Below are 53,115 nucleotides of genomic sequence, written 5' to 3'. Positions count from 1 at the left end.
AAGAGATTCTTGAAGCCAAGGGTGGATTTATCTGCAGTGATACGGAAGATTTTGAACCGATGTTTACAGCAGAAACAATTTTATAATAAAAAACAGGAGCCGAGATGAATAAGATTTCAAAGCGGCTCCTGCTGTTTTTTCGTTATTTACTCCATCTTCCGGATGCTCCGCATGGGAGAACAAGACCGTTTCCGGAAACAGGGAGACCGACCTCGTCTGAAACGACATGTCCGCCAAATTTTGGAATGAGTTCTGTTGACAGCATGTAAGTAAGTACTGCCGGCTGAAGTCCTGTTGTATAGGAGTTTACAAGGTAAAATAAGGGATCATCACTGAGCAGTTTTGTGCATAACTGGATAAAAGGGTGAATGTTTGCTTCAATCTTCCATATTTCACCCTTTGGTCCGCGACCGTAGGAAGGAGGATCCATAATGATGGCATCGTAGGTATTTCCACGGCGGATCTCTCGTTCTACAAATTTGATACAGTCATCTACAATCCAGCGAATTGGTGCATCCGCAAGTCCGCTGGAGCGGGCATTTTCTTTCGCCCATGTCACCATGCCTTTGGAAGCATCTACATGAGTAACACTGGCTCCAGCTGCCGCAGCGGCACAGGTGGCACCACCGGTATAGGCAAACAGGTTCAATACTTTGATTGGACGGTTTGCTTTTTTTATGAGTTCGCTGAACCAGTCCCAGTTGGCAGCCTGTTCAGGGAAAAGGCCTGTGTGTTTAAAACTGAATGGCTTCAGGTTAAAGGTCAGATTACCGTAATGAATAGCCCATTGTTCAGGAAGATCAAAAAATTCCCACTGACCGCCGCCTTTGTTGCTGCGGTGATAGTGGCCGTTCATCTTTTTCCAGCCTTTATGATTCTTTGGTGTATTCCAGATAACCTGCGGATCCGGACGAACCAGTAAATATTTTCCCCAGCGCTCGAGTTTTTCGCCGCCGGATGTATCAATAACTTCATAGTCTTTCCAATTATTTGCAATAAACATACGTGCACCTCTTAATGAATTTCTACCTATATAATACATGAGGCATTAATGTTTGTCTATAAATAAAAAAGATGTCGACAGAATTCGACAATCACACAATATGAAATGTTTTTTTGAAAATACAAAAAAAGTACTTGCATATCATTTGAAAATCATGTATAATCACAAATGTTGTGACATTGATAGCTAAGAAGCGAGAGGTTGCTGCAGGCCATGCAGGTGTTCCGTGGAGCGAATGTCAAGTTAGGAAACTGGCGACAAGTCACTGTACAAGGTAACAACAATCTGTTAGAACAGAGATGACGTGTGAGTAGAGATAAGAAGACACACACGGGAGGATGTACAGTCACCGCTTGTCGTACTGAATGTAAAAGTGCGAAAAGGAGGCGACTTTTTTTATGGCAAGTCAAGTAATGAGAATTACGTTAAAAGCGTATGATCACAAATTAATCGATCAGAGTGCTGGTAAAATTATTGAAACTGTAAAGAAAACTGGATCTAAGGTGAGCGGACCTGTGCCGTTGCCAACAAAGAAAGAAGTAGTTACAATTCTTAGAGCCGTTCATAAATATAAAGACTCTAGAGAACAGTTTGAGCAGAGAACACACAAGAGACTGATCGATATCATCACACCAACTCAGAAAACAGTTGATGCATTATCCAGATTGGAAATGCCTGCTGGTGTGTACATCGACATCAAGATGAAAACAAAATAATCAATGATGGAAATTATCCTTAAGTGTTGAGGGCGTATATAGATTAGATTACCGAATCAACGAATCTAGGATGATTGCACATACAGTGTAATCCGCTGTAGATGAAACAGGAGGTAAATATGAAGAAAGCAATTTTGACAACAAAAGTTGGAATGACTCAGATTTTCAACGAAGATGGAGTTTTAACTCCAGTAACAGTTCTTCAGGCTGGACCTTGTGTAGTAACACAGGTTAAAACTGTTGAAAATGATGGATATTCTGCAATCCAGGTTGGATTCGGCGATATCAGAGAAAAATTAGTGAACAAACCTATGAAAGGACATTTTGCAAAAGCAGGTGTTGCTCCGAAGAGATTTGTTCGGGAATTCAGATTAGAAGATGCTGAAAGCTATGCTGTAGGTCAGGAAATCAAAGCCGATGTTTTTGCTGCTGGCGACAAGATTGACGCAACTGCAAAATCTAAAGGTAAAGGCTTCCAGGGTGCAATTAAGAGACACGGACAGTCCAGAGGACCTATGACTCATGGTTCTAAATACCATAGACATGCAGGTTCCAACGGTTCTGCAACAACTCCGGGACGCGTTTTCAAAGGAAAGAAAATGCCAGGACATATGGGTGCTGTAAGAGTCACTGTTCAGAATCTTGAAGTTGTAAGAGTTGACGCTGAACAGAACTTAATCTTAGTTAAAGGTGCGGTACCAGGACCTAAGAAATCTTTAGTAATGATTAAGGAATCAACCAGAGCTTAATAAGCTTTGAGGAAGGAGGACATACAGATGGCAAACGTATCTGTTTATAATATCGAAGGCAATCAGGTTGGCGAGATGGAATTAAGCGATGCAGTGTTTGGTGTTGAAATTAATGAACATCTTGTACACATGGCAGTTGTAAATCATCTTGCTGCAAAACGCCAGGGAACACAGAGCGCAAAAACACGTTCTGAAGTTAGCGGCGGAGGAAAGAAACCATGGAGACAGAAAGGAACAGGTCATGCAAGACAGGGTTCAACAAGAGCTCCACAGTGGACAGGCGGCGGTGTTGTATTTGCTCCGAAGCCAAGAGATTATTCTTTCAAATTAAACAAGAAAGAAAAGAGAGCAGCTCTTAAATCTGCTTTAACATCCAGAGTTGTTGAAAACAAGATCATCGTATTAGACGCATTCAACATGGATGAAATCAAAACAAAGAAATTCAAGGCTGTTATGGATGCTTTAAAAGTTTCCAAAGCATTGGTTGTTGTTGGTGGAGACAACAAAAACGTTGTATTATCCGCAAGAAACATTCCAAGTGTTAAGACAGCTTCTACAGCTACAATTAACGTATATGATATTCTGAAATATGACACATTAGTTATTACTCAGGATGCAGTTGCTACAATCACGGAGGTGTATGCATAATGGCTGATATCAAATATTATGACGTAATCCTTAAACCAGTGATTACAGAAAAAAGTATGAACCAGATGGCTGAGAAAAAATACACTTTCTTAGTGCATCCACAGGCAACAAAAAGCCAGGTAAAAGAAGCTGTTGAAAAAATGTTCGAAGGCACAAAAGTTGCCAGCGTAAACACAATGAACTGCGAAGGCAAAAACAAACGTCGTGGTATGGTTTACGGAAAAACAGCTAAGACAAAGAAAGCAATCGTTAAATTAACAGAAGACAGCAAAGATATCGAAATCTTCGCAGGTCTGTAAAAATTGCAGAAACCCAATAAAATATACGCAAATAAGCGTGACAATAAATCAGGCACTTGAAAGGAGTGAACAAAATGGGTATTAAGACATTTAACCCATATACACCTTCCAGAAGACATATGACCAGCTCTGATTTCGCGGAGATCACAAAATCCAAACCGATGAAATCCTTAGTTGCTAAAAAGAACAAAACAGCTGGACGTAACAATCAGGGAAAAATTACAGTTAGACATCACGGCGGTGGTGCAAAACAGAAATATAGAATTATCGACTTTAAAAGAAATAGAAAAGATAGTATTCCTGCTACAGTAAAAGCAATCGAATACGATCCAAACAGAACAGCAAACATCGCTTTGATCTGCTATGCAGACGGTGAATATGCATACATCCTTGCTCCAAACGGACTTCAGGTTGGTATGACAGTTATGAGCGGTGCTGAAGCAGAAGTCAGAGTTGGTAACTGCTTACCACTTTCTGAAATTCCTGTAGGTACACAGGTACACAACATTGAGTTATATCCGGGCAAAGGTGGACAGCTGGTTCGTTCCGCTGGTAACTCTGCTCAGTTAATGGCTAAAGAAGGAAAATATGCAACTCTTAGATTACCTTCCGGTGAAATGAGAATGGTTCCAATCAGCTGCCGTGCAACAATCGGTCAGGTTGGTAACACAGATCATGAGCTGATTAACATCGGTAAAGCTGGTCGTAAACGTCACATGGGTATCCGCCCGACAGTTCGCGGTTCTGTTATGAACCCTAATGACCATCCACACGGTGGTGGTGAAGGACGTGCACCAATCGGACGTTCTGGCCCAATGACTCCATGGGGCAAACCGGCACTGGGTCTTAAGACTCGTAAAAAGAACAAGAAATCCAATAAGATGATTGTTCGTAGACGCGATGGAAGCATGATTAAATAGGAATAATCTAAGGAGGTAAGACGCATGTCTAGATCATTAAAAAAAGGACCATTTGCAGATGCTAGTTTACTTAAAAAAGTAGACGCTATGAATGCTGCTGGTGACAAGTCTGTTATCAAGACTTGGTCCCGTCGTTCTACAATTTTCCCGCAGATGGTTGGACATACAATTGCTGTACATGACGGTAGAAAACATGTTCCAGTATATGTTACTGAAGATATGGTTGGTCATAAATTAGGAGAATTCGTTGCAACCCGTACTTACAGAGGTCACGGAAAAGACGAAAAGAAAGCAAGACGTTAGTTTGAAAGGAGGCTTTAATCCATGGCTAAAGGACATAGATCCCAGATTAAAAGAGAAAGAAATGCGAATAAAGATACAAGACCAAGCGCAAAAGTATCCTACGCCAGAGTATCCGTTCAGAAAGCGTGCTTCGTTCTCGATGCAATCAGAGGCAAGGATGTAAAAACAGCATTAGCTATTTTGGCATATAACCCAAGATACGCTTCTACAGTTATAGAGAAATTATTGAAATCTGCAATTGCAAATGCAGAAAATAACAATGGAATGAACCCGGACAACTTATTCATTGAAGAGTGTTATGCAGACAAAGGACCTACAATGAAGAGAATTCAGCCGAGAGCACAGGGTAGAGCTTACAGAATCGAAAAGAGAACAAGCCATATTACCATCGTGCTGAATGAGAGATAAGGAGGAAAATCATGGGACAGAAAGTTAATCCTCACGGCCTCAGAGTCGGAATTATTAAGGATTGGGATTCCAGATGGTATGCAGAAGCAGATTTCGCAGACAATCTGGTAGAAGATTATGAAATCAGAAAATACCTTAAAAAGAGATTATACAATTCAGGTGTAGCCAAGATTGAAATCGAAAGAGCATCTGATCGTCTTAAAATCATCATCTATACAGCAAAACCTGGTGTAGTTATCGGTAGAGGTGGTTCTGAAATCGAAAAAGTTAAAAAAGAACTTCAGAAATTTACAGATAAAAAATTATTACTCGATATCAAAGAAGTAAAAAGACCGGAAAAAGATGCACAGCTTGTTGCTGAAAACATTGCAGCACAGTTGGAAAATCGTATTTCCTTCCGTAGAGCAATGAAATCTGCAATGCAGAGAACAATGAGAGCTGGATGCCAGGGTATTAAAACTTCTGTATCCGGACGTCTTGGTGGTGCTGATATGGCTCGTACAGAATTCTACAGCGAAGGTACTATTCCACTTCAGACACTTAGAGCAAACATTGACTATGGATTTGCAGAAGCTGACACAACATATGGTAAAGTCGGTGTTAAAACATGGATCTACCATGGTGAAGTACTTCCAGTAAAGGGAACAAAGGAAGGGAGCGATAAATAATGTTAATGCCAAAAAGAGTTAAACGTCGTAAGCAGTTCCGCGGTACAATGAGAGGAAAGGCAACACGTGGTAATACAATTTCTTATGGTGAATATGGTATCGTAGCTGTTGAGCCAGGTTGGATCAAATCCAATCAGATCGAAGCAGCCCGTATTGCTATGACACGTTACATCAAACGTGGTGGTAAAGTTTGGATCAAAATTTTCCCAGATAAACCAGTAACTACAAAACCTGCTGAAACACGTATGGGTTCCGGTAAAGGATCTCTTGAATACTGGGTAGCTGTTGTTAAGCCAGGCCGTGTAATGTTTGAAATTGCCGGTGTACCTGAAGAAGTTGCCAGAGAAGCTCTTCGTCTTGCAACTCATAAGCTTCCTGTAAAATGTAAAGTTGTTTCTCGCGAAGATTTAGAAGGCGGTGATAACAGTGAAAATTAATGCATATGTAGTAGATTTAAAGAAGAAATCAGTTGCAGAATTAAATAATGAATTAGTAGCTGCTAAAAAGGAACTTTTCAACCTGAGATTCCAGAACGCAACAAATCAGTTAGATAACACAAGTAGAATCAAGGAAGTTCGTAGAAATATTGCCAGAATTCAGACAGTTATCTCTGAAAAGGCTAACGCTGAACAGTAATCTGGAAAGGAGGAATTTGTCGTGGAAAGAAACCTTAGAAAAGTAAGAGTTGGAAAAGTAGTTAGCAATAAGATGGACAAGACAATCGTTGTTGCTATTGAAGACCGTGTAAAACATCCTCTTTATAAGAAGATTGTTAATAGAACTTATAAATTAAAAGCTCACGATGAAGCAAATGAATGTAACATTGGTGATAGAGTAAAAGTTATGGAAACAAGACCATTATCTAAAGATAAGAGATGGAGACTTGTGGAAATCGTTGAAAAAGCTAAATAATTGGTTTTGAATTAAGGAGGTAACGTCATGATTCAACAGGAAACTAGACTTCGTGTTGCTGACAATACTGGTGCAAAAGAATTACTCTGCATCCGTGTATTAGGTGGATCAACAAGAAGATATGCCAACATCGGTGACATTATCGTTGCTTCAGTCAAAGATGCAACACCAGGCGGTGTTGTAAAGAAAGGCGACGTTGTTAAAGCTGTTGTTGTTCGTACTGTAAAAGGTGCACGTCGTAAAGACGGTTCATATATCAGATTCGATGAAAACGCTGCTGTTATCATTAAAGATGACAACAATCCAAAGGGAACTCGTATTTTTGGGCCTGTAGCCAGAGAGTTAAGAGAGAAACAGTTTATGAAGATCGTTTCTCTGGCACCAGAAGTACTGTAAGGAGGCGCCAACTATGATGAAGATTAAAAGAGATGACCTTGTAAAGGTAATCACAGGTAAAGATAAAGGTAAAGAAGGCAAAGTTATTGCTGTAGATCATAAAAAAGGCACTGTTATCGTTGAAGGTGTTAACATGGTCACAAAACATACAAAACCATCCGCTCAGAATCAGGCAGGCGGAATCATCAATAAAGAAGCTCCTATTGATGCATCCAATGTTATGTATGTTCACAATGGAAAAGCAACTCGTATCGGTTTTGCTGAGAAAGACGGCAAAAAAGTACGTGTAGCTAAATCCAATGGCGATATTATCGACTAATCGAGAAAGGAGGCTGTTTAACGGTGAGTAGATTAAAAGATATGTATTACAATGAAATCGTTCCGGCAATGATTTCAAAGTTTGGATATAAAAATGTTATGCAGGTACCAAAGCTTGACAAAATCGTTTTAAACATGGGTGTTGGCGAAGCAAAAGATAATGCTAAAGTTTTGGAATCCGCTGTTAAAGATATGGAAATTATCGCAGGTCAGAAAGTTGTTGTAACAAAAGCTAAAAATTCTGTTGCCAACTTCAAGATCAGAGAGGGTATGGCTATCGGCTGCAAAACAACTCTCAGAGGCGAAAAAATGTACGAATTTGCAGATCGTCTGATCAACCTTGCACTTCCACGTGTACGTGACTTCAGAGGTGTTAATCCGGATGCATTTGACGGAAGAGGTAACTACGCTTTAGGTATTAAAGAACAATTAATCTTCCCTGAAATCGAGTATGATAAAGTTGATAAAGTAAGAGGTATGGATGTTATCTTTGTTACAACAGCTCATACAGATGAAGAAGCTCGTGAATTATTAAGATTATTTGGTATGCCATTTAAAAAGTAGTTAGGAGGGAGATCCATGGCTAAAACAGCGATGAAAATTAAACAGCAGCGCCCACAGAAGTTCTCCACAAGAGAATACAATCGCTGCAGAATCTGCGGACGTCCACATGCTTATTTAAGAAAATATGGCATTTGCAGAATTTGTTTCCGTGAATTAGCATATAAAGGTGAAATTCCAGGAGTTACAAAATCAAGCTGGTAGGAATAAGTGAAAGGAGGAACTTATCATGTCAATGAGCGATCCAATTGCAGATATGCTTACAAGAATCCGTAACGCAAACACTGCTAAACATGATACTGTCGATGTTCCGGCATCCAAGATGAAGGAATCTATCGCTAAAATTCTTTTAGATGAAGGATATATTAAAAGCTACGAAATCCTTGAAGATGGAATAGCAAAAACAATCAAAATTACTCTGAAATACGGTGTAGATAAAAACCAGAAGACAATCAGCGGAATTAAGAGAATTTCCAAACCGGGTCTTCGTGTTTACGCTGGCAAAGATGAGCTGCCAAAAGTTCTTGGCGGACTTGGTATTGCTATCATTTCTACAAACAAAGGTGTTGTAACAGATAAAGAAGCTCGTGCTATGAACGTAGGCGGCGAAGTTATCGCATTTGTTTGGTAATAAAAATGTTTAATGATGGCCGCATGAATGCTGCCTGAATTATATATAAGAGGCCGTTCCTGGACATTAACAAAGATGTGTACGCACAGTTTGGTTTAGTGACAGGAACACTCAACGTCTCCGTAATGGAGAAGTCAAGCCTGGCTGTCAGAGGTGAATCGGCAGAAGCAAGTTGAGACTGAAAACAGAAGAGATCCGGTCTCTTCCGAGAATTTAAGTTAGGAGGAAAAAGGCATGTCACGTATCGGTAGATTGCCAATCGCTATTCCTGCAGGTGTTACTGTAGAAATCGCAGAGAATAATAAGGTTACTGTTAAAGGACCAAAGGGAACTCTTGTAAGAGAATTACCTGTTGAAATGAAAATTGAAAAAGATGGAGATTCCATCGTTGTTTCCAGACCAAATGAATTAAAGAGAATGAAATCTTTACACGGTCTGACACGTACATTGATCAACAATATGGTGATCGGTGTAACAGAAGGTTACAAAAAAGTACTTGAAGTTAACGGTGTTGGTTACAGAGCTCAGAAACAGGGCAAAACACTTGTTTTATCTTTAGGTTATTCACATCCGGTAGAAATGGTTGACCCGGAAGGCGTTGAAACTACATTGGATGGCCAGAACAAAATCATCGTTTCTGGTATTGATAAAGAAAAAGTTGGCCAGTACGCTGCTGAAATCAGAGATAAGAGAAGACCTGAACCTTACAAAGGTAAAGGTATTAAATATGCTGATGAAGTTATCAGACGTAAAGTTGGTAAGACTGGTAAGAAATAATTAAGGAGGATAGCGTAAGATGGTTAAGAAAGTATCAAGAAAAGAAGTTCGAGCAAAAAAACATAGAAGACTGCGTAACCGTTTCTCTGGCACTGCCCAGCGTCCTCGTTTAGCTGTATTCAGAAGTAACAGCCATATCTATGCTCAGATCATTGATGACACTGTTGGTAATACATTGGTAGCTGCTTCTACAGTTGAAAAAGAAATCAAAGCTGGTCTTGAAAAGACAAATGATATGGCAGCAGCAACTGCTGTAGGTACAGCAATTGCTAAAAAGGCTTTAGATAAAGGCATTACTGAAGTCGTATTCGACAGAGGCGGATTTATTTATCAGGGTAAAATTAAAGCTTTAGCTGAAGCAGCTAGAGAAGCTGGATTACAGTTCTAGCAGGGAGGAGAACAGATGAAACGTACAATTATTGATGCTAGCCAATTAGAGTTAACAGAAAAAGTAGTATCAATTAAACGTGTCACCAAAGTTGTTAAAGGTGGACGTAACTTCCGTTTTGCCGCTTTAGTTGTTGTAGGCGATGGCAACGGACACGTTGGTGCTGGCTTAGGAAAAGCAACTGAAATTCCTGAAGCAATCCGCAAAGGAAAAGAAGATGCTATAAAGAAACTTATTGAAGTTCCTATGGATGAGAACAAGAGTATCCCACATGATTATCAGGGTAAATTCGGAAGCGCAAGCGTACTTCTGAAACGTGCTCCTGGCGGTACTGGTATCATCGCTGGTGGTCCAGCTCGTGCCGTACTTGAACTTGCAGGATACAAAAACATTCGTACAAAATCTTTAGGATCCAATAACAAACAGAATGTCGTACTTGCCACAATCGAAGGATTGGGTGCCTTAACGACTCCAGAAGAAGTTGCTAAGAAACGTGGTAAATCTGTTGAAGAGATCTTGGCATAATAGGAGGAGTATAAAATGGCAGATAAATTAAAAATTACTTTAGTTAAATCTACAATTGGTGCAATTCCTAAACATAAAAAAACTGTTGAAGCTTTAGGTTTAAAGAAAGTTAATAAAACTGTTGAGCTTCCGGACAATGCATGTACCAGAGGTATGGTACAGCAGGTTAAACACTTAGTTAAAGTTGAAGAAATTTAATTGTCAGTGAGGAGGTGCACGTATGAATTTATCAGAATTAAGACCTGCAGAAGGCGCTAAACATAGTGATAACTTCAGAAGAGGCCGTGGACACGGTTCAGGAAATGGTAAAACAGCTGGTAAAGGTCATAAAGGTCAGAAAGCTCGTTCCGGAGCAACAAGACCAGGCTTTGAAGGTGGTCAGATGCCATTATACAGAAGATTACCTAAGAGAGGATTCACAAACAGAAACTCTCTGGAAATCGTAGCCATTAATGTGGATGTATTAAATCGTTTTGAGAATGATACAGAAGTTACTGTTGCAACATTAGTTGAAGCAGGTGTAATTAAAAATCCTAAGGATGGCGTAAAAATTCTTGGTAATGGCGAACTTACAAAGAAATTAACAGTTAAAGTTAATGCTTTCAGCGCAGGCGCTAAGGAAAAAATTGAAGCTTTAGGTGGAACAGTAGAGGTGATCTAATGCTTACAACCTTAAAGAATGCATTTAAGGTTAAAGAGATTAAGAACAGAATTCTGTTTACACTTATGATACTGGTTGTCGTGAGATTGGGAGCTCAGCTTCCAATCCCTGGCGTCAGTCGAGATGTGTTTGCTGCATGGTTTGAAGCTCAGACAGGCGGCGCATTTAATTTCTTTGATCAGATGACAGGCGGTGCATTTACACAAATGTCGGTGTTTGCATTGAATATTACACCGTACATTACATCTTCCATTATTATGCAGCTTATGACAATTGCAATTCCTAAATTAGAGGAGATGCAGAAAGACGGCGAAGATGGAAGAAAGAAGATCCGTGAATATACACGATATGTAACCATTGCTTTGGCAGTTATCGAAGGCCTTGCAATGGGTATTGGTTTATATCGCGGCGGTAATCTGATGCACAACAATGTACTGGATATCATCATGGTAACAGCAGCACTTGTTGCCGGTGCATCTCTGGTAATGTGGTTAGGTGAGCAGATTACAGAAAAGGGTATTGGAAACGGTATCTCTATTATTCTTTTAATCAATATTATTTCTACAATTCCGAGTGATTTTAAGTTATTATATGATAAATTCCTCAGTGGAAAGAATATTGTCAAAGCAGGTATTGCCGGAATTATCATTCTTGCAATTATTCTGTTTATTGTTGTATTTGTAGTATATCTGCAGGATGGAGAACGACGCATTCCTGTACAGTACTCAAAAAAAGTTGTTGGACGTAAGATGGTCGGCGGAAGCACATCAAGTATTCCTCTTAAAGTAAATACAGCGGGTGTTATTCCGATTATCTTTGCTTCATCCATCATGTCTTTGCCTGGAATCATTCTTGGTTTTATCGGCAAGACACCGGGCGGTATTCCGGGACATATTTTGGCAGCGCTCAGCAGTTCAAACTGGTGTAAGCCTTCTCAGCCAATTTATTCCATCGGTTTACTGATCTATATTTTACTTGTCGTTTTCTTTGCTTATTTCTATACATCGATTACCTTTAATCCATTAGAGGTAGCAGATAATATGAAAAAGCAGGGCGGCTTTATTCCGGGTATTCGACCTGGAAAACCTACATCTGATTATTTAAATAAAATTTTAAATAATATTATTTTTATTGGCGCCGTTGGTTTAATTATTGTAGCAGTTATCCCTATTTTCTGTGCAGGGGTATTTGGCGTCAATGTATCTTTCGGTGGAACATCTCTGATTATTATCGTAGGTGTTGTACTGGAAACTTTGAAACAGATTGAATCCATGATGCTCGTAAGACATTATAAAGGATTCTTAAATGACTAACAGGTCTGATTAGGGGACACTGTGGTGTGTCCCCTTAACTAAAATATATACTATATATATGAATCATCAGAAGTTGTTGGACATATGATTGGAGGCAGTAATAATTATGAAAATAATTATGTTAGGCGCACCTGGTGCCGGTAAAGGTACTCAGGCAAAAAAAATTGCAGATTTATGCAAGATTCCACATATATCAACTGGAGATATTTTCAGAGCTAATATCAAACAGGGAACAGAGCTTGGCAAAAAAGCAAAAAGTTATATGGATGCCGGAGAGCTTGTTCCGGACGAATTAGTTTGTGATCTCGTTGTTGATCGAATTCAACAAGATGACTGTACCGAAGGGTTTATTCTGGATGGTTTCCCAAGAACAATTCCTCAGGCGGAAGCACTTACAGAAGCCCTTAATGCTATCGAACAAAAGATGGAATATGCATTGAATATTGATGTTCCAGATGAAAATATAATTCACAGGATGGCTGGCCGCAGAGCATGTGTTGGATGTGGAGCAACATATCATTTAGAGTTTGCACCTACAAAGGTTGAAGGCATTTGTGATGTATGCGGTGAAAAGCTGATCCTCAGAGATGATGATAAACCGGAAACGGTTACAAATCGTCTGAACGTATATCATGCTCAGACAAAACCATTGATCGATTACTATGATAAAAAAGGTATTGTTTATACAATAGATGGTACTCAGTCAATGGATAAAGTCTTCAGTGATATTCGTAAAATTTTAGGAGTATAAACAATGGCAGTTACAATCAAGTCAGAACATGAAATTGAGTTGATGCGGGAAGCAGGAAGACTTCTGGCAATCATGCATGAGGAGCTTCATAAAGAAATTAAACCAGGAATGTCCACATGGGATATTGATCATCTGGGAGAAACAATTATTCGAGACTTTGGATGCACTCCAAATTTTCTGAATTACAATGGTTATCCGGCATCAGTATGTACATCCGTTAACAATGAAGTCGTTCATGGCATTCCTTCTAAGAAAAGAATTCTTCAGGAGGGTGACATTATCAGTCTGGATTGCGGATTGATTTATAAAGGTTACCATTCAGATGCAGCCAGAACATGGGGTGTCGGTGAAATTTCAAAAGAAGCTCAGAGACTTATTGATGTAACAAAACAAAGTTTCTTTGAAGGTATAAAGTTTGCAAAAGAAGGAAATCATCTCTATGAGATTTCCAAAGCAATTCAGGATTATGCAGAAGGTTTTGGATATTCAATTGTTCGTGATTTGGTTGGACATGGAATAGGAACCCATCTTCATGAAGATCCGCAGATACCGAATTTCAAGCCGGTGGGCAGAGGCTTAAAACTCCGCGCAGGCATGACCCTTGCTATTGAGCCAATGATTAATCAGGGTGTCTATGATGTGGAATGGCTGGATGATGATTGGACCGTAGTGACAGCTGATGGCGCATTATCTGCACATTATGAAAATACCGTTTTGATCACGAAAGACGGATGTGAAATCTTAACGTTATTAAAATAACAGCAGGTGATGATAATGGCGAATAAAAAAGATATGAATAGATTTCGTCCAGGTCAGATGGCAATGTCGGACGCAGGTCATGATCGGGGAAAACTCTATGTGATTCTTAAAATTGAAGGTGAGTTTCTCTTTCTCGCTGATGGTAAGGGGAGAACTGTTGAAAAGCCAAAGAAAAAGAACGCATGTCATGTGTGTCGGATGAATTACATAGATCCTGAGATTAATGACAGATTAAATAAAAAATGTTCATTAAGTAATGAAGATGTTTTGAAGGCCATTCAGTTTTATGAAATGCGATGCAAGGTAATAGGAGGGTAATATGTCAAAAGCAGATGTTATTGAAGTAGAAGGAACAGTTGTTGAAAAGTTGCCGAACGCTATGTTCCAGGTGGAACTGGAAAACGGACACCGGGTGTTAGCTCATATCAGCGGAAAACTTCGTATGAATTTTATTCGTATTTTACCAGGTGATAAAGTAACCATCGAGTTATCTCCTTATGATTTGACAAAAGGCAGAATAATTTGGAGAGATAAGTAAAAAATCCTTGACTTACGATAATCAGGGGTGCTATAATTGTTCGTGAACGTTTTGAAAGGAGAGATTTCTAATGAAGGTAAGATCATCAGTAAAGCCTATTTGTGAAAAATGTAAAATCATTAAGAGAAAAGGCAGTATTAGAGTAATCTGTGAAAATCCTAAGCACAAACAGAGACAGGGCTAATTGATAAGAAATTAGGCTTGTATTTTAGAGTGCAAAACGATTTTTTCTGACATCAGGAGTCAGAAAGCAAGTATGCGGCTGCAGCGATGAAACACCAGGATGTGTTGTAATCGCTATTATAAATAAATTGAAATTAAGATTGCAGGGCCTGAGCCTGCATATTGTCATGTCTTTTGGTCAAGGAGACAGACGTTAGATAAATAATAAACTAGATTAATGAAGAAAGAACCAGTGGAGGTGCAATTACATGGCTCGTATTAGTGGTGTAGATTTACCAAGAGAAAAGCGTGTTGAAATCGGCCTTACTTATGTCTATGGTATTGGTAGAGTAAGTTCAAATCGTATCCTTAAAGAAGCTAATGTTAATCCAGATACACGTGTTAGAGATTTAACAGACGAAGAAGTAGCCAGAATCAATGCTGTAGTTAGCGAAACTCAGACAGTAGAAGGTGATTTACGTCGTGAAATCGCTATGAATATTAAGAGATTACAGGAAATTGGATGTTATAGAGGTATTCGTCATAGAAAAGGACTTCCAGTTCGTGGTCAGAAAACAAAGACAAACGCAAGAACTCGTAAAGGTCCTAAGAGAACAGTAGCAAATAAGAAGAAATAAGTAACCTAATAGGAGGTTTGGTTCAATGGCTAAAAAAGTTACAAAAAAAGTGACTAAAAGACGTGTTAAAAAGAACGTTGAACGTGGACAGGCACATATTCAGTCATCTTTTAATAATACAATTGTTACATTAACAGATTCCGAAGGAAATGCTCTTTCTTGGGCAAGCGCTGGCGGCCTTGGTTTCAGAGGTTCCAGAAAGTCCACACCTTATGCTGCACAGATGGCAGCTGAAACAGCAGCAAAAGCTGCATCAATCTATGGATTAAAATCCGTTGAAGTTATGGTAAAAGGTCCTGGTTCAGGCCGTGAAGCAGCAATTCGTGCACTTCAGGCATGTGGTATCGAAGTAACCAGCATCAGAGACGTGACACCAGTTCCTCACAATGGATGTCGCCCACCAAAAAGAAGAAGAGTCTAATAGGAGGTTGAATTAGAGATGGCTAGAGATATGGTTCCAGTATTAAAGAGATGCAGAAGTCTTGGTCTCGACCCAATTTATCTGGGTGTTGATAAAAAATCTAATAGACAGTCTATTAGAGGAAACAGAAAAAAGAGTGAATATGGACAGCAGCTTACTGAAAAACAGAAAGCTAAATTCATTTATGGTGTTCTTGAAAAACCTTTCAGAAACTACTTTGCAAAAGCAAGCAAGATGAAAGGTACATCCGGTGAAAACCTGATGGTTCTGCTTGAAACAAGATTAGATAATGTTATCTTCCGTCTTGGTTTTGCCAGAACTCGTAAAGAAGCTAGACAGATCGTTGGACATAAACATGTACTTGTAAATGGAAAACGTGTAAATATCCCATCTTACCAGATCAAAGCTGGTGATACAATTGAAATCCGTGAGAAATCCAAAGGATGTCAGAGATATAAAGATATTTTAGAAGTTACAGGAGCAAGAATTGTTCCAGAATGGCTTGAAGCTGATCAGGAAAACCTTTCCGGTACAGTTAAAGCGCTTCCTACCAGAGAACAGATTGATGTTCCGGTAAATGAAATGCTTATCGTCGAATTGTATTCTAAATAATGATAGCTTTTAGCTAGAGTGTTACCCTCAAAGAAACCTAACCCATTAAAGGAGGGCTAATAATAGTGTTTGATTTTGAAAAACCGAAAATTGAGATTGAACAGATTTCTGAAGATAATAAATATGGACGTTTTGTTGTAGAACCTCTTGAAAGAGGTTATGGAATTACTTTGGGTAATTCATTGAGAAGAATTATGCTTTCGTCTTTACCAGGCTCTGCTGTGAGTCAGGTAAAGATTGACGGTGTTGTTCATGAATTCAGTGCAATTCCAGGTGTTAAAGAAGACGTTGCTGAAATTATTATGAACATCAAGAGTCTGGCAATTAAGAATACAAGCGCAACATCTGAGCCTAAGGTTGCTTATATTGAGTACGAAGGCGAAGGCGTTGTAACGGCAGCAGATATTCAGGTGGATTCCGATGTCGAGATTCTGAATAAGGATCAGGTCATTGCCACTCTGAGCGGCGGTGCAGACTGTAAATTGTATATGGAACTGACCATTACAAAAGGCCGTGGTTATGTAAGCTCTGATAAGAATAAAAATGATGATCTTCCAATTGGTATGATCCCTGTTGACTCTATTTATACACCTGTAGAGAGAGTGAATATGACAGTTGAGAATACACGTGTCGGACAGATTACAGATTTTGATAAGCTTACTCTTGATGTATTCACAAACGGTACATTGGGACCAGACGAGGCTGTAAGTTTGGCTGCAAAAGTATTAAGTGAACATTTGAACCTTTTCATTGACCTTTCTGAAAATGCCAAAACTGCAGAAGTTATGGTAGAAAAAGAAGACAATGAAAAAGAAAAAGTTCTTGAAATGAATATTGATGAATTAGAGTTATCTGTTCGTTCTTATAACTGCCTCAAGAGAGCAGGAATCAATACCGTTGAAGAATTGACGAACAGAACTGCAGAGGATATGATGAAGGTTCGTAATCTGGGACGTAAATCTCTGGAAGAAGTTCTCGCAAAACTTAAAGAACTGGGCCTTCAGTTAAATCCAAGCGATGAATAATCGCAATGTTGAAAGATCGTAGGAGGAGGCTAAATCATGGCAGGCTATAGAAAACTTGGAAGAACTTCCAATCAGAGAAAAGCTTTACTTAGAAATCAGGTTACTGCTTTGCTGAACAATGGCAAGATTCGTACAACAGAAGCTAAAGCTAAAGAAATTCGTAGAATTGCTGAAGGTCTGATTGCTCTTGCTGTTAAAGAAAAAGATAATTATGAAACAGTAACAGTTCAGGCTAAAGTAGCACGTAAAGATAAAGACGGAAAAAGAGTAAAAGAAGACGGAAAAGTTGTTTTTGATACAGTTGAAAAAACAATCAAAAAAGACAATGCATCCCGTTTACATGCAAGAAGACAGATGTTAAAGGTTCTTTTACCTGTAACAGAAGTTCCTGCAGAAGCTGCTGGTAAAAAAGCTGCTACAAAGAAAGTTGACTTAGTTGATAAACTCTTCACAGAAATCGCTCCAAAATATGCTGATCGTAACGGCGGTTACACACGTATCGTTAAAATCGGACAGCGTAAAGGTGATGCTGCGATGGAAGTTCTTATTGAGTTAGTTTAATTCAAAAAGATATTAAGTTAAATAGAAATTAAAAAACACAGGTGTACTGCACCTGTGTTTTTTAGAATCTAAAGAAAGGTTCGAGTCGTATGGGGATTATTAAAGCTGCAAAATTATTTTATGATTATGTGAGTAAGAATGAACATGATGAAATAGAAGATGTGGTTCATGCTGTGGCGGGTGTTGATCTTGATATTGAAGCCGGACAGTTTATTGCTGTTCTGGGGCATAATGGCTCAGGAAAATCAACTTTGGCAAAACAGATCAATGCCCTTCTTTTCCCTACGGGAGGCACATTATGGGTGAAAAATATGGATACAAGCGAACCGGAAAATATGTGGAAAATACGACAGACAGCGGGAATGGTATTTCAGAATCCGGATAATCAGATTATTGCAAGTCTTGTCGAAGAAGATGTTGGCTTCGGACCGGAAAATATTGGTGTACCTACAAAAGAGATATGGAAACGCGTAAATCAGAGTTTAAAGTCTGTTGGAATGATTGAGTATAGTCATCACTCACCAAATAAACTTTCCGGAGGACAGAAGCAGCGTGTTGCAATTGCCGGTGTTATGGCCATGGAACCGGAATGTATTGTCCTGGATGAACCGACAGCGATGTTAGACCCGAACGGCCGAAAAGAAGTTATTGAAACAATCAGGCAATTAAACAAGGAGAAGAAAGTGACAGTTATTTTAATTACCCATTATATGGATGAAGTCGTTCATGCAGATCATGTATATGTAATGGATGACGGAAAAATTGTACTTTCAGGAAAACCTAAAGACGTTTTTTCACAGGTCGAATTGTTAAAAGAACTGCGCTTAGATGTACCTCAGGTAACGGAATTAGCTTATGAGTTAAAACAGGCCGGACTTTCTATGCCGGATGGTGTATTGACAATTGAGGAATTCCTTGAAGCTTTTGAAAAAATAAAGGGCGGTGAGTAACATGGGAATGCGGTTGGAACATGTAAGTTATATTTACAGCCCGGATAATGCTTTCCGGAAACAGGCATTAAAAGATATTAATTTAGAGATTCATGATGGCGAATTCATTGGACTGATTGGTCATACAGGTTCCGGAAAGTCCACGCTGATTCAGCATTTAAATGGACTGATCAGGGCAACGGAAGGTAAAATTTATTATAATGATCAAGATATTTATGCTTCGGATTATCGTATGACGGATCTTCGTAGTCATGTTGGCCTTGTTTTTCAATATCCAGAACATCAGCTTTTTGAAATGACTGTTTTAAAAGATGTATGTTATGGCCCGAAAAATCTTGGACTTAGTGATGATGAGGCCAAAAAAAGAGCAAAAGAGGCTTTAACCATGGTCAGTATAGCTGAAAAAGAATATGAGAAATCTCCTTTTGAGCTTTCAGGAGGTCAGAAACGACGTGTTGCAATTGCCGGTGTTCTGGCAATGCATCCGGATATTCTTGTCCTTGATGAGCCTACGGCGGGACTTGATCCGAAGGGCAGAAATGATATACTTGATCAAATATCCTCACTTCATAAGCAGACGGGTATTACAGTTATACTTGTATCCCATAGTATGGAAGATGTCGCCAAATATGTGGATCGAATCATTGTTATGAATCGAGGGCAAGTATTTATGGACGGCACGCCAAAAGCAATTTTTGATCGTTCAGATGCACTTGAGAGCGTGGGACTTGCAGCACCTCAGGTGACTTATGTTATGCGTTGCCTTCATAGTATTTACCCGGATATGCCGATGGATGCAACGACTGTCGAGGAAGCAAAAACTGATATATTAAAATATCTGGAGGCGGACAAATGATCAGAGATATTACAATTGGACAATATTATCCGGCAAATTCCGTAATTCATCGCCTTGATCCGCGTGTCAAGCTGTTGGGAACCATTGTTTTCGTTGTGACGGTTTTCTTTATCAGTGATTTTATCGGTCTTCTTTTTGCAACTGCAGCTCTGGGAGCAGTAATTGTTATTTCAAAAGTACCTTTAAAGTATATGCTTAAAGGTTTAAGGGCCATATTTATTCTCATGCTTTTTACGGTTTTGCTGAATGTATTTTTAACGCCGGGAGAAGTCATCTTTCAGCTTGGCTTTTTGAAAATTACGATGGAAGGTATTGTTCTTGCGGCAAAAACGGCAATTCGTCTTGTATATTTGATTGTAGGTTCGACGATTATGACATTGACAACAACGCCGAATCATTTGACAGACGGGCTGGAGAAGGCATTAAATCCGCTAAATAAGCTTCATTTTCCGGTACATGAACTTGCAATGACGATGTCGATCGCTCTTCGTTTTATCCCAATTCTTACCGAGGAAACGGATAAAATTATGAAGGCTCAGCAGGCACGATGTGCGGATTTTGAAAGCGGAAATCTGATTCAGAGATTAAAAAGTCTTATACCGATTCTCGTGCCATTGTTTATTTCGGCTATCCGACGTGCCAACGATCTTGCTATGGCGATGGAAGCACGATGTTATCGAGGAGGTATTGGGCGGACAAAGATGAAGCCGCTTGTATATGCAAAAAGAGATTATATTGCTTATGGCATTGTTTTAATCTATGTATTGCTCTGGGCAGCAATGAAGATGTGGTTATAAAAGGATGGATTGCATTGGAAGAAAAGTTAAGAAGAATTAAGCTTATTGTGGCATATGACGGAACAAATTATTGTGGATGGCAGGTACAGCCGAATGGAGTTTCTATTCAATCCGTGCTTCAGCAGCATATTGAGGAATTAACAGGAGAAAAAATCATGCTTACCGGTGCAAGCAGAACGGATTCAGGTGTACATGCGTTGGGGCAGGTGGCTGTATTTGACACAAAAAAAATATGGCCTGCGGAGCGCTTTGTTCCGGCGTTGAACCAAAGACTTCCAAAAGATATTGTGATACAGTCTGCCGAAGAAGTGGAGCCTGATTTTCATCCGAGATATCAGAATACGGTGAAAACTTATGAGTACCGGATACTGAATAGCCGTGTTCCGGTTCCGACAGAGCGGATGTACAGCTATTTTGTTCCTCAGAAACTGGATGTGGAAGCTATGCGTGAAGCAGCTGAGGAGATTTTGGGAAAACATGATTTCCATAACTTTTCTTCGACAAAGACAAAAGTGAAAGATACTGTTCGTACGATTACAGATATAAGTCTGAAAAAAGAAGGCGATATGATTTATCTGCGAATTACAGGTGATGGTTTTCTTTATAATATGGTCCGTATTATTGTCGGAGGACTTTTAAAAGTCGGTTTTCATAAAAAAACAAAAGAGGATATTCGCAGAAGTCTTGAATCGGAGGAACGGTATGTTGTAGGTTCAACAGCACCGCCTCAGGGTTTAACCCTTGTAAATATTGAATATTTAGAATAAAAACACTTGACAGAGGTTTTCCTTTGCCATATAATATTTAATTGTGACGATACGTCTAAAAATGTGAAATCCAAAGCCCCGGTAAGTAGCATTTATAAGAGAATATATTGATGAATGAGTACATTAAGGAGGTTCCAACCATGAAAAGTTACATGGCTAGTCCGGCAACTATCGAAAGAAAATGGTATGTCGTTGATGCTACAGATAAGACATTAGGCCGTTTATCTTCTCAGATCGCAAGCGTTTTAAGAGGAAAAAATAAACCAACATATACACCAAGCATGGATACAGGCGATTATGTAATCGTTGTTAATGCAGATAAAATCAAAGTTACAGGTAAAAAGATGGATCAGAAAATGTATTACAGACATTCTGATTATGTAGGTGGTATGAAAGAAGCTACATTAAAAGAAATGATGGCTAAAAAACCTGAAGATGTTATTAAATTAGCAGTAAAAGGTATGCTTCCAAAGGGACCACTTGGAAGACAGATGATTAAAAAACTCCATGTTTATGCTGGACCTGAACATGCACATGCAGCTCAGAAACCAGAAGTACTGGAATTCTAAATAATATCGGAAGGAGAGAAGAACATTGTCTAGTGTAAAATATTACGGAACAGGAAGAAGAAAGAAAAGTATCGCAAGAGTATATCTTGTACCTGGAACAGGCAATATCACAATCAACAAAAGAGATATTGACAATTATTTAGGACTTGAAACATTAAAAGTTATCGTTAGACAGCCATTAGTTGCTACAAATACATCTGATAAATTTGACGTGATCGTTAACGTTCACGGCGGTGGATTTACAGGACAGGCTGGTGCTATCCGTCATGGTATCGCAAGAGCTCTTCTGAAAGCAGATAACGATTACAGACCAGTTCTTAAGAAAGCTGGATACTTAACACGTGACCCACGTATGAAAGAACGTAAAAAATACGGTCTCAAAGCAGCTCGTAGAGCACCTCAGTTCAGCAAACGTTAGTCTTTGCGATTGTTGCGAGCAGTGCAAATTCAAAACAAATACGCCCAGGAATGTTTACATTCTCTGGGCGTTATTTTTGCATAGGAAAGTTTGAAAAAATTACAAAAGTGTCTATGGACTTTGTCCCGTAGACACTTTTTTCTTTATACAATCTTAATACAAATAAGACTGATTTTAATAAGGACTTTATGTGGGGTGTGTGATAATAAAACTGGATAAATAGTTTATACGGGGGATATGACGTATTTTTATGGGTACTTCAATGAGAAAAAAACATATTTCTTCATTTCAGATTATTATATTTGGGTTTTTTATGGTTATTTTCATTGGAAGTCTGATTTTAATGCTTCCATGGGCAACACAAAGCGGACAGAGTGCTTCCTTTGCTGATGCTTTGTTTACGTCAACTTCGGCCGTGTGTGTTACGGGATTGATCGTTCAGGATACGGCAACCTACTGGTCGGAATTTGGCCAGTTCATTATTCTCATCTTAATACAAATTGGAGGACTTGGCGTTGTAACAATGGCTGTCTCTTTTGCTGTATTATCGGGAAGAAAGATTGGGCTTATGCAGAGAAGTACGATGGCGGAAGCCATTTCTGCGCATCAGGTCGGCGGCATTGTACGTTTGACAGAATTTATTTTAAAAACCACATTTGGTATTGAATGTCTGGGTGCGGTTGTCATGTTTCCTGTGTTTTATAAAGAATTTGGATTCATAAAAGGTATTTGGTATGCAGTTTTTCATTCGGTTTCCGCCTTTTGTAATGCCGGGTTTGATCTGATGGGAATAAAATCGCAATTTTCTTCTTTGACATCCTATGCCGGACACCCGGCCATAAATTTTACGATTATGTTCCTGATTATTATCGGAGGTATCGGATTTTTGACATGGGGAGAGATGCGTGCAAAAAAATTTAAATTTAAAAAATATCGATTGCAGGCAAAAGTTATTTTAACGTCTACACTCATTTTGATTATTGTTCCGGCACTTTTTTTCTTCTTTTATGAATTTTCTTTAGACAGTTGGAAAAATATGTCTTTTGGAGAGCGGATATTAGGCGCTTTATTTCAGTCAGTTACACCGCGAACAGCAGGATTTAATACATTAGATCTGGCGGCTTTCAGTGAGACCGGACAGGCGATGATCATTTGTTTAATGCTGATCGGGGGATCTCCGGGGTCAACGGCAGGCGGTATGAAAACAACAACGGCAGCAGTGCTTGTTCTGTCGGCAGCAGCGGTATTTGCCCATAGAGACAGTGCATCCTGTTTTGGACGGCGTATAACGGATGATATAATTAAAAATGCGTCTACAATTTTGCTGATGTATCTTATTTTGTTTTTGACCGGGGGAATGGTTATCAGCTGTATTGAACACTTGCCAATACTGATCTGTCTTTTCGAGACAGCTTCTGCAATTGGAACAGTTGGACTTACACTGGGAATCACACCACAGCTGAGCTTAATATCACGACTTATTTTAATCGGACTCATGTTTTTTGGACGCGTAGGCGGATTGAATTTAATATTTGCGGCAGTTTCAGGAAAACATGTTTACGCATCAAAATTGCCGAAAGAAAAGATTACTGTCGGTTAAGAGGGAAGGGGATAAAAATGAAGTCCATTTTATTAATCGGATTGGGACGTTTTGGAAGAAATATTGCGATAAAGCTGGATCAGCTGGGACATCAGGTTATGGCAGTTGACCGTATTGAAGAACGGGTAGATGCGGTTTTGCCCTACGTGACGAATGCTCAGATCGGGGACAGTACAAATGAAGATTTCTTATCGTCATTGGGTGTCAGCAATTTTGATGTTTGCATTGTAGCTATCGGTGATGATTTTCAAAATTCCCTGGAAACCACGTCACTTTTAAAAGAACTCGGTGCTAAACTGGTTGTTTCCAGAGCCGCGAGGGATGTTCATGCGAAATTTCTCCTGAGAAACGGTGCGGATGAGATTGTTTATCCGGAGAAGCAGCTGGCTGTATGGACAGCAATCCGCTATAGTTCCGATCACATTTTAGATTATATTGAATTAACTGGAGATTATGCTATATTCGAGATTTCTGTTCCAAAAGAGTGGGTTGGAAAAACTGTCGGGGAGTTGGATATCCGGCAGAAATACAGTATTAACATTATGGCTCTGAAGGATAATGGCGAATTAAATATGAAGCTGGGAGCGGATACAAGATTCGGGGAAAATCAGAGCATGCTCGTTTTGGGAAATAATCACGATATATACAAATGTTTCCATATTTGATAAGGTGGAAAAGAGGTCATTCTATGCAGGAAATTTTTTTAGTCGGAATTCTCGTCTTGATTGGAATTGTCGGTTATTATATTATAGAAAAAGTGGGAAGATATCTTGAGGAATGTGCAAAGATGAAAATGGATGATCATTATCCGGTTACAGATCAGCAAAAGACATCCGGTAAGATATCGGATCCTGCGAAAATCAAAATGAAAGAGAAGAATTACGGATGAAAGAAAAAAGCCGATTGAATTATAGCTGGGTAGATGATCTGATACATAGAAATATGGATGAGAAGAACTATCTGGAGTTCAGTCTGAGTGATCTTTTGAAAGCGGTATTGATTTTGCTTATATCAACATTCGTGGGAATCGTATTCAGGCGTTTTGGATTTACGGAAGCCAATATTATTATGGTCTATATCTTAGGGGTGATTTTGACAGCGTTAGTGACAACGCATCAGATTTATAGTCTGGTGATGTCACTGGTCAGTGTCTTTCTGTTTAATTTTTTCTTTACAGAACCAAGATTTACCCTTTTAGCTCATGATATAGGCTATCCCATTACATTTTTAATAATGTTTTTTGCGGCATTCGTGACAAGTTCGCTTGTTGTTCGTCTGAAAGAGCATGCTAAACAGTCATCTGAATCGGCATATCGGACACAGATTTTGTTGGAAACAAGTCAGCTTCTTCAGCAGGTGAAGGAAAAAGAAGAGATTATTCAGGTGACAGCGGGTCAGATGCTTAAACTTCTGAATCGGAGTGTTGTAATTTATCTTGAAGATAAGGAAAGTCTTGGAAATGCCCAGGTGTTTAGGGTTAACGATCGTATTCCGGAAGATACGCTGACAGACAAAAGTGAAAAAAAAGTAGCCGAATGGGTATTGAATAATAATGAACGGGCAGGATCGGGAACGGATCTGTTTGCAGATGCAAGATGCCTGTATCTGTCTATTCGAATCAATGAGCAGGTTTATGGAGTAGCTGGGATTGATGTGGCTGAAAAACCGCTGGATACTTTTGAAAAGAATCTTATGCTTTCGATTCTTGGCGAGAGTGCTCTTGCTCTGGAGAGTGAAAAGAATGCGAGGGAGAAAGAAGAAGCAGCAATTCTGGCAGAGAATGAACGGCTCAGAGCCAATCTTTTAAGAGCCATATCCCATGATCTTCGAACACCCCTCACCGCCATCTCAGGGAATGCCAGTAATCTGATGAGTAATGGGGCAATGTTTGATGAAGAGACAAAGCAGCAGCTTTATGCGGATATTTATGATGATTCTATGTGGCTGATCAATCTTGTTGAAAATCTTCTGGCAGTTACGCGTATTGAAGATGGTCGTATGCAGTTAAAATTAACGACGGAGCTTATGGATGAGGTAGTCACAGAGGCCTTGTCTCATGTTCATCGCAAGAAGGGGGAACATCCGATCCACGTTGTCAGTAGGGAAGATTTTTTATTTGCAAAAATTGATGCACGTCTGATGGTTCAGGTTATTATCAATCTGGTTGATAATGCGGTAAAATATACGCCTCCTGAAACGGAAATTGAAATTCGAATGGAAAAAAAGGAAGATAAGGTCATCCTGTCAGTGAGAGATCAGGGACCGGGAATACCTGATTCCTATAAGTCTCATGTCTTTGATATGTTTTTTACCGGAGAAAATAAAATATCTGATAACAGACGAAGTCTTGGTCTGGGACTTGCACTTTGTAAATCGATTGTAAATGCTCATGGTGGGGAGATATGCGTATCGGATGCGGTTCCCCATGGAGCAGTCTTTACATTTTCATTACCTGCGGGGGAGGTGCAGCTGCATGAATAAAATGTGCATACTGGTTATTGAGGATGATGCTTCTGTCAGAAATTTAATGACAACAACACTCAAAGCGCATGATTATCGTTACTTGACGGCATCTACCGGCGAGACAGGAATTATGGAGGCTTCTTCACATAATCCGGACGTGGTCCTTCTTGACCTGGGTTTGCCGGATATGGACGGGATTGAAGTCATAAAAAAGATACGGACCTGGTCAAACATGCCGATTATCGTTCTGAGTGCAAGAAGTGAGGACTCTGATAAAATAGAAGCTCTGGATATGGGAGCGGATGATTATCTGACAAAACCTTTTTCAGTGGAAGAGTTGCTGGCACGTCTTCGGGCAACTCAGAGGCGTCTTGCGGTTTTACAGGGAGATACAGTCTCCAATGAACCGATTTTTATAAATGGCGATTTGAAGGTGGATTATGCCGCCGGCTGTGTTTATCTTGGAGAGGAGGAGCTGCATCTGACGCCAATCGAATATAAGCTGCTTTGCCTTCTGGCACAGAATGTAGGTAAAGTGCTTACACACACATTTATTACCCAGAAAATATGGGGAAGCAGCTGGGACAGCGATGTGGCGTCGCTTCGCGTGTTTATGGCTACTTTGCGTAAAAAGATTGATCGGGATAAAAATGCGCCTCAGTATATTCAGACCCACATAGGTGTGGGATATCGGATGATAAAGGTATAGAGCCTGTAAGTAGACTCTATACCTTTTTTATATCGACGGGTGTCGCTTTCTGTGCTATAATAAGCGAAAATTATTTGCACAGGAAGGGAGCGATGATCGTGGAGAATCAGCAAAAGCGTCACATGAGTGTCGGTCTTCTGGCCCATGTGGATGCAGGGAAAACCACATTGGCAGAAGGAATTTTGTATCGAAGCGGAAGTATTCGAAAGCTGGGCCGGGTAGATCATGGTAATGCTTTCCTGGATACCTATGATCTGGAGCGCAGACGGGGAATTACGATATTTTCGAAGCAGGCAGAATTAGAAATAGATGGACTTTCGGTATCACTTCTGGATACACCGGGACATATAGATTTTTCAGCGGAGATGGAACGTACACTTCAGGTATTAGATTATGCGGTGCTTGTGATCAGCGGGGCCGACGGTGTTCAGGGCAGTGTCCAGACGTTATGGCGTCTTTTAAAGCAATATGAAATTCCGGTTTTTTTGTTTATCAATAAGATGGATCAGCCGGGAACAGACAAGAGAAAACTTTTAGAGGAATTGAATCAGAAACTGGACAGCCGCTGCATTGACTTTGATGAGGTCAGAGAAAATTTTATGGAAGAGGTGGCCATGTGCGATGAAGCGCTTCTTGAACTTTACCTTGAACAGGGGAATGTTTCGTCAGATTGGATAGGAGAAGCCGTTAAGGAGCGTAAAGTATTTCCCTGCTATTTCGGTTCTGCATTGAAAATGCAGGGAATCGATGAACTTCTGAAGGGTCTTGAAAAATATGCACGATGTCCGGTTTACGGTCGGGAATTTGGTGCGAGAGTTTATAAGATATCCCGGGATGCTCAGGGAAATCGTCTGACCCATATGAAGATTACCGGTGGTATATTAAAGGTTAAAACGCTGTTGGAAACGGGAGAAAAAGTTGATCAGATCCGTATTTATTCAGGAACGGGCTATGAATCTGTTCAGTCTGTTCAGGCAGGAAGTATTTGTGCAGTCACCGGTCTTTCAAAGACAAGTTCCGGTGATGGGCTCGGCATGGAAGGGGTCGGTGCCGAACCGGTGTTGGAACCGGTATTGAATTATGAAATAAAGCTTCCGGAAGGGACGAATGTCCATGATATGTTTTTAAAATTAAAGCAGCTGGATGAAGAAGAACCGGAACTGCAGATTGTGTGGGATGAAGTACTTGGCGAGATTCATGCCAAGGTTATGGGTGAGATCCAGATTGAAATTCTGAAAACATTGATTTCCGAACGATTTCATGTGGATGTTGAGTTTGGAACAGGCAATATTGTTTATAAAGAAACCATCGCAGATACAGTGGAAGGTGTCGGACATTATGAACCGCTGCGTCACTATGCGGAAGTTCATTTACTTATGGAACCGGGTGAGCCGGGAAGCGGCCTGGTGTTTGATACTTTATGCAGTGAAGATCTTTTGGATCGAAACTGGCAGAGACTCATTCTGACGCATCTGATGGAAAAAAAGCATAAAGGTGTTCTCATCGGGGCAGAGATAACCGATATGAAAATATCGCTTGTCAGCGGAAGAGCCCATACCAAGCATACGGAGGGCGGTGATTTTCGTCAGGCCACTTATCGCGCAGTAAGGCAGGGGCTGCGTCAGGCAACATCGGTTTTGCTTGAACCGGTGTATGAGTTTTGTCTGTCGATTCCTTCAGATAAAGTCGGTCGGGCAATGACGGATATTCAGAAAATGTATGGATCTTTTGATACACCTCAGACAGAAGGGGAAATGACGGTGATTTGCGGCACGGCTCCGGTCATTTATATGAGAGAGTATGCTTCAGAGGTTATGGCCTACACAAAAGGTCTTGGAAGTCTAAGCTGTACTTTGAAAGGATATGAACCGTGTCATAATGCCAGTGAAGTGATTGAGACTGTCCGGTATGATCCGGAAGCGGATACAGATAATCCGACCGGGTCAGTTTTTTGCGTGCATGGGGCCGGATTCAATGTAACCTGGGATGAAGTACCGGATTATATGCATATAGAAAGCTGCCTGAAAAAGGCGGAAAAAGAAATTGTGACAGAAAGTGTGCCTATAGTTTCTTCCGGATCGGCATATTCAGGTTTTGATGATGATAAGGAATTAGAGCAGATATTTGAGCGTACCTATGGTCCGGCTAAGAGAAAAGAATGGAAAAGGACCCGGATACAGACAGAAATGCCTGTGGCAAAAGAGAAAAAGCCAAAAGAAAGATATTTGCTTGTTGACGGATATAATATTATATTTTCCTGGGATGAACTCAGAGATTTATCTGAGGTAAATATTACAAGTGCACGAAATGCGCTTATGGATATTTTGTCAAATTATCAGGGGTATAAAAAAGATACAGTAATTCTTGTTTTTGATGCTTATAAAGTGGAAGGTAATCCGGGACAGGTATTTAAATATCATAATATTTATGTTGTTTATACAAAGGAAGCGGAGACTGCGGATCAGTATATTGAAAAGACGGTGCATCGTATGAATCGAAAATATGAAGTGACAGTTGCGACTTCAGATGCACTGGAACAGGTAATCATTCTGGGACAGGGAGGACAAAGACTTTCTGCTCAGGGGTTGAAAGAGGAAGTGGAACAGACATGCAGAGAGATCCGAAAAATTCTTGAAGAACGACAGGAAACAGATAAGAATTATCTTTTAAAGGATATTCCGGCAGAGATGGCAGACATGCTGGAAGATGTCCGCCTTGGAAAACGCCGGTTTAAATAGATTAAAGGATAAATCTGAAAATCAGAACAAGAAGGGTCAGTTGTAAAAGAATAATACACGGAATGCCAATGACAAAGCGCATATGACGTGTTTTATGATGAAATGTGTACATAGCAATTTCCGAGCCCACACTGCCGCCAATGAGAGCCAGGACAAACAGAGTGGCTTCGGAGATACGCCATTTCTGTTTTTTAGCACGGCGCTTGTCAACACCATATATAATAAATGCAGCTATATTGACACTAATGAGATAAATTATAAAGATTTTTATCAGAATATTCATAAGAGTCACCTTCCTTTCAGATAATATCATAACAGATTTTTTGGAGGTTTTAAATGTGTAGAAAAACAATATTTCTTGATATAGATGGCACGCTGATGAATTTTTGGGGACAGCTGCCGGAAAGTGCCGAAATTGCATTGAAGAAAGCAAAAGAAAAGGGACATCGGCTTGTACTGTGTACAGGCCGTACAAAACCGGAAATATATCCGAAATTGTTAAATATGAATTTTGACGGAATCATAGCGGCAGCAGGAGCCTATGTGGAGTGTGACGGGAAGGCGATTTACCGTCATGTGGTCACAAGGGATCAACTTTCCAGAGTGGTAGATTGTTTTGAAAATCATGGTGTTATCTATACACTTCAGACCGGACAGGGGCTTGTCATGACAAAAGAAAGCAGAGAGCGGTTTTTTCGGCATTTTTTAGATGCCGGATTAACCGAAAAGCAGATATATGAAGTTATGGTTTCGGATGTCACAATAGAAAACGATCCCAGAACAAGGAGCGATGTGGAAAAACTGGCCTATTATGAATCTGCCGTATTGGTGGAGGATATCCAGAAAGAATTGGGGGATTACTTCAGGGTTGAGGGAGCCAGCTATGGCAGTGACACTGTGAATAATGGCGAGGTGACCTGTTCCGGAGAGACGAAGGCAACCGGAATGGCACGGTATTTGTCTTACGCGGGAGAAGTCAGAGAGAATACGATTGGTGTCGGAGACGGACCGAATGATATGGAGATGCTTTCTTTTACCGGGTTTGCAGTAGCGATGGGAAATGCAAAACCACAAATAAAGACCATCGCAGATTATATCACATCAGATGTGGATCAGGATGGCCTTTATAAAGCGTTTCAATATTTGAAGTTATATGAATAATTCAACAAGGAATACAGTAATACATGCGGCAGCGGACACTTTGATCAGGCTGCCGCCTTTCCATGCGATGAATATGGCGGCAATGAGGCCGGCCAGTGCGGACCATAGATTTTCTGTGGCATACAGTATGGCGGGAAAGGTCATTACCGAAAGTGTGACATAGGGAACGTAATATAAAAAAGATCGTATAAATGTATTTTTTATTTCCCTTCGTATAAATGTCAGCGGCAGAAGGCGGATTAAGTAGGTGACACCTGCCATGACAAATATGTAAATATAAATGTTGTTTGACATAATGAATTCTCCTTATGTATTTTCAATAGCTTCTTCACTTTTGATCGGAAAGAGAAGGGCTGCTGTTCCGGCTATAAGCAGAGTAAGCAGGATAATCCGGAAACCGGAAGAAATCTGATTTAAAACAGGTATAATTGTAAAAACAAAACTTACAGCCATAGATGCCAGTACAATACCTCTTATAATTTTATCTGTTTTGGCAGGCGGTATAATGACAGCAATGAACATGCCGTATAATGCGACACCAAGAGCACTTAAGATCCGGGCAGGCAAAATACTTCCTGAAAGAACACCAAGAAAGGTGCCGAAAGCCCAACCGGGAGAAGCCACGCTGATTGCACCATAACAATAAAAGGGATCCAGTTTTCCTTCCCTGCAGCTGCAGATGCCGAAAATTTCATCTGTATTTCCATAGGCAATGAAAAAACGATGAAAGAAGGGTGCCTTAAAATCAAGTTTTTGTGACAAGGCACAGGACATAAGGCAATATCGCAAATTAATAACTAACTGGGTAAATGCCATTTCAAGATAAGAGGAAGAGGCAACAATAATGCCTAATCCGGCAAATTGACCGGCAGAAGTTAAGTTGGTGAGGGATAGCAGAACTGCTTGAAAAGCAGTTAAACCCGCATCCTTTGCCATAATGCCGAAAGTAAAGGAGACGGCCATATAGCCGAGGGCGATCGGTATACCGTCAGCCATTCCCTGTTTAAATTCTGTTCGATGATTCATGATAAGACCTCGATTTCATTTTTTTAGAGCAAAACCTATTGTATCACGAAAAACAGGTAAAGTAAAATCTTATATAAAGTTTACTTTTCATTTTGTAAGGTTGCGTATATAATAGAATATGATAAAAAACATTCGACAGAAGGGAGTACTTCGGGATGATAAAAATATACAGAACAGATGATCGTTCCATACATGAACTGGATAAAATTGAAGATGGTGCGTGGGTACAGATGATTGCACCGACCAGAGCAGAAGGAACACGCATTGCCAATGAACTGGATATTGATGTGGACGATATTATGGCTGCTCTCGATGAAGAGGAAAGTTCACGTATTGAGTTGGAACAGGGATATACATTGATCCTGGTTGATATTCCGACAGTTGAGGTGCGTCATGAAAAAAGAGTGTATACCACCATTCCGCTCGGCATTATTTTGCTTCAGAATCTTATTATAACTGTATGTACGGAGGATACACCAATTTTGTACCGTTTTGTCAAAGGACGGGTAAAGGGATTCAGTACAAAGAAAAAGATGCGTTTTGTTTATCAGATTTTATTCCATGTGGCCTCGTTATATCAGGCAGATCTGAGGATCCTGGATAAAAAGCGAGTGGCAGTCGAAGAACGCATGAATGGCAATACAGAGAGTATTGACGTTATGGACCTGCATGAACTTGAATCTACGCTTGTATATTTTGCCACTTCTCTTCGGGCAAATGGAGTAGTGCTTGACCGTCTTACCCGGTATAAACGTCTGGAACAGTATCCTGAGGATCAGGAGCTTCTGGATGACGTTATTATTGAGAATAAACAGGCGATTGAGATGACTTCGATTTACCGGGATATCATAAACAGTACACGTGAGCTTTTGTCTGCCGTGATCGACAGCCGTCTGAATAATGTCATGAAGTATTTGACTTCCGTTACACTGGTCATGGCTATTCCGACGATTATATCCGGATTATATGGTATGAATGTGAATGGTGCCGGCATGCCATTTTCAAGTTCCATATATGGTTTTGCGATTGTCTGTCTGATCACATTACTGTTTTGTCTTCTGGTGCTTTGGATATTACGAAAGAAAAAGATGTTATAAGCTGCAAATATATGATACCAGGGTCAAAAGGTCACGCTTTTCATGCTTGCATGGAAAAGCATGACTTTGGGACCCACAAAACATGAGAAAGTAGCCATTTTTCATCGAAAAATGAGCGGATTTCGAATGTTTTTAGGATTTTGGAAGCGTGAAACGCGGAAAAATCCGTAGGTATCATGGGGTCAAATACTTTTGACCCTAACATCAATATATATAAAGGAAAGAGGTTTTTTACATGAACAGAAAAAATGGCTTAATAAAAATAACCTTCCTGGCGATGATGGTTGCGATCGGCGTGGTCATTTCCCCGATTTTAAGAGTGGAGGGAATGTGTCCGATGGCTCATTTGATCAATATTGTATGCTCCGTAATGATGGGACCATGGTATTCCCTTTTATGTGCGACGATGATCGGTATTATCCGTATGATGTTTATGGGAATACCGCCGCTGGCACTGACAGGTGCTGTGTTTGGTGCTTTTTTGTCCGGACTGTTATATCGGCTTTCCGGAGGACGGATGATTTTCGCTGTTGTGGGTGAAGTTATTGGAACGGGGATTATCGGAGCTATGGTATCCTATCCGGTGATGACTTTCCTTATGGGACGGGAAGGGCTGTCTTTGATGTTTTATGTACCGTCATTTATCTGCGGTACATTAATTGGCGGCAGTGTGGCCTTTATCTTTTTAAAATATCTAAATAAGGCTAAGATGCTGACAAAGATGCAGCAGATGCTTGGATCTCCCGTTTTGGAAAAACCGTCAAATCTTTTAATGGATACAGCCGGAATAGGTTTCCTGGGAATCATTGTTTACCTGGCAGTGCTTGTTGTAATGAAAAATATTTTTAATCAGGCAGGTGTCATGGTAAAAATATTACCTGCTGCTGCTTTGATTCTTGTGGAAGTTATCGCAATTGTTTATTTTATTACTCAGAGAAGTAAAGAACAGGAGCAAAAGAATGCTTAAAAAAGAGATGTATATGGCAGCCGGAGACGGCTGCCATCCTATTGTAAAAATTATATCGGAGATCCGTAAGGCAGTGAAAGAAAATGCCCCGCTCATTCATTGCATAACAAATCCCATTTCCATTCATGACTGTGCGAATGTTGTGCTGGCGGCCGGTGCCCGTCCAATGATGGCGGAACACCCGGAGGAAGTGGCGGAGATCACGGTGACAGCCGGGGCTCTCGCATTGAATCTGGGCAACATTACCGACGCGAGAAAGGCATCGATTCTTATTGCAGGAAAGACAGCCATGGAACATGATATACCGGTCATTGTGGATATGGTCGGTATTGGATGCAGCCATTTTAGAAAAAATATTATCCGTGAGTTTTTAGATCAGAGGGTAAAAGGTGCACGTCTTATTTTGAAAGGGAATATGTCGGAATTGATGGCACTTGCATTGGAACATCATGATGTCAGCGGAGTGGATGTGGCACCGGAAGATATTTTATCGAAAGATCATGCGGAAGAAGGGATTCGTCTGGCGAAGGACGTGGCAAAAAAATATCATGCTGTTGTCCTGGCATCCGGAGCGACAGACCTGGTAACCGATGGTGAGAAGGTGTATATGATTCATAACGGTTCAGAGATGATGGCAAAGATTACGGGCACAGGATGCATGCTGAATGTATTGACTGCCGCTTACATGTCATCCGGCTTTATTTTGGAAGGAGCTGTGGCAGCCTGTGTTGTTCTGGGCATAAGCGGTGAAATTGCATCAGAAAGATGCAGCGGGACGGGCAGCTTCCAGACAGAGTTTTTGGATGCATTATTTTCTATGACGGATACTCAGATCGAAGAAAAAATAAGGGGACAGGTTTCTTGACTCACTCAGGGGCGGCTGATATATCAGCCGCCCCTGAGTGAGTCAAGAAACCTGTTCCCTATGATACAACGTTGATTGGCGTGCCTGCCAGATAGTTTTTAATGTCATCTGCTACAATGGAGACAAGACGCTGGCGTGTTTCCAGACCTCTCCAACCCATATGCGGTGTGAGAATGACGTTATCCATATAGTAAAGCGGATTGTCTTCCGAAGGTGGTTCGACTTCCTGTACATCCAGGCCGGCACCGGCAATGCGGCCTTCCTGAAGGGCCTCGATCAAAGCGGCTTCGTCAATGAGAGCTCCGCGGGCAGTATTGATGATGAAAGCGGATGGTTTCATCAGGGCCAGTCGTTCTTTGTTGATTAAATGATGTGTTGCAGGCATCAGTGGGCAGTGGAGAGTGACATAATCACTCTGCGAGAGAACTTCTTCGAGAGAAGTATAGTGAATTCCCGGCTCATCCTCCAATGCCGGTACATTATAGGCAAGAATCTTCATGCCGAGAGCCTGAGCAACTTTGATGACTTCACGGCCGATATTTCCGGCACCGATAACTCCCAGAGTTTTTCCGTTAATTTCTACATGATTGACCTGAAGACATCTTGTAAAATTGGTATGGTCTTTTTCAGCCAGCATGGAAATTTGTTTTCTCATAGAAGAGCTGAGATTCATAATCATTAAAATAGCAGTATGTGCCACACGTTCGCTGCTGTATGCCGGTACGTTGCATACGGTGATTCCTTTTTCTCTTGCGGCGTCAAGATCCAGATTATTATAACCGGTTCCCGCTTCGCATATAAGTTTTACGGAGTCCGGAAATTGCCGGATAATATCTCCTGAGACAGGAATTTCTTTTGTGACAACAATATCGAATCCCTGAATTCTTTCTAAAATCTGAGAAGGTTCCGTCTGATCATATACTTTAACTTCGGAAGAAAGAATGGAATAGTCCAGACGATTGTCATAATTCATACGATCCCCATTTAATACTACAGTTTTTGCGTTCACTGTAAAACCCCCTTTATTAAAATTGTATAAATTCAGTATACAGTAATTTTTTTCTAAAGACAAGGAAAAAGGCGTTGTGTAATGGCTAGAATGATTGGGAAAAAATGGGTATAATAGAAGATATAAAAAGGGAGGTTTATTTATGGAAAGATTATCTATAAAAAACAGAATATTCGTGGGGCTGACATTATTTTCAATGTTTTTTGGTGCCGGGAATCTTATTTTTCCGCCATTTATGGGGGCTTTGGCGGGAGAAAAAGCATGGATTGCATTGATGGGTTTTGTGCTCAGTGCTATAGGACTTCCGGTTCTTGGTGTAGCGGCTGTGGCACTTTCCGATGGTCTGGATAATTTAGCGAAAAGGGTACATCCTTTGTTTGCTTCTGTTTTCACGTTATTGATTTACTTATCGATCGGACCGTGCCTGGCAATTCCAAGAACTGCAGGGACATCATTTGAAATGGCACTCCTGCCTTATATATCCGAAAGTGACAATAAGGGAATTTTTCTTGCGGTGTATTCGGTAGGTTTTTTTGCACTGGCATTTTTTTTGGCGCAGAAACCGGAGATGTTGAAAGAACGTCTTGGAAAATATCTTGCGCCGATACTGTTAATTTTAATCGGCGCCCTTTTTATCGGATGTTTGGTGAAGTCGGAGAAAGGGTACGGCGATGCGGCAGAAATTTATCAGTCCCATGCGGCTGTTCAGGGATTTTTAGACGGTTATCAGACAATGGATACGATTGCTGCATTAAATTTTGGTCTAGTCATTGCGATGAATATTCGGGCAGCCGGTGTCAGAAAAGAGAAAGATATAGCAAAAGAGACTGTGACAGCCGGAATGATTGCAGGGGTTTTGATGCTGATTGTTTACGGTGTGCTGACCTGGATTGGTTCGGCAGCAGGAAATCTTTTTGGAGCAGGAGAAAACGGAGCACAGACATTAAGCCAAATGGCAGGGTATTTATATGGAAGTACCGGGAAAATGATTTTAGGAGCCATCTTTTTTATTGCCTGCTTAAATACATGTACGGGGCTGATCTGCTGCTGCGGTGAGTATTTTCACACAATTTGCCCTGGAATAAGTTATCGGCGGTGGGCTTTGATTTTTTCAGGCATCAGTGCGGTTATTGCAAATGCAGGACTGACAGCCATATTAAGGGTTTCTGTTCCTGTACTTCAGTGGCTGTATCCGATGGCCATTATGCTGATTGTACTGGCTTTTTTGCATCATCGGATAGAAAAGTGGAGATATGTTTATCCATGGGTTATCGGACTTACCGGCATTAGCAGTGCAGTGCATGCTCTCGATGCGTTGGGATGTCAGATTCCGGCAGTTACAGTGTGGGTTGAAAGGATACCGCTGTATGATCTGGGGCTTGGATGGATTTTACCGGCTGCTGCTGGTATGATTATTGGTATAATATGGAGTCGGATAAGGGATTGACATTTTATAAAAAAGGAGTAAAATACCTTTTTGATATAATAGTTAACAGCGTTAATTAATAACAGTGTTAACTAAAAGGGGTGAAGAGATGAGAGAGGAAGAGATTCAGGAGCAGATGTTTCGTGCCATGTTTCGTCTAAAGCGGGTCAATGTTGAGGTCCTGCTGCCGGATGTTTCCTGTGGCGAGCTGAAAGTGCTGAAAGCACTGAGACATCATCTGGACAGCGGGAATTCAGACGAAGGGGTCTATGTTTCCCGGATCGCAGAGGAGATTCATGCAGTGGTGCCGGCTGTCAGCAGATTGCTTAAAGGTATGGAGAGTAAAGGTTATATTGTGCGGTATGCCGATACGAATGACCGGCGCAGTATAAGAGTACAATTGACGGACTGCGGTGTTCAAAAGGAGCAGGAGTGCGTCCGCATACTTAAAAACTATTCAGCCAGAGTCATACGGCGAATGGGGGATGAGCAGATGTTTGAGTTTTTAAATCTCTTTAATCGAATGGTAGATGTTATGCAGGAAGAGTTGAACGAGACGGAGAAAGGAGACGGAATATGTTCAAAATTTTCAGATATCTGAAAGACTCGAAAGCGATGGTACTGTCCATTATTGTGCTTTTGGTCATTCAGGCCGGCTGTGATCTGTCATTGCCCCAGTACACATCGGACATTGTGGATGTTGGTATTCAGCAGGGCGGAATTGAACGGGCAACGCCCGAGATCATGCGTAAAGAGACCTATGAAAATCTCACATTGTTTATGACAGAAGATGAGATTCAAAGTGTTGAACCCTACTATACTGAAAATTCAGAGGGGAATTATGAGTTAAATACAAAAGATGCACAAGTGCTTGATGCGATGGATCAGGCACTGGGAATGCCTATGTTGATTCTTGAATCTTTGCAGGAATCCGAAGAATATGATTTCGGTCAGATGCGTCAGGCTTTTGAATCCGGAATGATAACAAAGGATCAGATGCTGAATATGAGGAATGAAGCAGAAGCGTCTTTTGGCAACATGAGTGAATCGATTATTCAGCAGAAGGCCAATCTTTTTGTAAAGGATGAATATAGAGCGCTTGGAATGGATCTGGATGCTATTCAGATGAATTATTTAAAATATAAAGGCATTCAGATGCTGGGAATGGCAATTATCATGACAGCGGCATCGATTCTGGTTTCTTTGCTTGCGGCAAAAACTGCTGCGGGTATCGGTCGTACTCTGCGACAAAATGTATTTAATAAAGTCGTATCTTTTTCGAATGCAGAGATGGATCAGTTTTCAACAGCGTCCCTGATTACACGAAGTACGAATGATATTCAGCAGATCCAGATGGTGGAAGTCATGCTCCTTCGTATGGTCTGTTATGCACCGATTATCGGTATTGGAGGCATAGTTAAGGTTCTCAATACAAAAACAGGAATGAGTTGGATCATTGTTGTCGCAGTGGCTGCAATTATGGTACTTGTATTGATACTGATGGCTTTGGCAATGCCTAAATTTAAAAAGATGCAGGATCTGGTAGACAGATTAAATCTTGTATCCAGAGAGATTCTGACAGGTATTCCGGTCATACGAGCCTTCAGTCGTGAGAAACATGAAGAGGAGCGGTTTGAAGAGGCGAATAGCAATCTTATGAAAACCCAGCTGTTTACGAACCGGGTTATGACCTTTATGATGCCGGCGATGATGTTCATTATGAACGGTATCAGTGTGCTTATTGTCTGGACAGGTGCTCACGGAATTGATCAGGGTAATCTTCAGGTCGGAGATATGATGGCATTTATTACGTATACGATGCAGATCGTTATGTCTTTCCTGATGCTGACAATGATTTCAATTATGCTTCCAAGAGCCGGAGTGGCAGCTGATCGAATCGAAGAAGTATTAAGGACAGAACCATCGATTCATGATGCGGATCAGGTACGCGATGAAGAGCTGAAGGATGTTAAAGGTTATGTGGCTTTCAACGATGTCTGTTTTCGGTATCCGGGAGCTGATGAGGATGCATTGGAGCACATCAGTTTTACGGCAAAACCGGGTGAGACGACAGCTATTATTGGAAGTACAGGCTGCGGCAAATCCACATTGATTCATTTGATACCGAGATTTTATGATGTAACAGGCGGTTCAATTACCATTGACGGTATTGATATACGTGAACTTTCAAGAAATAAGGTGCGCAGCACATTGGGATTTGTTCCTCAGAAGGGCGTACTTTTTTCCGGTACGATTGAATCCAACTTAAAGTTCGGCGGTGAGTGGATCACAGATGAGGAGATGAAGTCTGCGGCGGAAGTTGCCCAGGCAACAGAATTTATTGAAACAAAAAAAGATACGTATAAGAGTCCTATTGCCCAGGGCGGAACAAATGTCTCCGGCGGACAAAAGCAAAGGCTTTCCATTGCAAGAGCTATTGCCAAAAATCCAAAGATTTTTCTGTTTGATGACAGTTTTTCAGCACTGGATTATAAAACTGATGTGGTGTTAAGAAAAGCATTGAAGGAAAAAGTTGCAGATGCTGCGGTTATTATTGTGGCTCAGAGAATCAGTACTATTCTTCATGCAGATCAGATTATTGTTCTGGAGGATGGACATGTGGCAGGCATTGGACGTCATGAAGAACTGATGAAAAATTGTGAGGCTTATCAGGAAATTGCAAAATCTCAGTTATCTGAAGCTGAATTAAAAGGAGGTCTGGCATCATGAGTGACGGAAGAAGACATCAGATGAGAGGCCATGGTCCGATGGGACATGGGATGCCCGGCGAAAAGGCGAAGGATTTCAAGGGCAGTGTTGGAAAACTCCTTAATTATATGGGCAGTTATAAGTTTGCGCTTATATTCGTTGTTGTTTTTGCAATTTGCGGTACAACATTTAATATTATCGGACCGAAGGTTTTAAGCAAGGCAACGACAGAAATATTTAATGGACTTGTATCAAAATTATCCGGTGGTGCCGGCATTGACTTTGCAAAGATTGGAAAAATTCTGGTCACATTGCTTGCACTCTATGCAATCAGTGTTTGTTTCACGTTTTTACAGGGATGGCTGATGACATCAATATCACAGAAAATCTGCTTCCGAATGAGAAAAGAGATTTCTGAAAAGATCAATCGTATGCCGATGGATTATTTTGAATCCAGAACGGTCGGCGAAGTGTTATCCCGTATTACAAATGATGTGGATACGCTGGGACAGAGTTTAAATCAGAGTGTCGGACAGCTTATTACTTCTGTGACAACGATCATCGGTATTGGAATTATGATGTTGAGCATCAGCCCGATCATGACTTTGATTGCGGTTATTATCCTTCCGGTATCCGGATTTTTAATTACAATTGTTGTGAAATCTTCACAGAAATATTTCCGTACACAGCAGGAGTATCTTGGAATGATCAATGGTCAGGTAGAAGAAGTTTACAGCGGTCAGAATATTGTCAAAGCATTTGATCGGGAAGAAGCTGTTCTTAAGGAATTTTCAGAAACAAATAATACGTTGTATGAGTCTGCATGGAAATCCCAGTTTTTTTCAGGTATGATGCAGCCGATCATGGGCTTTGTCGGTAATTTAGGTTATGTGGCAGTGGCCGTTGTCGGCGGATATCTGACAATTGTGGGAAGTATTCAAATCGGTGATATTCAGGCTTTTATTCAGTATGTGCGCCAGTTTACCCAGCCAATTTCTCAGATTGCCCAGGTTTCCAATATGCTGCAGTCCATGGCAGCGGCATCAGAGAGAGTCTTTGAATTTTTAGGAGAAGAGGAAGAAGATGTGACAGTGGACGATCCGGTACATCTTGAGAATCCGGAAGGACGTGTGGATTTTGAAAATGTACGTTTTGGTTATAAACCGGATAAAATCGTCATTCATAATTTCAACTGTCATGTGGAGCCCGGACAGACGGTTGCCATTGTAGGACCAACGGGGGCAGGAAAGACCACAATGGTGAAACTGCTCATGCGTTTTTATGATGTAAATGAAGGCCGTATTCTGGTGGATGGGCATAATGTTAAAGATTTTAATCGGAGTGAACTTCGTGAACTCTTTGGAATGGTACTTCAGGATACATGGTTATTTAAAGGCACAATTATGGAAAATATCCGTTACGGAAGATTAGATGCGACGGACGAAGAGGTTATTGCGGCAGCTAAAGCAGCCCATGCCCATCATTTTATCCAGACACTTCCGGGTGGATATCAGATGGAATTAAATGAAGATGCAAGCAATGTGTCTCAGGGACAGAAACAGCTTCTTACAATAGCGCGGGCGATTTTGGCAGATAACAGGGTGCTTATATTAGATGAGGCGACAAGTTCTGTAGATACCCGTACAGAAGAGCGTATACAGAAGGCCATGAACAATCTGATGAGGGGAAGAACAAGTTTTGTTATTGCACATCGGTTATCGACAATCAAGGATGCAGATGTTATTCTTGTTATGAAAGATGGCGATATTATTGAACAGGGAAATCATGAGGAACTTTTGAGAAAAGGCGGATTTTATGCCGAACTGTATAATTCCCAGTTTGAAGAGACGGCCTGATAACGAAAGAGAGAGGGGATAATATATGGAACCTTTATTTCAGACAGAGACAGAATATACTTATGATGAATATAAAAAATATAATCATGAGATTCTTTATAAAGTCAGAAAAGTATCCCGTACGATACTTATTATGGAACTGATACTTTTGGCGGTTGCATATATGGCGAAAGATCTGACATATGTTGTTGCAGCACTATGTGTCCCATTGATTTTCAGTATTGTGTTTTTTATTAAAGCAAAAAGCACTTATAAAAAAAATCCGGATATCCATAATGTGATTTTCACTTATAAGTTTTATCCGAATTATATTGAGCAGGAAAGTGCTCTTGGCAATGCCGTTGTATATAACAGTCAGATACAAAAAGTACTGGAAACAAAAACAAATTTTTACCTTATTACCGGTTCGGATTCAGGACTGATTCTTGTAAAAAGAAACTGTTCTTCCGAGTTGCTTCAGTATTTGGAGGAGCTTAAAGCCGAAAAAGCCAATTAATAAAGAAAGGATGTCTCGTCTGTGGGTATACCATGGCTGAGATATCCTTTCTTTTTGTGCCGGCAGAGTAAAGGCTGTGTCAGATCCAGGAACCATCCAGAGTGATGATTTGTCCTGTTAAATAGGGATGTTCTCCGGCAAGCTGAAGTGCCAGGCGACCGACTTCTTCCGGTTGTCCCAGACGGCATGCCGGAATCTCGTCTATTAGCTGAAGACGTTCTTCTTCAGAGAGAAAATGATTCATCTGAGTATCAATAGCACCGCAGGCGATGGCATTGACAGTAATGTGGCTCGGTGCAAGTTCTTTGGCAAGAGCACGGGTGAGGGCGTTCATTCCGCCTTTTGAGGCAGAGTAGGCTGCCTCGCATGAAGCTCCGCATATACCCCATACAGATGAAATATTGATAATGCTTCCGGATTGACGGGCAACCATACCGGGAATTATCTGTTTACAACAATTAAAAACAGATGTAAGATTCGTCTGGAGAATCCGGTTCCATTCTTCCGGGGACATGTCACTGAGTAAACCAATATGGGAGATCCCCGCATTGTTTACGAGACAGTCAATGGGTCCCAGCACCTTTTGGGCTTCCCGAATAAATCTTTCAGCATCATTATAATCTCCCATATCGCCTGCAAAATCAAAACATAAACAGCCTTTGCTTTCGATTTCTTTTTTTACTTCGGATAATTCGGTTTTGCTTTTGCGGCAGCTTATGCCCACAGACCATCCGGCGTCGGCAAAACACAAGGCGATAGCTTTGCCTATGCCTCTTGAAGCCCCTGTGACTAAAACAGTTTTATGCGACATAATTGATATTCCCTTCTTTGTTCATAATGTACATAGCAATTTGAGTATATCATAGAATTTATGACAGTGTATACATTTTTGATAAAAAGTATTCGGTAAAATTGGTAATTATTAATTTTAAAAAAATGCTATAATTCATAAATGAAAACTTTCTGTAACAAAATTGTAATGAACATAGAGCTGTTTTATAAAAAACTATAAAAAAAGCCTTTACTTTTTGGCATATTTGCACTATTATATAAAAAAGAGTTGATATGAACAGGACTATATGATGAAAAGTAAGGGTGGTAAAGATGATTTCAAATCAGATTTTACAGACGACGATGGAAGGATTAAAAGCTATTTCCAGAGTTGATTTATGCGTTATGGATACCGAAGGGAAGGTATTAGCATCTACAATGAATAATGCGGAAGACTATGAGAGTGCAGTTGTAGACTTTGTCAATTCTCCTGCAGACAGTCAGGTGCTTAACGGTTTTCAGTTTTTTAAGGTGTTTGATGAGCATCAGCTCGAATTTGTTATTCTGGCGAAGGGTGACAGTGATGATGTTTATATGATTGGAAAGATTGCGTCATTCCAGACACAGAATCTTCTTGTGGCCTATAAAGAACGTTTTGATAAAGATAATTTTATTAAGAATCTGCTGCTGGATAATCTTCTTCTGGTAGATATCTATAATCGTTCTAAAAAATTGCGCATTGATACGGATGTAAGAAGGATTGCCGTTATTATTGAACTTAACAGCGATAAAGAGATGAATGGTCTTGAGATCGTGCGTGGTATTTATACCGGAAAGACAAAAGACTTTATTACAGCGGTTGATGAGAAAAGTGTAATCGTTGTGCGTGAGGTCAAGGAGAATGAGAATTACGATTCACTGACAAAATCCTGTAAGACACTTTTAGATATGCTTCACGTTGAAGGACTGACGAAATGCCGGATTGCTCTCGGAACGATTGTTCAGGAGATCAAGGATGTTTCAAGATCCTATAAAGAAGCAAAGATGGCTCTGGATGTCGGAAAGATTTTTTATAGCGAGCGTTCAATCGTAGCTTACAGCAATCTTGGTATTGGACGTTTAATCTATCAGCTTCCTGTACCTCTGTGTAAGATGTTTATAAAAGAGATTTTTGACGGAAAATCACCGGATGATCTGGATGAAGAAACATTGGTGACAATTAATAAGTTTTTTGAGAACAGCCTGAATGTTTCGGAGACATCCAGACAGTTATATATTCACCGGAATACATTGGTTTACCGCCTTGACAAACTTCAGAAAGGTACAGGCCTGGACCTCAGAGTTTTTGAAGATGCCATTACATTTAAGATTGCTCTGATGGTCGTAAAATATATGAGATACATGGAGACATTTGAGTATTAATTTAAAGCAAGCTGCGGGTGATAGAAGGAGGTCATAACGTGATTGTATTAGATAACGTTTGCAAAACTTATAACACAGGTGTGTCTGCTTTAAATGGTGTTAACCTTAGAATTCGAAAAGGTGAGTTTGTCTTTATCGTTGGAACCAGCGGTTCAGGTAAAACAACACTGTTTAAATTGTTACTAAAGGAACTGGAGCCAACTTCGGGCAAAATTTATATTAATAATAAGAATATCGGACGTCTGCGCCGCAGAAAGATATCTAAGATGCGGCGCGGTATCGGCGTCGTTTTTCAGGACTTTCGTCTTTTAAAAGACCGGAATGTTTATGAGAATATTGCTTTTGCGCAGAGGGTTATGGGAAAATCAGCCAAAGTTATTCGGGAGACAGTACCTCAGATGCTGACCCTTGTCGGATTGTCGGATAAAGCCGAATCCTTTCCGAATGAATTATCCGGCGGCGAACAGCAGAGAGTTTCTCTTGCCAGAGCACTGGTGAATAATCCGCCGATTCTTCTGGCGGATGAACCGACAGGTAATCTTGATCCGGATAATGCATGGGAGATTATGAAACTCCTCGAAGATATTAATAAAAGGGGAACCACAGTTGTTGTAGTTACACATAACAGAGAGATTGTAGAGCGCATGAAGAAAAGGGTAATTACGATAGACAAGGGTGTGGTTGTCAACGATGAAAAAGGTGGAATAGCAAATGATTGGTAAAATGTTTTATACGATCCGTCAGGGATTTAAGAATATTATCCGGAACGGATTGTTTTCACTTGCATCTGTTGGAACGATTACCGCATGCTTGTTTATGTTTGGTATATTTTATTGTATTGTGGCAAACTTCCAGTATATGCTCCGGGAAGCGGAAAGTAATGTGGGAGTGACCGTATTTTTTGATGAAGGTGTTTCAGAAAGTCAGATGCTTGATATACAGAAACTTCTGGATGCAAGAGATGAAGTGAGTTCAACGAATTATATTTCTCCTGAAGAAGCATGGGAGATTATGAAAGAACAGTATTTTCCGGATGGAGATTCGGGTATACTTTCCGGTTTGGATGAGGATAATCCTCTGGCAGATTCAGCCAGTGTTCAGGTGTATTTGAAAGATACTTCCCGTCAGACAGAACTGGTAAGTTATATTGAGAGTCTTGATGGCGTGCGCGAAGTCAGAGCTTCGGATATCGTTGCCGACAGCTTTACGAATTTCAGCCGTCTGATTGGATACATATCGCTTGGAGTTATTTTAATTTTGGTATTTGTTGCAATATTCCTGATCAGCAATACAGTTATGATCGGTATAACTGTTCGTAAGGATGAGATTGCAATTATGAAATACATTGGTGCAACGGATTTGTTTGTCCGTGGACCGTTTATTATCGAAGGTATGACGATTGGGTTGATTGGATCCGCAATTCCGGTAATTATTTTGCGAATTCTTTATCCAAAAGTCGTGGAATTTGTTTTGGGACATTTTTCTATTTTGAACCGGTTGCTGACATTTTTAGATGTGAATTCCATCTTTAATGTTCTGATTCCTGTATCTCTCGGAATCGGTCTTGGAATTGGTTTCATCGGAAGTTATTTGACTTTGAGAAAACATGTCCGTGTTTAGGAAGGAGTACAGATATGAAACGTTTTCATAGGCGATGTATAAGTGGACTGCTGGTCCTGACGATGGCTTTATCTTTCAGTATGCCGGTTATGGCGGCTGATGAGAGTGATAAGGAGGCAAAGGAACAGCAGATTGAGGCACTAGAGCAGGAAAAGGAAGAACAGAATCAGGCTTTAGGCGCTATGAATGTGGATAAGGCGAATACTGAAGCGGAAATTGAGGCACTTGATGTCCAGCTGACTTCTGTTCAGGAAAAGATTGACGCAACGAATGCAGAACTGCAGAAAACAGAAGAAGCACTTGAACAGACAAAAAAAGATCTTGAAACAGCTAAGGAAAAAGAAAAGAAGCAGTACGAAACATTGAAGATTCGTATCAAGGTTATGTATGAAAAAGGTGATACAGGCTATCTTGATATTTTATTTGCAGCAAAGGATATAGCTTCTTTCTTAAACAGCACAGAGTATATTTCCAAAATATCTGATTATGACAATAATCTTCTTCAGAGTCTCCAGGATACAAGAAAACAGATTGAAGCTCTTGAGAAACAGCTGGAAGAAGAAGTTGCCCGTATTCAGACATTGAAAGCTGAGTTAGAGGCCCAGCAGTCTGAACTTCAGGGGTTACTTGATGAGAAAGCTGCTTATATTCAGTCTTTGAATCAGTCAATTGCCTATACGGAAGAGTATATAAAAGAGATTGAACAAAACATTGCTGATGAAGAGCAGGCATTAGCCGAAATTGAAGAACAGATTCGTGCGGCAGCCGAACAGGCGGCACGTGAGCAGGCAGCGCGTGAGCAGGCGGAACGTGAGGCAGCAGCATCTCAACAGGGTTCCTCATCCGGATCAGATGATTCCTATGACAGCGGCAGCAGTTATGTTCCAAGTATTCCGGATTCAAAACCGGCTTATGGTTCATGGGTATGGCCAAGTGATACATATTTGTTAACAGATACATTTGGTTATCAGGAATGGCGCGGTGGTATTCATAACGGTATTGATATTGGAGCTTCTTATGGAGACCCGATTTATGCAGCTGCCAGTGGTACCGTTTGGATTGCCGGCTGGAGCGACAGTGCCGGAAACTGGGTCGTTATTAATCATGGCGGCGGAGTATTAAGTGTTTACATGCATGCATCTGCGCTGTATGTAAGCTCAGGTCAGTATGTAAGTGCCGGTCAGACGATTGCAGCGGTAGGTAATACAGGTTATTCCTTTGGTGCACATCTTCATTTTGGTATCATGGTCGGTTCTTCCGGCGGTTATGACGGATATTGGGTAGATCCATTGGGATATGTAAGCCCGTGATAAAAAGATTATAATTATACGTATAGTGGGACAGAATATGTAAATGTTCAGAGCCAAGCAAAATTTCATAAAACAGGCGTAAAGTGCTTGCATTTTCAGGGCTGTTTTTGAAATTTTATTTGGCGGATACGCCACACCGACGAAATGCGAAGCATTTTGGAGGTTGGCTCTGAACAATTACGAATATTTCTGTCCCTTTTGTTTTGGAAACTTTTGTGTTTTCTCTTTGCAACTTAACCTTGACAGGTGTACAATAGGATAAAAAAAATAATGTGAGGCCAGAAAAATGAACAAAAAAAATATTGTCAGTTTTATTGCAGGTATGGCAGTAATGGGAGTTATAGGTGTTGGCATTAATGGAGTCACGGGGAGTAACGCAGTATCTTCCTCGAGACTTGGAGAACGTTATGAAAAAATTGAAAAGAAACTGGATACTATTGATAAGACGATCAGCGATTACTATTTGAATCAGGATGACATCGATCTTGATCAGTTGGAGGAAGGTATTTACGCAGGGTATGTAGATGGTCTTGATGAGAACTATACAACGTATTATACAGCCGAAGAATTTGCAGATGTAATGGAAGCATCTTCAGGGAGTTATTCCGGGATAGGGGCCTATGTTTCACAGAATATGAATACGGGCATTATTACTATTGTCAAGCCTTTTGAGGGTTCTCCTGCTGAGAAAGCCGGCATTCAGAAAGAAGATATTTTGTATAAAGTTGAAGGTGAAGAGGTGACCGGTCAGGATCTTACAACGGTAGTCGCAAGACTTAAGGGTGAAGAGGGAACTATGGCAAATATAACGATCTACCGACAGTCCGAAGATAAATATATTGATCTGAGTGTAGAGCGGGCAGTGGTCAATGTTCCGACAGTGGCGCATCAGATGCTTGATAATCATATTGGTTATATTCAGATCGCAGAATTTGAGGAAGTGACGGCAGAACAGTTTAAAGAAGCTGTGTCTGATCTTCAGGAACAGGGTATGGAAAAGCTGATTTTTGATCTCAGAGATAATGGCGGCGGCCTTCTTGATAGTGTCTGCGATGTTCTGGATACAATACTGCCGAAGATGATGCTCGTATATACGGAAGATAAAGACGGAAACCGAAGAGAAGAATGGGCAGAAGATGATGAAGCTGTTGATTTACCAATGGCTGTATTGATCAACGGAAACACAGCCAGTGCATCTGAGATTTTTACAGGTGCATTGAAGGATTATGACAAGGCTGAGATTATCGGAACGACAAGCTATGGAAAGGGAATTGTGCAGTCGATTATCCCATTTTCAGATGGTTCAGCGCTCAAGGTTACATCTTCGAAATATTATACACCATCAGGAATCTGTATCCATGGTGTTGGAATCGAACCGGATCAGACAGTAGAATATGACAGGACACTCGAATATGATAACCAGCTTCAGGCGGCTATTGATTACCTGAATGAAAAATAGGAAGGGAGAAAAATTATGGATAAATTTGTATTGCACTCCGAATATAAACCTACAGGAGATCAGCCTCAGGCCATTGAACGGTTGGTTAAAGGCTTTCAGGAAGGCAATCAATTTCAGACCTTATTGGGTGTCACCGGTTCCGGTAAGACGTTTACAATGGCGAATGTTATCCAGGCTTTAAATAAGCCAACATTAGTATTGGCCCATAATAAGACGCTTGCTGCACAGCTTTATGGTGAATTCAAGGAATTTTTTCCGGAGAATGCAGTGGAGTATTTTGTGTCCTATTATGACTATTATCAGCCGGAGGCTTATGTACCTCAGACAGATACGTATATAGCGAAGGATTCAGCGATTAATGATGAGATCGACAAGCTTCGCCATTCGGCTACTGCGGCTCTGACAGAACGTCAGGACGTTATTATTATATCCTCCGTTTCCTGCATATATGGATTGGGAAGCCCGATTGATTATAAAGAAATGGTTGTATCACTGCGTCCGGGAATGGAAAAAGACAGAGATGATGTGGTGCGTAAACTCATTGATATTCAATATGAACGAAATGATATGGATTTTAAGAGAGGTACTTTCAGGGTCCACGGAGATGTGCTTGAGGTCTATCCGGCAGCAGCAGAGGGAGAAGCTGTGCGTATCGAATTTTTTGGAGATGAGGTGGACCGGATTACATCCTTCGATCCTCTGACAGGTGAGGTTAAAGCACGCCTGGAACATGTGGCTGTTTTTCCTGCTTCACATTATGTCGTTTCAAAAGAGAAAATGGATGCTGCTATTGTTAATATTGAGGCAGAGCTGGAGGAAAGGGTACAATATTTTAAAAGTGAGGAAAAACTGCTGGAAGCTCAGAGAATTTCAGAGAGAACGAATTTTGATATTGAGATGATGCGTGAGACAGGATTCTGTTCAGGAATCGAGAATTATTCCAGGCATCTGGCGGGTCTGGAAGCCGGGGCAACACCCCACACGCTTTTGGATTATTTTCCGGATGATTTCCTTATTATTGTGGATGAATCCCATATAACGATTCCTCAAGTGCGAGGTATGTATGCCGGTGATCAGTCCAGGAAAACCACCCTGGTGGATTATGGCTTTCGCCTTCCGTCTGCAAAAGATAATCGTCCGCTTAATTTTCAGGAGTTTGAGAGTAAGATCGATCAGATGCTTTTCGTTTCTGCTACTCCGAATGTGTATGAGGCAGAGCATGAACTGCTTCGTGCAGAACAGATCATACGTCCTACCGGACTTTTGGATCCGGAGATTTCAGTGCGTCCGGTAAAAGGTCAGATTGATGATCTCATCAGTGAAGTCAATCGTGAAACAAAACAGGGGCATAAGATTCTGATTACAACGCTGACAAAACGTATGGCTGAGGATCTGACAGATTATATGAAAGAATCCGGGATACGTGTAAAATATTTACATTCGGATATTGATACGCTGGAGCGTACTCAGATCGTTCGTGATCTGCGAATGAATGTGTTTGATGTGCTTGTAGGTATTAATCTTTTGCGTGAAGGGCTGGATATTCCGGAGATTACCTTAGTAGCCATACTGGATGCGGATAAAGAAGGCTTTTTGCGTTCAGAGACATCCTTAATTCAGACGATTGGACGTGCGGCGCGTAATTCAGAAGGACATGTTATTATGTATGCAGATACGATGACAGATTCCATGAAACGGGCTATTGATGAGACGAACAGACGTCGTAAGATTCAGCAGGAATATAATGAAGAACACGGTATTACGCCGCAGACGATAAAAAAAGCGGTGAGAGATCTGATTGCTGTGTCAAAAGCAATTGCAGAGACAGAGAACCAGATGGCGAAGGATCCGGAATCCATGACACGGGGTGAATTGACAGCATTAATTAAAAAAGTTGAAAAGCAGATGAGGTCAGCAGCAGCGGATTTGAATTTTGAACAGGCAGCAGAACTTAGGGATAAAATGATTGAATTAAAAAAAGCTCTGGAACAAATAGATTAATAGAGAACTGCGGACATGCTCAACAATGGAAGAAATGTTTCTTTTGCTGAAAAAGTTTGAATTTTTTAAAAAATACTCTTTACAAATGGGTGAAGACCTGTTATAATAACAAAGTACTCAGTTGAGAGAACATTGAAAGAGAAAATAAATAAAAAATCTCAAAAAAGTACTTGACAGAATACATCTTACAATGTATAATGCAATTGTTGAGCAAATGATGGGCTGTCGCCAAACGGCAAGGCACTGGACTCTGACTCCAGCATTTGAAGGTTCGAATCCTTCCAGCCCAGCTAATATTCAGGCATTTTATTAAGGGAAACTTTGATAGAATGTCTGATTTTTTCGTATACGGACATATTGAGCCTCAAGAAATGAGAGATGATATTTGGGAATCCGTAAAACATGAGAGTGTATAGAATAGGAGCAGATTATGATACGTTTAGGGGAAAAACAGATTTTAAAAGTGGTTCGTATGAAAGAATTCGGGATGTATGTCGGTGATGAGAAAGAGGCTGTGCTGCTTCCGAGAAAATACGTTCCGGCGGGAACAAAAGTTGGAGATAGTGTGGAGGTTTTTGTTTATCGTGATTCCAGTGACAGGCTGATTGCTACGACAGAAGAGCCGGCTTTACAGTTAGGGCAGGTGGGCTTGCTTTGTGTCAAAGAGACAGGACAGATTGGGGCATTCCTGGATTGGGGTCTGGAGAAGGATCTGTTTCTTCCATTTAAGGAGCAGACGGTACAGCTTCGTTCGGGAAAAAGTTATCCGGTTGCATTATATATTGATAAAAGCAGACGCTTGTGTGCGACGATGAAGATTTATGAATATTTATCTTCAGAAGCACCTTATGGTAAAAACGATATGGTTGAAGGCATTGTGTATCAGGTTAATCCGAATGTGGGTGTTTTCATCGCTGTGGATAATAAGTATCATGGAATGATACCTAAAAATAATGTTCACGGTCGGTTTCATGTCGGCGACTCGGTAAGAGCACGAGTGGTGTCTGTCCGTGAAGATGGAAAATTAGAACTTAGTACCCGTGAGCGTGTTGAATTTCAGATATCAAAGGATGCGGCTGTAGTCATGGATGCGCTTCAGAGTTATGATGGCATTCTGCCGTTTTCTGAAAAAGCATCACCGGAAGTTATTGAGCGTGAATTGAATATGTCGAAAGCGGCATTTAAAAGAGCCGTTGGACATTTGTTAAAAAAACAGTTAATTACAGTGGATCAGCACAAGATTCGTATAAAATAGTCATATTGAACCGGTAATCGGATTTTCTATTGAGAAAAGGCGATTATCGGTTTTTTCATGTCAATTTTATGAAATAAATGTTACAAAAAAATTACAATATTTATTGACAATGCAGAAAGAGTTTGCTAGAATGATAATCGTAATAAAAATGTAATATATTCCGTTGAAATGTAACAAAGAGTTTACAAGAATAGTAGTTCTAAAATTAAGGAGGACAAACCATTGGGCAAATTTAGATTGGCACCATGTATTTTTACTATAGCGGCAGCAACTGTTTTATGTACAAATCCGGCAGCGGTCCATGCAGCTCCGATTAAGACAAATTATAATATTTCTGTCAATGATCTGGATATTCAGGGAAAGATTATTTATACAGCTGCGGAGGAAGTTGCTTCTCCATTTTATAAGAAGGGCATCTCGATGGCCGAAGATTGTGTTATGATTCGAAGAGAGCCAAGTACAGACAGTGAAGCTGTGGGAAAACTTTATGGTGGTGCAGGATTTGAAGTTCTTGGTAAAGTGGATGGATGGATACATATTCGTTCCGGTGCCTGTGAAGGTTACGTATCGGAGGATTATGTAGTAACCGGAAAAGATGCTGAGCAGGTTTCACTCAGTATGGATGCAATCAGCAGCTATGCGAAAGTGCTTATGGACAATGTGGAGATTAAAGCATCTGCATCAGATGCTTCGGAAGTTCTCGCTACTCTGGGAGCTGATGATGTGATCGATGTTATCTCGGCAATTCCCGGAACAGATTGGACAAAAGTTAAAGTTGATGGCACTGAAGGTTATGTAAAGAATCAGTCTGTGGAAGTCGGCGTAAACTATGAATCTGCCATTACGATGGAAGAGGATGAACAGCGCCAGGCAGAGATTGAGGCTCAGACAGGTGCAGGCGAGACACAGCATCAGGAAACTTCCCAGCAGACAACAGAAGAGACAACGGCATCTCAGGAGCAGCAGACAGAATCCTACATTCAGGAGACAGAGGCACCAGTTCAGGAAACGGAAGCACCTCAGGAACAGCAGACAGAATCTTATGTAGAAGAGACAGAAGCACCGTCTCAGGAAACAGAGGAAAATTATACACCGTTATATATTCAGGATGTATGGGAAACAGTGTGGACAACAG

Annotated in this window: 67 protein-coding genes and 1 tRNA gene; 62 read left to right on the top strand and 6 right to left on the bottom strand. The window is 40.6% G+C overall.

Annotated elements, in window-relative coordinates:
- Positions 1-142: 142 nt before the first annotated feature.
- On the bottom strand, positions 143-1,003 hold the full coding sequence (locus tag QZZ35_RS00685) for a class I SAM-dependent methyltransferase (RefSeq protein WP_291235694.1): 861 nt from the start codon (positions 1,001-1,003) through the stop codon (positions 143-145).
- A 398-nt stretch (positions 1,004-1,401) separates the two neighbouring features.
- On the opposite strand from QZZ35_RS00685, the gene rpsJ reads away from it, so the two are divergent.
- The 44 genes from rpsJ to QZZ35_RS00465 all read left to right on the top strand — a co-directional run bounded on the left by rpsJ (position 1,402) and on the right by QZZ35_RS00465 (position 29,530).
- Positions 1,402-1,719, top strand: coding sequence for a 30S ribosomal protein S10 (gene rpsJ / locus QZZ35_RS00680; protein ID WP_132091730.1), 318 nt, complete (start codon positions 1,402-1,404; stop codon positions 1,717-1,719).
- 119 nt (positions 1,720-1,838) lie between these two features.
- Positions 1,839-2,468, top strand: a complete 630-nt coding sequence (rplC, locus tag QZZ35_RS00675; protein ID WP_291235693.1) for a 50S ribosomal protein L3 — start codon at positions 1,839-1,841, stop codon at positions 2,466-2,468.
- 27 nt (positions 2,469-2,495) lie between these two features.
- On the top strand, positions 2,496-3,116 hold the full coding sequence (rplD, locus tag QZZ35_RS00670; protein WP_291235692.1) for a 50S ribosomal protein L4: 621 nt from the start codon (positions 2,496-2,498) through the stop codon (positions 3,114-3,116).
- On the top strand, positions 3,116-3,415 hold the full coding sequence (gene rplW, locus QZZ35_RS00665) for a 50S ribosomal protein L23 (RefSeq protein WP_132091739.1): 300 nt from the start codon (positions 3,116-3,118) through the stop codon (positions 3,413-3,415). The genes rplD and rplW overlap by 1 nt, the downstream gene beginning before the upstream one ends.
- Positions 3,416-3,489: 74 nt before the next feature.
- A complete protein-coding gene (gene rplB / locus QZZ35_RS00660) occupies positions 3,490-4,335 on the top strand; it encodes a 50S ribosomal protein L2 (protein ID WP_291235691.1) in 846 nt (281 codons plus the stop codon).
- Between the two features lie 24 nt (positions 4,336-4,359).
- Positions 4,360-4,638 (top strand): 30S ribosomal protein S19, encoded by a 279-nt coding sequence (gene rpsS, locus QZZ35_RS00655; protein ID WP_132091745.1) that lies wholly within the window; start codon positions 4,360-4,362, stop codon positions 4,636-4,638.
- A gap of 21 nt (positions 4,639-4,659) precedes the next feature.
- Entirely contained in the window at positions 4,660-5,046 is a 387-nt protein-coding gene (rplV, locus tag QZZ35_RS00650) for a 50S ribosomal protein L22 (RefSeq protein WP_291235690.1), read from the top strand.
- Between the two features lie 11 nt (positions 5,047-5,057).
- Positions 5,058-5,714, top strand: coding sequence for a 30S ribosomal protein S3 (gene rpsC, locus QZZ35_RS00645; RefSeq protein WP_291235689.1), 657 nt, complete (start codon positions 5,058-5,060; stop codon positions 5,712-5,714).
- Positions 5,714-6,151 (top strand): 50S ribosomal protein L16, encoded by a 438-nt coding sequence (gene rplP, locus QZZ35_RS00640; RefSeq protein ID WP_291235688.1) that lies wholly within the window; start codon positions 5,714-5,716, stop codon positions 6,149-6,151. Before rpsC ends, rplP begins: the two co-directional genes overlap by 1 nt.
- Positions 6,141-6,350, top strand: a complete 210-nt coding sequence (gene rpmC / locus QZZ35_RS00635) for a 50S ribosomal protein L29 (RefSeq protein ID WP_291235687.1) — start codon at positions 6,141-6,143, stop codon at positions 6,348-6,350. Before rplP ends, rpmC begins: the two co-directional genes overlap by 11 nt.
- A 21-nt stretch (positions 6,351-6,371) precedes the next feature.
- A complete protein-coding gene (gene rpsQ, locus QZZ35_RS00630; protein WP_132091760.1) occupies positions 6,372-6,626 on the top strand; it encodes a 30S ribosomal protein S17 in 255 nt (84 codons plus the stop codon).
- A gap of 27 nt (positions 6,627-6,653) precedes the next feature.
- A complete protein-coding gene (rplN, locus tag QZZ35_RS00625) occupies positions 6,654-7,022 on the top strand; it encodes a 50S ribosomal protein L14 (RefSeq protein ID WP_178040979.1) in 369 nt (122 codons plus the stop codon).
- Positions 7,023-7,035: 13 nt separating this feature from the next.
- Positions 7,036-7,341 (top strand): 50S ribosomal protein L24, encoded by a 306-nt coding sequence (gene rplX / locus QZZ35_RS00620; protein WP_291235686.1) that lies wholly within the window; start codon positions 7,036-7,038, stop codon positions 7,339-7,341.
- A gap of 23 nt (positions 7,342-7,364) precedes the next feature.
- Positions 7,365-7,904, top strand: coding sequence for a 50S ribosomal protein L5 (rplE, locus tag QZZ35_RS00615; protein ID WP_291235685.1), 540 nt, complete (start codon positions 7,365-7,367; stop codon positions 7,902-7,904).
- A 15-nt stretch (positions 7,905-7,919) separates the two neighbouring features.
- Positions 7,920-8,105 (top strand): type Z 30S ribosomal protein S14, encoded by a 186-nt coding sequence (locus QZZ35_RS00610; protein ID WP_132091769.1) that lies wholly within the window; start codon positions 7,920-7,922, stop codon positions 8,103-8,105.
- A 25-nt stretch (positions 8,106-8,130) separates the two neighbouring features.
- Positions 8,131-8,532 carry a 30S ribosomal protein S8 gene (rpsH, locus tag QZZ35_RS00605; RefSeq protein WP_291235684.1) on the top strand — a complete coding sequence of 134 codons (402 nt, stop codon included), beginning with the start codon at positions 8,131-8,133 and terminating at the stop codon, positions 8,530-8,532.
- Positions 8,533-8,766: 234 nt separating this feature from the next.
- Positions 8,767-9,309, top strand: a complete 543-nt coding sequence (gene rplF, locus QZZ35_RS00600) for a 50S ribosomal protein L6 (RefSeq protein WP_291235683.1) — start codon at positions 8,767-8,769, stop codon at positions 9,307-9,309.
- 19 nt (positions 9,310-9,328) lie between these two features.
- Complete coding sequence (gene rplR, locus QZZ35_RS00595; protein WP_291235682.1) at positions 9,329-9,697, top strand: 50S ribosomal protein L18; 369 nt, start codon at positions 9,329-9,331, stop codon at positions 9,695-9,697.
- Between the two features lie 15 nt (positions 9,698-9,712).
- The gene (rpsE, locus tag QZZ35_RS00590) at positions 9,713-10,222 is read left to right on the top strand and encodes a 30S ribosomal protein S5 (protein WP_291235681.1); all 510 of its coding nucleotides are present in this window, start codon (positions 9,713-9,715) and stop codon (positions 10,220-10,222) included.
- A gap of 15 nt (positions 10,223-10,237) precedes the next feature.
- A complete protein-coding gene (gene rpmD, locus QZZ35_RS00585) occupies positions 10,238-10,420 on the top strand; it encodes a 50S ribosomal protein L30 (protein ID WP_291235680.1) in 183 nt (60 codons plus the stop codon).
- 22 nt (positions 10,421-10,442) lie between these two features.
- Positions 10,443-10,883 (top strand): 50S ribosomal protein L15, encoded by a 441-nt coding sequence (rplO, locus tag QZZ35_RS00580; protein ID WP_291235679.1) that lies wholly within the window; start codon positions 10,443-10,445, stop codon positions 10,881-10,883.
- Positions 10,883-12,196: a preprotein translocase subunit SecY gene (secY, locus tag QZZ35_RS00575; protein WP_291235678.1), complete on the top strand. Its 1,314-nt coding sequence runs from the start codon at positions 10,883-10,885 to the stop codon at positions 12,194-12,196. The genes rplO and secY overlap by 1 nt, the downstream gene beginning before the upstream one ends.
- Positions 12,197-12,302: 106 nt before the next feature.
- Positions 12,303-12,947: an adenylate kinase gene (locus QZZ35_RS00570; RefSeq protein WP_291235677.1), complete on the top strand. Its 645-nt coding sequence runs from the start codon at positions 12,303-12,305 to the stop codon at positions 12,945-12,947.
- Positions 12,948-12,950: 3 nt separating this feature from the next.
- Positions 12,951-13,706 carry a type I methionyl aminopeptidase gene (map, locus tag QZZ35_RS00565; RefSeq protein WP_291235676.1) on the top strand — a complete coding sequence of 252 codons (756 nt, stop codon included), beginning with the start codon at positions 12,951-12,953 and terminating at the stop codon, positions 13,704-13,706.
- 15 nt (positions 13,707-13,721) lie between these two features.
- A complete protein-coding gene (locus QZZ35_RS00560; protein ID WP_291235675.1) occupies positions 13,722-14,024 on the top strand; it encodes a KOW domain-containing RNA-binding protein in 303 nt (100 codons plus the stop codon).
- Between the two features lies 1 nt (position 14,025).
- Positions 14,026-14,244 carry a translation initiation factor IF-1 gene (gene infA / locus QZZ35_RS00555; protein WP_132091802.1) on the top strand — a complete coding sequence of 73 codons (219 nt, stop codon included), beginning with the start codon at positions 14,026-14,028 and terminating at the stop codon, positions 14,242-14,244.
- A gap of 70 nt (positions 14,245-14,314) precedes the next feature.
- Positions 14,315-14,428 (top strand): 50S ribosomal protein L36, encoded by a 114-nt coding sequence (gene rpmJ, locus QZZ35_RS00550; protein ID WP_003497809.1) that lies wholly within the window; start codon positions 14,315-14,317, stop codon positions 14,426-14,428.
- Between the two features lie 247 nt (positions 14,429-14,675).
- Positions 14,676-15,044, top strand: a complete 369-nt coding sequence (gene rpsM / locus QZZ35_RS00545) for a 30S ribosomal protein S13 (RefSeq protein WP_291235674.1) — start codon at positions 14,676-14,678, stop codon at positions 15,042-15,044.
- Positions 15,045-15,069: 25 nt separating this feature from the next.
- Positions 15,070-15,465 (top strand): 30S ribosomal protein S11, encoded by a 396-nt coding sequence (gene rpsK, locus QZZ35_RS00540; RefSeq protein WP_178625922.1) that lies wholly within the window; start codon positions 15,070-15,072, stop codon positions 15,463-15,465.
- A gap of 18 nt (positions 15,466-15,483) precedes the next feature.
- A complete protein-coding gene (gene rpsD, locus QZZ35_RS00535; protein WP_291235673.1) occupies positions 15,484-16,077 on the top strand; it encodes a 30S ribosomal protein S4 in 594 nt (197 codons plus the stop codon).
- A 65-nt stretch (positions 16,078-16,142) separates the two neighbouring features.
- Complete coding sequence (locus QZZ35_RS00530; RefSeq protein ID WP_291235672.1) at positions 16,143-17,102, top strand: DNA-directed RNA polymerase subunit alpha; 960 nt, start codon at positions 16,143-16,145, stop codon at positions 17,100-17,102.
- A gap of 36 nt (positions 17,103-17,138) precedes the next feature.
- Complete coding sequence (locus QZZ35_RS00525) at positions 17,139-17,663, top strand: bL17 family ribosomal protein (protein ID WP_291235671.1); 525 nt, start codon at positions 17,139-17,141, stop codon at positions 17,661-17,663.
- An 89-nt stretch (positions 17,664-17,752) separates the two neighbouring features.
- Positions 17,753-18,613: an energy-coupling factor transporter ATPase gene (locus QZZ35_RS00520; RefSeq protein WP_291235670.1), complete on the top strand. Its 861-nt coding sequence runs from the start codon at positions 17,753-17,755 to the stop codon at positions 18,611-18,613.
- Position 18,614: 1 nt separating this feature from the next.
- Positions 18,615-19,469, top strand: coding sequence for an energy-coupling factor transporter ATPase (locus QZZ35_RS00515; RefSeq protein ID WP_291235669.1), 855 nt, complete (start codon positions 18,615-18,617; stop codon positions 19,467-19,469).
- The gene (locus QZZ35_RS00510; RefSeq protein WP_291235668.1) at positions 19,466-20,266 is read left to right on the top strand and encodes an energy-coupling factor transporter transmembrane component T family protein; all 801 of its coding nucleotides are present in this window, start codon (positions 19,466-19,468) and stop codon (positions 20,264-20,266) included. The genes QZZ35_RS00515 and QZZ35_RS00510 overlap by 4 nt, the downstream gene beginning before the upstream one ends.
- A 14-nt stretch (positions 20,267-20,280) precedes the next feature.
- Positions 20,281-21,033 carry a tRNA pseudouridine(38-40) synthase TruA gene (gene truA / locus QZZ35_RS00505; protein WP_291235667.1) on the top strand — a complete coding sequence of 251 codons (753 nt, stop codon included), beginning with the start codon at positions 20,281-20,283 and terminating at the stop codon, positions 21,031-21,033.
- Between the two features lie 140 nt (positions 21,034-21,173).
- Positions 21,174-21,602: a 50S ribosomal protein L13 gene (gene rplM, locus QZZ35_RS00500; protein WP_291235666.1), complete on the top strand. Its 429-nt coding sequence runs from the start codon at positions 21,174-21,176 to the stop codon at positions 21,600-21,602.
- A 25-nt stretch (positions 21,603-21,627) separates the two neighbouring features.
- Positions 21,628-22,020, top strand: a complete 393-nt coding sequence (gene rpsI / locus QZZ35_RS00495; RefSeq protein ID WP_291235665.1) for a 30S ribosomal protein S9 — start codon at positions 21,628-21,630, stop codon at positions 22,018-22,020.
- Positions 22,021-22,270: 250 nt separating this feature from the next.
- The gene (locus tag QZZ35_RS00490; protein WP_291235664.1) at positions 22,271-23,620 is read left to right on the top strand and encodes a TrkH family potassium uptake protein; all 1,350 of its coding nucleotides are present in this window, start codon (positions 22,271-22,273) and stop codon (positions 23,618-23,620) included.
- 17 nt (positions 23,621-23,637) lie between these two features.
- Positions 23,638-24,285 carry a potassium channel family protein gene (locus QZZ35_RS00485; protein WP_291235268.1) on the top strand — a complete coding sequence of 216 codons (648 nt, stop codon included), beginning with the start codon at positions 23,638-23,640 and terminating at the stop codon, positions 24,283-24,285.
- A 23-nt stretch (positions 24,286-24,308) separates the two neighbouring features.
- On the top strand, positions 24,309-24,509 hold the full coding sequence (locus QZZ35_RS00480) for a hypothetical protein (RefSeq protein WP_291235663.1): 201 nt from the start codon (positions 24,309-24,311) through the stop codon (positions 24,507-24,509).
- On the top strand, positions 24,506-26,101 hold the full coding sequence (locus tag QZZ35_RS00475) for a DUF4118 domain-containing protein (RefSeq protein ID WP_291235662.1): 1,596 nt from the start codon (positions 24,506-24,508) through the stop codon (positions 26,099-26,101). The genes QZZ35_RS00480 and QZZ35_RS00475 overlap by 4 nt, the downstream gene beginning before the upstream one ends.
- Positions 26,094-26,792 (top strand): response regulator, encoded by a 699-nt coding sequence (locus QZZ35_RS00470; RefSeq protein ID WP_291235661.1) that lies wholly within the window; start codon positions 26,094-26,096, stop codon positions 26,790-26,792. Before QZZ35_RS00475 ends, QZZ35_RS00470 begins: the two co-directional genes overlap by 8 nt.
- A gap of 92 nt (positions 26,793-26,884) precedes the next feature.
- The gene (locus tag QZZ35_RS00465; protein WP_291235660.1) at positions 26,885-29,530 is read left to right on the top strand and encodes a translation factor GTPase family protein; all 2,646 of its coding nucleotides are present in this window, start codon (positions 26,885-26,887) and stop codon (positions 29,528-29,530) included.
- Position 29,531: 1 nt separating this feature from the next.
- On the opposite strand, the gene QZZ35_RS00460 is transcribed toward QZZ35_RS00465, so the two are convergent.
- A complete protein-coding gene (locus QZZ35_RS00460; RefSeq protein ID WP_291235659.1) occupies positions 29,532-29,813 on the bottom strand; it encodes a DUF1294 domain-containing protein in 282 nt (93 codons plus the stop codon).
- A gap of 53 nt (positions 29,814-29,866) precedes the next feature.
- Between QZZ35_RS00460 and QZZ35_RS00455 the strand changes: the two genes are divergently transcribed.
- Entirely contained in the window at positions 29,867-30,691 is an 825-nt protein-coding gene (locus tag QZZ35_RS00455) for an HAD family hydrolase (protein ID WP_291235658.1), read from the top strand.
- Here QZZ35_RS00455 and QZZ35_RS00450 read toward each other — a convergent pair.
- Entirely contained in the window at positions 30,680-30,985 is a 306-nt protein-coding gene (locus QZZ35_RS00450; RefSeq protein WP_291235657.1) for an AzlD domain-containing protein, read from the bottom strand. The genes QZZ35_RS00455 and QZZ35_RS00450 overlap by 12 nt on opposite strands.
- Positions 30,986-30,997: 12 nt before the next feature.
- Entirely contained in the window at positions 30,998-31,717 is a 720-nt protein-coding gene (locus tag QZZ35_RS00445; RefSeq protein ID WP_291235656.1) for an AzlC family ABC transporter permease, read from the bottom strand.
- Between the two features lie 155 nt (positions 31,718-31,872).
- On the opposite strand from QZZ35_RS00445, the gene QZZ35_RS00440 reads away from it, so the two are divergent.
- From QZZ35_RS00440 to thiM, 3 genes are all read left to right on the top strand, one after another.
- The gene (locus QZZ35_RS00440; protein WP_291235655.1) at positions 31,873-32,814 is read left to right on the top strand and encodes a magnesium transporter CorA family protein; all 942 of its coding nucleotides are present in this window, start codon (positions 31,873-31,875) and stop codon (positions 32,812-32,814) included.
- Positions 32,815-33,049: 235 nt separating this feature from the next.
- Complete coding sequence (thiW, locus tag QZZ35_RS00435) at positions 33,050-33,781, top strand: energy coupling factor transporter S component ThiW (RefSeq protein WP_291235654.1); 732 nt, start codon at positions 33,050-33,052, stop codon at positions 33,779-33,781.
- Complete coding sequence (gene thiM / locus QZZ35_RS00430) at positions 33,774-34,646, top strand: hydroxyethylthiazole kinase (RefSeq protein WP_291235653.1); 873 nt, start codon at positions 33,774-33,776, stop codon at positions 34,644-34,646. Before thiW ends, thiM begins: the two co-directional genes overlap by 8 nt.
- A 58-nt stretch (positions 34,647-34,704) precedes the next feature.
- Here thiM and QZZ35_RS00425 read toward each other — a convergent pair whose 3' ends face one another.
- Complete coding sequence (locus QZZ35_RS00425; protein ID WP_291235652.1) at positions 34,705-35,655, bottom strand: 2-hydroxyacid dehydrogenase; 951 nt, start codon at positions 35,653-35,655, stop codon at positions 34,705-34,707.
- Between the two features lie 142 nt (positions 35,656-35,797).
- Between QZZ35_RS00425 and brnQ the strand changes: the two genes are divergently transcribed.
- From brnQ to QZZ35_RS00400, 5 genes are all read left to right on the top strand, one after another.
- Positions 35,798-37,102: a branched-chain amino acid transport system II carrier protein gene (gene brnQ / locus QZZ35_RS00420; RefSeq protein ID WP_291235651.1), complete on the top strand. Its 1,305-nt coding sequence runs from the start codon at positions 35,798-35,800 to the stop codon at positions 37,100-37,102.
- Between the two features lie 88 nt (positions 37,103-37,190).
- The gene (locus QZZ35_RS00415) at positions 37,191-37,682 is read left to right on the top strand and encodes a MarR family winged helix-turn-helix transcriptional regulator (RefSeq protein ID WP_291233948.1); all 492 of its coding nucleotides are present in this window, start codon (positions 37,191-37,193) and stop codon (positions 37,680-37,682) included.
- Positions 37,658-39,811 carry an ABC transporter ATP-binding protein gene (locus QZZ35_RS00410; RefSeq protein WP_291235650.1) on the top strand — a complete coding sequence of 718 codons (2,154 nt, stop codon included), beginning with the start codon at positions 37,658-37,660 and terminating at the stop codon, positions 39,809-39,811. The genes QZZ35_RS00415 and QZZ35_RS00410 overlap by 25 nt, the downstream gene beginning before the upstream one ends.
- On the top strand, positions 39,808-41,646 hold the full coding sequence (locus tag QZZ35_RS00405) for an ABC transporter ATP-binding protein (RefSeq protein WP_291235649.1): 1,839 nt from the start codon (positions 39,808-39,810) through the stop codon (positions 41,644-41,646). The genes QZZ35_RS00410 and QZZ35_RS00405 overlap by 4 nt, the downstream gene beginning before the upstream one ends.
- A gap of 25 nt (positions 41,647-41,671) precedes the next feature.
- On the top strand, positions 41,672-42,142 hold the full coding sequence (locus QZZ35_RS00400) for a YcxB family protein (protein WP_291235648.1): 471 nt from the start codon (positions 41,672-41,674) through the stop codon (positions 42,140-42,142).
- A 79-nt stretch (positions 42,143-42,221) separates the two neighbouring features.
- Here QZZ35_RS00400 and ymfI read toward each other — a convergent pair whose 3' ends face one another.
- The gene (gene ymfI, locus QZZ35_RS00395; RefSeq protein WP_291235647.1) at positions 42,222-42,953 is read right to left on the bottom strand and encodes an elongation factor P 5-aminopentanone reductase; all 732 of its coding nucleotides are present in this window, start codon (positions 42,951-42,953) and stop codon (positions 42,222-42,224) included.
- A gap of 293 nt (positions 42,954-43,246) precedes the next feature.
- On the opposite strand from ymfI, the gene QZZ35_RS00390 reads away from it, so the two are divergent.
- The 9 genes from QZZ35_RS00390 to QZZ35_RS00350 all read left to right on the top strand — a co-directional run.
- On the top strand, positions 43,247-44,335 hold the full coding sequence (locus QZZ35_RS00390) for a PucR family transcriptional regulator (protein ID WP_291235646.1): 1,089 nt from the start codon (positions 43,247-43,249) through the stop codon (positions 44,333-44,335).
- A gap of 38 nt (positions 44,336-44,373) precedes the next feature.
- Positions 44,374-45,057 (top strand): cell division ATP-binding protein FtsE, encoded by a 684-nt coding sequence (gene ftsE / locus QZZ35_RS00385; RefSeq protein ID WP_291235645.1) that lies wholly within the window; start codon positions 44,374-44,376, stop codon positions 45,055-45,057.
- Positions 45,047-45,955: a permease-like cell division protein FtsX gene (gene ftsX, locus QZZ35_RS00380; RefSeq protein WP_291235644.1), complete on the top strand. Its 909-nt coding sequence runs from the start codon at positions 45,047-45,049 to the stop codon at positions 45,953-45,955. Before ftsE ends, ftsX begins: the two co-directional genes overlap by 11 nt.
- Before the next feature lie 14 nt (positions 45,956-45,969).
- Positions 45,970-47,265, top strand: coding sequence for a murein hydrolase activator EnvC family protein (locus QZZ35_RS00375; protein ID WP_291235643.1), 1,296 nt, complete (start codon positions 45,970-45,972; stop codon positions 47,263-47,265).
- A 286-nt stretch (positions 47,266-47,551) separates the two neighbouring features.
- A complete protein-coding gene (locus tag QZZ35_RS00370) occupies positions 47,552-48,724 on the top strand; it encodes a S41 family peptidase (RefSeq protein ID WP_291235642.1) in 1,173 nt (390 codons plus the stop codon).
- A 15-nt stretch (positions 48,725-48,739) separates the two neighbouring features.
- A complete protein-coding gene (gene uvrB, locus QZZ35_RS00365; protein WP_291235641.1) occupies positions 48,740-50,725 on the top strand; it encodes an excinuclease ABC subunit UvrB in 1,986 nt (661 codons plus the stop codon).
- A 218-nt stretch (positions 50,726-50,943) separates the two neighbouring features.
- Positions 50,944-51,015, top strand: a tRNA-Gln gene (locus QZZ35_RS00360).
- Between the two features lie 140 nt (positions 51,016-51,155).
- Positions 51,156-51,980, top strand: a complete 825-nt coding sequence (locus QZZ35_RS00355) for a CvfB family protein (protein ID WP_291235640.1) — start codon at positions 51,156-51,158, stop codon at positions 51,978-51,980.
- Between the two features lie 222 nt (positions 51,981-52,202).
- Positions 52,203-53,115: SH3 domain-containing protein (locus tag QZZ35_RS00350; protein WP_291235639.1), on the top strand; the 913-nt coding region annotated here is incomplete at its 3' end.

Source organism: Frisingicoccus sp. (genome assembly GCA_016298055.1).
Classification (GTDB): Bacteria; Bacillota; Clostridia; order Lachnospirales; family Lachnospiraceae; genus Frisingicoccus.
The sequence above is the reverse complement of the archived record's forward strand: the minus strand, read 5'-3'. Positions and strand labels throughout refer to the sequence as shown.

Excerpts from the sequence above, each read along its gene's own strand:
- thiM (WP_291235653.1), top strand. The coding sequence starts at position 33,774 with ATGCTTAAAAAAGAGATGTATATGGCAGCCGGAGACGGCTGCCATCCT.
- QZZ35_RS00355 (WP_291235640.1), top strand. The coding sequence starts at position 51,156 with ATGATACGTTTAGGGGAAAAACAGATTTTAAAAGTGGTTCGTATGAAA.
- rpmD (WP_291235680.1), top strand. The coding sequence starts at position 10,238 with ATGGCAGATAAATTAAAAATTACTTTAGTTAAATCTACAATTGGTGCA.
- QZZ35_RS00525 (WP_291235671.1), top strand. The coding sequence starts at position 17,139 with ATGGCAGGCTATAGAAAACTTGGAAGAACTTCCAATCAGAGAAAAGCT.
- rpsC (WP_291235689.1), top strand. The coding sequence starts at position 5,058 with ATGGGACAGAAAGTTAATCCTCACGGCCTCAGAGTCGGAATTATTAAG.
- QZZ35_RS00450 (WP_291235657.1), bottom strand. The coding sequence starts at position 30,985 with ATGTCAAACAACATTTATATTTACATATTTGTCATGGCAGGTGTCACC.
- QZZ35_RS00415 (WP_291233948.1), top strand. The coding sequence starts at position 37,191 with ATGAGAGAGGAAGAGATTCAGGAGCAGATGTTTCGTGCCATGTTTCGT.
- QZZ35_RS00560 (WP_291235675.1), top strand. The coding sequence starts at position 13,722 with ATGGCGAATAAAAAAGATATGAATAGATTTCGTCCAGGTCAGATGGCA.
- QZZ35_RS00485 (WP_291235268.1), top strand. The coding sequence starts at position 23,638 with ATGAAGTCCATTTTATTAATCGGATTGGGACGTTTTGGAAGAAATATT.
- QZZ35_RS00510 (WP_291235668.1), top strand. The coding sequence starts at position 19,466 with ATGATCAGAGATATTACAATTGGACAATATTATCCGGCAAATTCCGTA.
- rpsS (WP_132091745.1), top strand. The coding sequence starts at position 4,360 with ATGTCTAGATCATTAAAAAAAGGACCATTTGCAGATGCTAGTTTACTT.
- rplW (WP_132091739.1), top strand. The coding sequence starts at position 3,116 with ATGGCTGATATCAAATATTATGACGTAATCCTTAAACCAGTGATTACA.
- QZZ35_RS00520 (WP_291235670.1), top strand. The coding sequence starts at position 17,753 with ATGGGGATTATTAAAGCTGCAAAATTATTTTATGATTATGTGAGTAAG.
- QZZ35_RS00470 (WP_291235661.1), top strand. The coding sequence starts at position 26,094 with ATGAATAAAATGTGCATACTGGTTATTGAGGATGATGCTTCTGTCAGA.
- ymfI (WP_291235647.1), bottom strand. The coding sequence starts at position 42,953 with ATGTCGCATAAAACTGTTTTAGTCACAGGGGCTTCAAGAGGCATAGGC.
- rplV (WP_291235690.1), top strand. The coding sequence starts at position 4,660 with ATGGCTAAAGGACATAGATCCCAGATTAAAAGAGAAAGAAATGCGAAT.
- rplC (WP_291235693.1), top strand. The coding sequence starts at position 1,839 with ATGAAGAAAGCAATTTTGACAACAAAAGTTGGAATGACTCAGATTTTC.
- QZZ35_RS00685 (WP_291235694.1), bottom strand. The coding sequence starts at position 1,003 with ATGTTTATTGCAAATAATTGGAAAGACTATGAAGTTATTGATACATCC.
- rpsH (WP_291235684.1), top strand. The coding sequence starts at position 8,131 with ATGTCAATGAGCGATCCAATTGCAGATATGCTTACAAGAATCCGTAAC.
- rpmJ (WP_003497809.1), top strand. The coding sequence starts at position 14,315 with ATGAAGGTAAGATCATCAGTAAAGCCTATTTGTGAAAAATGTAAAATC.
- QZZ35_RS00475 (WP_291235662.1), top strand. The coding sequence starts at position 24,506 with ATGAAAGAAAAAAGCCGATTGAATTATAGCTGGGTAGATGATCTGATA.
- rplM (WP_291235666.1), top strand. The coding sequence starts at position 21,174 with ATGAAAAGTTACATGGCTAGTCCGGCAACTATCGAAAGAAAATGGTAT.
- QZZ35_RS00610 (WP_132091769.1), top strand. The coding sequence starts at position 7,920 with ATGGCTAAAACAGCGATGAAAATTAAACAGCAGCGCCCACAGAAGTTC.
- QZZ35_RS00445 (WP_291235656.1), bottom strand. The coding sequence starts at position 31,717 with ATGAATCATCGAACAGAATTTAAACAGGGAATGGCTGACGGTATACCG.
- QZZ35_RS00405 (WP_291235649.1), top strand. The coding sequence starts at position 39,808 with ATGAGTGACGGAAGAAGACATCAGATGAGAGGCCATGGTCCGATGGGA.
- uvrB (WP_291235641.1), top strand. The coding sequence starts at position 48,740 with ATGGATAAATTTGTATTGCACTCCGAATATAAACCTACAGGAGATCAG.
- rplD (WP_291235692.1), top strand. The coding sequence starts at position 2,496 with ATGGCAAACGTATCTGTTTATAATATCGAAGGCAATCAGGTTGGCGAG.
- rplP (WP_291235688.1), top strand. The coding sequence starts at position 5,714 with ATGTTAATGCCAAAAAGAGTTAAACGTCGTAAGCAGTTCCGCGGTACA.
- rplR (WP_291235682.1), top strand. The coding sequence starts at position 9,329 with ATGGTTAAGAAAGTATCAAGAAAAGAAGTTCGAGCAAAAAAACATAGA.
- rplX (WP_291235686.1), top strand. The coding sequence starts at position 7,036 with ATGATGAAGATTAAAAGAGATGACCTTGTAAAGGTAATCACAGGTAAA.
- thiW (WP_291235654.1), top strand. The coding sequence starts at position 33,050 with ATGAACAGAAAAAATGGCTTAATAAAAATAACCTTCCTGGCGATGATG.
- QZZ35_RS00515 (WP_291235669.1), top strand. The coding sequence starts at position 18,615 with ATGGGAATGCGGTTGGAACATGTAAGTTATATTTACAGCCCGGATAAT.
- rplO (WP_291235679.1), top strand. The coding sequence starts at position 10,443 with ATGAATTTATCAGAATTAAGACCTGCAGAAGGCGCTAAACATAGTGAT.
- map (WP_291235676.1), top strand. The coding sequence starts at position 12,951 with ATGGCAGTTACAATCAAGTCAGAACATGAAATTGAGTTGATGCGGGAA.
- QZZ35_RS00390 (WP_291235646.1), top strand. The coding sequence starts at position 43,247 with ATGATTTCAAATCAGATTTTACAGACGACGATGGAAGGATTAAAAGCT.
- QZZ35_RS00400 (WP_291235648.1), top strand. The coding sequence starts at position 41,672 with ATGGAACCTTTATTTCAGACAGAGACAGAATATACTTATGATGAATAT.
- QZZ35_RS00370 (WP_291235642.1), top strand. The coding sequence starts at position 47,552 with ATGAACAAAAAAAATATTGTCAGTTTTATTGCAGGTATGGCAGTAATG.
- rplF (WP_291235683.1), top strand. The coding sequence starts at position 8,767 with ATGTCACGTATCGGTAGATTGCCAATCGCTATTCCTGCAGGTGTTACT.
- QZZ35_RS00570 (WP_291235677.1), top strand. The coding sequence starts at position 12,303 with ATGAAAATAATTATGTTAGGCGCACCTGGTGCCGGTAAAGGTACTCAG.
- QZZ35_RS00455 (WP_291235658.1), top strand. The coding sequence starts at position 29,867 with ATGTGTAGAAAAACAATATTTCTTGATATAGATGGCACGCTGATGAAT.
- rpsM (WP_291235674.1), top strand. The coding sequence starts at position 14,676 with ATGGCTCGTATTAGTGGTGTAGATTTACCAAGAGAAAAGCGTGTTGAA.
- infA (WP_132091802.1), top strand. The coding sequence starts at position 14,026 with ATGTCAAAAGCAGATGTTATTGAAGTAGAAGGAACAGTTGTTGAAAAG.
- rpsK (WP_178625922.1), top strand. The coding sequence starts at position 15,070 with ATGGCTAAAAAAGTTACAAAAAAAGTGACTAAAAGACGTGTTAAAAAG.
- QZZ35_RS00480 (WP_291235663.1), top strand. The coding sequence starts at position 24,309 with ATGCAGGAAATTTTTTTAGTCGGAATTCTCGTCTTGATTGGAATTGTC.
- QZZ35_RS00440 (WP_291235655.1), top strand. The coding sequence starts at position 31,873 with ATGATAAAAATATACAGAACAGATGATCGTTCCATACATGAACTGGAT.
- rpsE (WP_291235681.1), top strand. The coding sequence starts at position 9,713 with ATGAAACGTACAATTATTGATGCTAGCCAATTAGAGTTAACAGAAAAA.
- secY (WP_291235678.1), top strand. The coding sequence starts at position 10,883 with ATGCTTACAACCTTAAAGAATGCATTTAAGGTTAAAGAGATTAAGAAC.
- rpsD (WP_291235673.1), top strand. The coding sequence starts at position 15,484 with ATGGCTAGAGATATGGTTCCAGTATTAAAGAGATGCAGAAGTCTTGGT.
- QZZ35_RS00465 (WP_291235660.1), top strand. The coding sequence starts at position 26,885 with ATGATCGTGGAGAATCAGCAAAAGCGTCACATGAGTGTCGGTCTTCTG.
- QZZ35_RS00375 (WP_291235643.1), top strand. The coding sequence starts at position 45,970 with ATGAAACGTTTTCATAGGCGATGTATAAGTGGACTGCTGGTCCTGACG.
- rpsJ (WP_132091730.1), top strand. The coding sequence starts at position 1,402 with ATGGCAAGTCAAGTAATGAGAATTACGTTAAAAGCGTATGATCACAAA.
- QZZ35_RS00460 (WP_291235659.1), bottom strand. The coding sequence starts at position 29,813 with ATGAATATTCTGATAAAAATCTTTATAATTTATCTCATTAGTGTCAAT.
- ftsX (WP_291235644.1), top strand. The coding sequence starts at position 45,047 with ATGATTGGTAAAATGTTTTATACGATCCGTCAGGGATTTAAGAATATT.
- QZZ35_RS00410 (WP_291235650.1), top strand. The coding sequence starts at position 37,658 with ATGTTCAAAATTTTCAGATATCTGAAAGACTCGAAAGCGATGGTACTG.
- rplN (WP_178040979.1), top strand. The coding sequence starts at position 6,654 with ATGATTCAACAGGAAACTAGACTTCGTGTTGCTGACAATACTGGTGCA.
- brnQ (WP_291235651.1), top strand. The coding sequence starts at position 35,798 with ATGGAAAGATTATCTATAAAAAACAGAATATTCGTGGGGCTGACATTA.
- rplB (WP_291235691.1), top strand. The coding sequence starts at position 3,490 with ATGGGTATTAAGACATTTAACCCATATACACCTTCCAGAAGACATATG.
- QZZ35_RS00490 (WP_291235664.1), top strand. The coding sequence starts at position 22,271 with ATGGGTACTTCAATGAGAAAAAAACATATTTCTTCATTTCAGATTATT.